Consider the following 57,671-nt stretch of genomic DNA (forward strand, 5'->3'; position numbering starts at 1 on the left):
GATCCTGGCGGCGTGCTGGCACAAGCAGCGGTTCGCCATGCTCGACATCGACATCGGCCTTTCGCAGACCATGACGACGCTGCGCTACGACCTGGCCGCGTCCCGCCTGGTGGTGACCCGCGACGACCCGCGCGGCGAGGCGCTGGTCGTCGACAACGCGAAGTTCTACTACAGCTGGGTGAGCGCGGAGCTGCAGACCAGCCTGGACCAGGCGCGCCGCGTCCCGGTGGAGCAGGCGCGGCTGGCGCCGCTGGACGAGGAGCCGACCGTCGAGGAGGTCCGCAAGCTCTTCGAGGTGACCGGCATCGAGCTCGCGCACGGCTACACCGACCGGGACGTCATCGACATCATCCGCAAGGCGCTGCGGGCGAAGGACCCCTACGAGTGAGGCCGCGGCGGTGAGGTACGAGGAGATCAGCGCGCAGATCCGCGCCGGGACCGCGGCGCGGACGCTGCCGGCGTGGGCGGGCGGCGTCCTGGCGGAGATCCTCGGCGGCCTCGCCGCGGGCGCGCCGCCGGTCCCGGCGGTGCGGCACCCGCTGGGCTTCCTGTGCCTGCCGGTGGAGCGCAGCGGCGACCTCGGCGTGTGCCTGCACATCTGGACGCCCGAGGTCCGGCCGGCCCCGTCCACCACGTCGCCGGTGCACTGCCACAGCTGGGAGCTGCTCAGCTTCGTCCTGTACGGGACGGTGCGGAACGTGCGGGTGGACGTGGAGGAGGCCGCCGGAAGGGCGCCGCAGCAGGTGTTCGAGGTCGTGAGCCACGGCGACGTGGACGAGCTCAGGGCGACCGGGCGCGCCGTGAACTGCCTGCCGGGCCGCTCCACCGCGCACCGGACGGGCGAGTCGTACACCCTGCCCGCGGGGGTGTTCCACAGCACGCTCATAGAAGGGGGCAGTGACGCGGCCACGGTCGCCCTGGGCCGGCAGACGCCGGGCGGCGGCGACCTGTCCCTCGGCCCTTTCGACACGCCCACGCACCGCGTGCACAGGTCACGTTCCGATCACACCGACACCGAGCGCGCCCTGCGGCGCTCGGCGCGCAAGATCGCCGCCGCCCACTGCTCGGCGCGCCGGTAGGCCGCCGCCGGACCCCGACTGGAGAGGCCCGATGAGATCCACGACCCCGCCCGCGGCCCTTCCGGTCGATCTCTCCGAGGCCCGCCGGGTGGCGGTGGACGCCGCCGAGGCCGCGGGCGCCCTGCTGAGCGCCGGCATGGCCGGTCCCCTGGACGTCCGGCCGAAGGGCACCGGCGGGGACGTGGTCACGGCGCTGGACACGGCCGCCGAGGAGCTGATCGTCGGACGGCTGCGGGCCGCGTATCCGCGGCACCGCATCATCGCGGAGGAGGCGGGCGTCCTGGACGGTGCGCCCGGCGAGGACATGGTCTGGCTCGTCGACCCGCTCGACGGCACCAACAACGTGGCGATCGGCATGCCCGTGTACGCGGTGGGGCTGGCGTTGTGCGCGCGCGCCGAGCCGGTCCTGGGAGTCGTCCACGATCCGGTCTCTGGACGGACGTGGTCTGCGGTGCGGGGACGAGGCACCCTGGGCCCGGACGGCGCACAGCTGAGGCTGCCCGACCGTCCGCGCTCCGGCCGGGAGGACAACCCCGTCCTGGCGTGGACGCAGGGGCACCAGGTCACCTCGGAGGATCGCGCGGCGTTCGCCCTGCGCGCGGCCTTGGAGAAGCGGTGCGCGCGCATGCTGCAGCTGTGGGCGCCGCTGGTGGCCTGGACGATGCTCGCCCGCGGCGACATCGACGGCATCGTGGGCTACCTGCCCGAGACCGTGGACCTGCCCGCCGGGGCGATCCTGGCCGCGGAGGCCGGCGCGGAGCTGCGCCGCCTGGACGGCCTCCCCTACGAGCTGGGCATCGACCGCCCGGCGTCGGAGCTGAGCTTCGTGGCCGCGCGCCCGGACCTCCTGGACCGCCTCCTGGAGACCACCACGCGCATAGCCCGGCCCGACGGCCGCTTCCACATCGCCTTCTAGCGCCGCTCCTACAGCCGCCCTGGGCGCGCTTACCGGGTCAGCAGCAGGGCCCCGACCGACGCCGCGCACCCCAGGACGGCCAGCACCGCTCCCGTCAGGACGAACTTGCGCATGGGGACGCGCACGTCCCACCGGCGGCACCACTCGAACCACAGCAGCGTGGCGAGCGAACCCCACGGGGTGATGACGGGCCCCACGTTCGTCCCGATGAGCAGGGAGAGCAGCTGCTCCTGGTTGGACGCCGGTACGGCCGACTCCCCCGCCACATACGCGGGAAGGTTGTTGAGGACGTTCGACAGCCCCGCTCCGGAGAACGCCGCGCGGAAGGCGCCCAGGGCGTCACCGTCATGGCCGACGAAGGCGACCATCGCGTCGTCCAGCCCGAACCGTTCCAGCGTGGGCACGACCAGGAACAGCCCGGTGACGAACACCATCAGCTGCCACGGGATGAGGGAGGGGCGCAGCGCCGACCGGTCGCGGACGGCGAAGGCGGCGACGGCCACGGCCGCGGCCACGGTCGCGGCGACGCCGAGCTGGACCCCGGTGTGCACGCCCCCGAGGATCGCGGCGATGAACAGCAGGCACGCGACCCCGGTGGCGGAGAACAGCACCCGGTCGCGGACGGGCGCGGGCGCGGGCGGGTCGTAGGCGTCCTCACCGCGCATGCGGCGGCGCCAGTAGAACGCCCACAGCAGCGCCATGGTGACGGCCAGGACCGCGAGCTGCGGCAGCCACATGCGGGCCGCGAACGCGCGAGTCTCCAGCGCCACCCGGTCGGCGGCGAGCAGGTTGGTCAGGTTCGACACCGGCAGCAGCAGGCTCGCGGTATTGGCCAGCCAGACCGTCGTCATCGCCAGTGGAAGGGTCGCGATCCGCGCGCGCGCTGCCAGCGCCAGCATCACCGGGGTCAGCAGCACGGCGGTCGTGTCGAGGTTCAGGAAGATCGTGGTGAGGGACGCGAACGCCACGCACAGCAGGAACAGCGCGGCGTAGTTGCCCCGCCCGGCCTTCGCCATCCGCTGCGCGATCGCGTCGAAGACCCCGGCCTCCTTGGTCAGCTCCGCCAGGACGATGACGCTGAACAGGAACAGCAGCAGCGGCGCGATCCGTCCGATGCTGGACCGCGCGGTATCGGCGGGCAGCAGGCCGGTGGCGACGAACAGCAGCCCCGCCGCGAGGACGCCGACCCGGATCCAGTCCAGGACGCCGAGAGAGCCGGCGGCGCGGCGCAGGGTCTCCATCGGGGGCTGCACGGCCGCCATGATCCCATAGGCGCGCGGGCCATGATTTCGTCCGGCCGCCGCGCGATACTGGCGGCATGACACCCCCCGGCGGCCACCCCAGGCAGGAGCGTCCGACCGACTTCTTCATCAGCTACTCCCCCGCGGACGAGCGGTGGGCGGCCTGGATCGCCTGGCAGCTGGAGGCCGCCGGGCACCGGACGATGATGCAGGCGTGGGACTTCGTGCCCGGCACGAACTTCATCGACTACATGGACCGCGGCCTGTCGGAGGCCAAGGCCGTGGTGGCGGTGCTGTCGCGCAACTACCTGCGGTCCCGGTACGGGCGGCTGGAGTGGATGGCGGCACTGCGGGCCGACCCGGACGACCCCGCCCGCAAGCTCGTCACCGTCCGGATCGAGGACTGCCCGATCGACGGGCTGCTGTCCACGATCACCTACGTGGACCTGGTGGGCGTCGACGACCCCGACGAGGCGCGCGGGCTGCTGATGCGGCGCATCCAGGAGGCCCTCGCCGGGCACGCGCGACCCCTGGACGGCCCCGGCTTCCCCGGCGGCGGCTCTCCCGCACCGAACGGCGGCGGCGTCCCGCCGGGCCGCCTGGAGGGGGCTGAGGGGCCTCAGGAGCCTGTCGGGGAGCGGCCCGCCCGGCGCGCGCCGGCGGCGGCCCCGGCGTTCCCGGCGGCGGGCGGCGGGGCCGAGCCCCGCGAGCGGCTCAGCGTGCTGCACGTGTCGGGGCCCCGGTTCGGGCGGACGCTCGCCGAGCCCGGCGAGCCCACCACCGCCGCCGAGCTGCAGGACCGCATCTGGAGCGACGTGACCCGGCTGGCCGACGCCGGCGTGCCGCGCCCCGACCTGCTCGTCGTCACCGGCAACCTCACCCACTCGGGCAGCCGCCGGGAGTTCGCGGAGGCGCTGTCGTTCCTGACCAGCCTGCGGGCGCTGCTCGGCCTGGAGGCGCAGCGCGTCGTGATCGTGCCGGGCACCCACGACGTCACCCGCGCCGCGTGCCAGGCGTACTTCTCCAGCTGCGAGGCCGACGACATCGAGCCGCAGCCGCCGTACTGGCCGAAATGGCGCCACTACGCGGGCCTGTTCAAGGAGTTCTACCAGGGCATCGACGCGCTGATCTTCGACAGCGCGCAGCCGTGGACGCTGTTCCCCGTCCCGGACCTGCGGGTCGTGGTCGCCGGCCTCAACTCGACCCTGCCGCAGACCCACCGCGAGGAGGACCGCTACGGCCGGGTCGGCCAGGCCCAGGCCGCCTGGTTCAACGAGCGGCTGCGGCACTTCGAGGGCGAGGGGTGGCTGCGCCTGGGCGCGGTGGAGCACACGCCCATCGCCGGCGAGCCCGGGGCGCTGCGCGACCCCGACACGGTGGAGACGCTCCTCGGCGGCCACGTCAACGTGTTCTTCCAGGGGACGGAGTCGGAGCTCGGCGCCGTCCCGCTGCTCGGCGGCGGCGCGCCGTCCGTCCCGGCGCTCGGCCCCGGACGGCACCAGACCGTCGTCCTGACCCGCGACGGCATGGAGCGGTGGATCCCCGAACGCGCCGCCCAGCGCGGCCCGGAACGGCTCGAACGGTCATGGGAGGGCGTCGCGGGAACGTTCCCCCCGCCGCGCGCGGAGACACCGCCCGCCCCTCCCGCCCCCGAACTGGGCCCGGTGCGGAACGGCGCCGCCGAACCCGTCCACGACCCCACGGCACTGCTCCTCGACCGGCTGACGGAGGCGTGCGAGACCCGGTTCGAGCGCGCCACCATCCGGCGGATCGTCCCGCCCGCGCGCGAGGAGGGCCGCACCGACCCGCCCCACCTGCTGCTCACCCACATGGAGGACGGCTTCGTCCGGCAGTACCGCATCGGCGCCCACGTCGGGCAGGTGACCGAGGCCGACGTGGACGCCTTCGTCCGGCACGTGCACGCCGACGGCGCCGACCACGGCTCGGAACTGGTGTACCTGGGGCCCGCGCCCTCAAGGTCGCTGCGCGACGACGCGCTGCGGCGCGGCATCCGGGTGCGCAGCCTCACCGAGTTCCAGGGCCTGCTCGACCTGTCGGAGTACGTCGCGGCGCAGACGCGGCGGCTGTCCGGCGACGGGGTGTACCCGCCGTCGCTGTACGTCCCGCAGCGCTTCCGCGAACTCGACCGCTTCCAGACCCCCGACGAGGGGGCGCGCCTGGCCGGGGACGTCCGCGACGACGTCGTCGGCGAGATGCTGCGGCTGCTCGCCGCCGACCACGGCCGCTTCCTGCTGCTGCTGGGCGACTTCGGGCGCGGCAAGACGTTCGCGCTGCGCGAGCTGGCCCGCCGCATCCCCGAGGAGCTGCCGCACGTCATCCCGATCCTCATCGAGCTGCGCGCCCTCGACAAGGCCCACTCGGTGGACGGCCTGGTCGCCGCGCACCTCGCCAACCACGGCGAGGAGCTGATCGACCTCAAGGCGTTCCACTACATGCTCCGGCAGGGCCGCATCGTGCTGCTCTTCGACGGGTTCGACGAGCTGGTGACGCGGATGACCTACGACCGGGCCGCCGACCACCTCGACACGCTGCTGCAGGCCGCCCAGGACAAGGCGAAGATCGTCGTGGCGAGCCGCACCCAGCACTTCAAGTCGCAGGCGCAGGTGCTGACGGCCCTCGGCGAGAAGGTCGGCGTGCTGCCGCACCGGCGCGTCCTCGGCCTGGAGGAGTTCGCGCCCCCGCAGGTCCGCTCCTACCTGGTGAACCGGTACGGCGACGAGGGCGCCGCCGAGGCGCGGCTGACGCTGCTCGCGGGCATCGAGGAGCTCCTCGCCCTCACCGCCAACCCGCGGATGCTCTCGTTCATCGCTGACCTCCCCGAGGACCGGCTGCGCGCGGTCGCGCAGGCCCGCCGCGCGGTCTCCCCCGCCGACCTCTACGACGAGATCCTGTCGTCCTGGCTGGCCTACGAGGCCGACCGGGTCGGCGGCGCCGGCGGCCCCTCCGGGCTGAAGACCGACGACATGTGGCGTGCCGTGGGCACCCTCGCGCTGCGGCTGTGGGAGGGCAACGAGCAGTTCCTGAGCCTCGCCGAGCTGGCCGACGTCGCCGACGCGCTCACCGGCCTCGCCGGCGGCCGGATGTCGCCGCACCAGGTCACGCACGCCGTCGGCGCCGGGAGCCTGCTCGTCCGCACCGACGACGGCCTGTTCGGGTTCATCCACGCCTCGGTGATGGAGTGGCTCGTCGCCCGGCACATCGCCGCCGAGTTCGCCGCCGGCGCGGCGGGCACCGCGCCCGCCGCGCTCGGCCGCCGCGCCATGACCCAGCTCACCGTCGACTTCCTGTGCGACCTCGCCGACCCCCGCGCCTGCCAGGAGTGGGCGGCCGGCGTCCTCGCCGACCCCGGCGCCGGCGACATCGCCCGCGCCAACGCCATCCGCGTCACGACGCGGCTGCGCACCCCGGCGCGCACCGACCTGCGGGGCGCGCGCCTCCAGGGCGAGGACCTGTCCTACCGCGACCTGCAGGAGGTCGACCTCACCGGCGCCGACCTCACCGACGCGCAGCTCGTCGGCGCGAACCTGTCGCGGGCGGTCCTGCGGGGCGCCTCCCTCGCCGGGGCCCGGCTGGACGAGGCGCGGCTCACCGGCGCCGACCTGCGCGGCGCCGACCTGTCCCGGGCCCGGCTCGCCCGCGCCGACCTGCGCGACGCCGCCGTCGACGGCAGCCGCTGGACCCGCGCCGCCCTCGTCGACGCCGTCCTGCCCGACCGGATCGCCGCCGCGCCCGAGCTGCGCGAGGCCGCGATCGCCCCCGGCCGCCCCATCGACATCCAGATCGCGCCGCCCGCGGTCGGCGTCCCCTACGGGTTCCACTTCGCCACCAGCCGCCTGCCGCAGCCGCTCGCCTACAGCCCCGGCGGATCCGTCGTGGCGGTGGGCAGCGAAGACGGCGGCGTCCTGGTGTGCGACGCCGTCACCGGCACGCCCCTGCGCACGCTCCAGGGCCACACCGACCGCGCCTACGCGGTGGTGTTCGACTCCGGCGGCAACCTCCTGGCGAGCGGCTCGGCCGACGGCACCGTCCGCATCTGGGACCTCGCCACCGGGCACACCGCGCACACCCTGCCCGTCCACCCCGACGGCGTGTGGCCGGTCGTCCTCGGCGGGCGCGCCCCCTCGGGCGCCGACCTCCTCGCCGCGGGCGACGCAGGCGGCACCATCCGCGTCTGGGACACCGCCACCGGCGCCCTGCTCCACGAGCTGGCCGGGCACACCGCGCCCGTCTACACCGCCGTGTTCGACCCCGCCGGGTCCCTCATGGTCACCGGCGACGCGGGCGGCACGCTGCGCGTCTGGGACCTCGCCACCGGCGCGCTCCGGCGCGAGCTGACCGGCCACAGCGGCGCGGTGTTCCGAGCCGTGTTCCACCCCGACGGCTCCCTCCTCGCCGCGGGCGACGAGGCCGGCGTCGTCCGGCTCTGGGACATCCGCACCGGCGAGATCGGCCAGGAGCTCCTCGGCCACACCGGCCGCGTCTACGCCATCGCCTTCCACCCCGGCGGCGACCTCCTCGTCACCGGCGACACCGACGGGTCCGTCCGCCTCTGGTCGGGCGGGCGGCAGCGCGCCGTCCTGTCCGGCCACGGCGGCGGCATCTACCAGGCGACGTTCAGCCCCGACGGCGGCCGCCTCGCCACCGCCGACAGCGCCGGCTCCGTCCGCCTGTGGGACCCCGCGACCGGACGGCAGCGCCTCGAACTCGCCGGGCACCGCGGCGCCGTGTGGCCGTTCGCGTTCCGCCCCGACGGCGCCCAGCTCGCCACCAGCAGCAACGACGGCACCGCCCGGCTGTGGGACGCCGAGACCGGGCAGTGCCGGGTCGTGCTGCGCGGCCACGGCCGCCGCGTCACCGGCGTCGCGTTCAGCCCGGACGGCGGCATGCTCGCCTCCAGCGGCAACGACGGCCTCGTCCGCCTCTGGGAGCCGCGCTCCGGCCGGATGGTCCGCGAGCTGCGCGGCGTCGCCGACAACCTCACCTCCGCCGCGTTCAGCACCCGCGACTCCCAGCTCGCCACCGCCACCAACGACGGCGGCGTCCACCTGTGGCAGGCCGGCACCGGCACCTTCGAGCGGGAGCTGAACGTCGAGACCGACCACGTGTGGGCGCAGGCGTTCGCGCCCGCCGGGGACGTCCTCGCCACCGCCAACGACGACGACACCGTCCGCCTCTGGTACTGGACGACCGGCCGCGAGACCGTCAACCTCGCCGACCACCGGGGCCGCGTCCGCTCCATCGACTTCCACCCGGGCGGCGCGCTCCTCGCCACCGGCTGCGACGACGGCGCCGTCCGGCTGTGGCACCCCCGCACCGGCGAGCTCACCGCCGCCCTGCGCGGCCACACCGACCGCGTCTACCGGGTGGCGTTCTCGCCGTCCGGCGACGTCCTCGCCAGCGCCAGCAACGACGGCACCGCCCGGCTCTGGGACTCCTCCACCGGGGAGACCCTCCACACCCTCGCCGACCACGCCGGGCGCCTGTGGACGGCGGCGTTCCACCCGTCCGGGACGATGCTCGCCACCGCCGGCGACGACATGGTGGTGCGCCTCTGGGACCCGGCCACCGGGCGCCTCCTGCACACCCTCACCGGCCACACCCGCCGCATCTGGTCGGCGGCGTTCAGCCCCGACGGCACGCTCCTCGCCACCGCCGGCGACGACGGCGCCATCATCCTCTGGGACGTCACCGACCGCGACGCCCCCGCGCGCCGCGCGACCCTCCTCGGCCTGGCCGAGGGCTGGGCCGCCCTGGCCCCCGACGGCCGCTACAAGTGGGAGGGCAACGCCACCGCCGAATTCTGGTACGCCGTGGGAATGTGCCGCTTCGAGCCCGGCGAACTGGACCCCTACCTCCCGGAGGTCCACCGCCTCCCCCTCGACGCCCCCTTCTAGGAGCGCGGGGTCAGGGGGCGGTGCGGTGGGTGAGGGTCTTCCAGAGGGCGTCCACCTGGGCCTTCAGGTCGTCCAGGGTGCCGGAGTTGTCGATGATGTGGGTGGCGACGGCGCGGCGGTCGGCGCGGGACGCCTGGGCGGCCATGCGGGCGCGGGCGTCCTCCTCCGCCATGCCGCGGCGCGACGTCAGGCGGTCGAGCTGCGTCTCCTCGGGGGCGTCCACCACGACGACCTCGTCGTACATGGGGGCCAGGCCGTTCTCCGCCAGCAGCGGGACGTCGTAGACGACGACGGCGTCGGCGGGGGCGGCGTCCATCAGCTCCTGCATGCGCTCCCCGACGAGGGGATGGACGATCGCGTTCAGCGCGGCGAGCCGCTCGGCGTCGGCGAACACGATGCGGCCGACCTTCTCGCGGTCGAGGCCGCCGGACGGCAGCAGCACGTCCTCGCCGAACTCCGCCACGACGGCGGCGAGGCCCGGGGTGCCCGGCTCCACGACCTCCCGGGCGATCTTGTCGGCGTCGATGACGACCGCGCCGTGCCCGTCCAGCAGCGCGGACACCTCGCTCTTGCCCGAGCCGATCCCGCCGGTGAGTCCCACTTTCAGCACGGGCTCACCCTAATGGCTAGCCGGTTTCGGCGGGAACGAGGGGTTTGCGCATGTGCACCAGCGTGAGGTGCGCGGCGACGCGCTCGCGGTGCGTCTCGCTGTAGCCCAGCCGCCGGTACAGCCGCAGGTTCGCGTCGCTGAGGTGGCCGGTGAACAGCACGCAGGCGTCCACCCGGCCGGCGACCTCGCCCTCCAGCTCCGCCATGAGGCGGCGGCCGATGCCGCGGCCCTGCAGGTCGGGGGCGACGACGAGCCGCCCCACCAGGCACGTGTGGTCGCTGAACTGGGCGCGGACCGCGCCGACGACGCGGCCGCCGAGCACCGCCTTCAGCACCACCGCGTCCCCCGCGAGGACCTTGCGCAGCTGCTCCACCGACTCGACCAGCGGCGGCAGGAACGGGTCGCCGTACAGCTGCGCCTCCGCCACGTACGCGGCGCGCTGGACGGTCATCAGCTCCCCGGCGTCGTCCGGGCCCGCCCGCTCGATCACGACCGCCGACTCGCTCATGGGCCTGCTCCCTGTGGGGGCGACCCCCGCCTCCCGGTTCGCCGCGCTCATGTCCAGACCCTAGCGGCGCGGGGACGCCGGGGCCGGGTCACCGCCCGATCCGGACGGTCACCGCGACCGGGTAGTGGTCGGAGGCGTCGGACTTCGGCACCTCGTAGTCGGTGACGAGGACCCCGTCCGACCCGAAGATCCAGTCGTGGGTGGAGCCGTCCGGCCTGGTCGGGTAGGCCTGGCCGCCGAGCGCGGCGCTGCGCAGGTCGGTGCCGTCGGTCAGCGCGGCCAGCTCCGGGCTGCCCGCGTCGGTCTGGAAGTCGCCGCCGATGATCGTGCGGGGCGCCCCGCCCCAGGCCCGCAGCAGCGCCGCGATCTCCCGGGACCGCTCGTCGGCCTGGTCGTCGCCGCCCTCCAGATGCGTCGACCACACGTCCATCGTGGCCTTCCCGACCGCGAGCCGCGCCCACACGTACCCGCGGATCTGCGACCAGTCGCCGCGCGACATCCGCCCGCTCCCGGCCTTGCGCACCGGCAGCGAGGTCAGGATCGCGTTGCCGAACTGCCCGTCGGCGGCCGGGCCCCAGATCAGCTTCATGCCGAGCCGCCGCGACAGCCACACGCCGACGTCGGTGGTGCCGGACGTCAGCGCCCCGCGCCCGGCCTCCTGCAGCAGGACGACCTGGGCCCGCTGCCCCTCGATGACCCGGGCGATGCCCTCGGGGTCGAGGCGCCCGGACTGGTCGACCGCGTCGTGGATGTTGTAGCTGAGCACCCGCACCTGGCCGTTCGCGGCCGCCGGCGGGGCCTTGCCGTCCGGCGCCGCGACGGTGAACACCGCGGTGCCGATGAGCAGCAGCAGGGCCGCTCCCCCGGCGGTGAGCGCGCGCAGCGGGGCGCGGGCCGGCAGCGGGCCGCCGCGCGCCGCCGCGAACGCCGCGAGCGCGCCGAGCAGGATCCCGGCGAGGCCGGGCAGCAGGTTGTTCGGGAACGGCAGCGGCGACACGGCGCTGACCTGGTACGGGATCAGCACCACGGCGATCAGCAGGCCGCCGAGGGCCGCGCCGGCGTCGATCCGCCAGACGGGGCCGCCGGTCCCGGCGCGGCGCAGCGGCGCGCGGACCGCCACCGCCAGCAGCCACGCCGCCAGCACCTGCCCGACGATCACGACGGGCACGACCTCGATGCCGGCGACCGCGTACGTCCCGGCCACGGCGCCCGCGCCGACGCCGAGGAGCGTCCCGCCGAGCACGCACACGCCGCCCGGCACCGCCCGCACGGCGAGGCCGGAGGCGAGGAACGCGAGCGCGAGCCCCTGCCCGGCGACGATCGTGACGTGCGCGGCGGTCAGCGACAGCCAGCCGGACGACGCGACGAACGCGGGGCTGGCGAGGACGAGGACCTGCACCGCGAGGAACGGCCCGAACGCCGCTGCGCCCAGCGCGTCCCGCCAGGACACTCCCGGCGGGGCGATCGGCCCGGACGCCAGCTCGCGGTAGAGCGCGGCGGCGCCGACGCCGACGAACGCCAGGCACGCCAGCCAGGGGCCGACGCCGTCCCGCCACACCGGGTCCCAGGTGGCGAAGCACATCCGCACGGCGCCGTCGATGGCGAGGCCGGCGACGGCCGCGGTGGCGAAACCGACCCCGGACAGGCCGCGGGCGCCCTCGAACAGCGCCGCGACGGCCACCATCCCGATCGCGGTGCCGGCGAGCGCCAGCCAGGTCCGCGGGTCGATGGCCTGGGCGAGCAGGCGCACCGCCAGCAGCCCGCCGACGCCGGTGAGCAGCAGCCCGCGCGGGCCGGCGGCGCGGCGCACCAGCGGCGCGGCGAACCCGGCGAGGAACAGCAGCAGCACGCCGCCGCCGGCGACGGCGTTGCCGGCCCGGTCGGCGAAGTGGTCGAGCTGCGGCAGCGCGAACCGCAGGGTCTGGGCGAGGACCGCGACCGTGACCGCGATCAGCGCGAGCCGGGCGGGGCCCTGCGGGACGATCGGGGGGCCGGCCGCGGCGGGGCCGCCGGTCCTGACGCGGGCGTCGGCGTCTGTCCTGGCCAATTGAACGAGTGCTCCCGGGGACGAGCGGACCTTCGGTGCAGGGGCGAGGCGTCGGGGACGCGGCCCACCCGCCATCGTGACGCAACCGAAGCACGGCCGGAGGCCGATCCAGAAGATCGTTCTCCGGCCGTGTTCGTGTTGTTCACCGGCCGTCCGTCCGGGCCGCGAGGGCGGCACGGCATGGACGGCGCGCGCGAGCGGTCAGCGCGTCGTCACCGATCTCCCCTTCCCCGGGCGGACCCGGGGAAGGGGACGCGGCTCACTGGCCGCCGGAGAGCTTCTCCCGCAGCGCGGCGAGCGCCTCGTCGGTGGCGAGGGCGCCACCGCCGGACTCGCTCTCGCCGCCGCCGGAGTAGGAGGTCTCGCCGCCACCGCCGCCCGCGGGCGCGGTGTCGGCCTCCGCCTCGGCCTTGCGGGCCTCTTCGATCTGCTTGCGGTGGGCGTCGAAGCGGGTGCGGGCCTCGGCGTACTGCCGCTCCCAGGTCTCCCGCTGCTCGTCGAAGCCCTCCAGCCACTCGCCGGTCTCGGCGTCGAAGCCCTCGGGGTACTTGTAGTTCCCCTGCTCGTCGTACTCGGCCGGCATGCCGTACAGCGTGGGGTCGAAGTCCTCTTCCTCCATGCTGGCGGCGCCCTCGTTGGCCTGCTTCAGCGAGAGGCTGATGCGGCGCCGGTCGAGGTCGATGTCGATGATCTTCACGAAGATCTCGTCGCCGACCTGGACGACCTGCTCGGGGATCTCCACGTGGCGCTCGGCCAGCTCGGAGATGTGCACCAGGCCCTCGATGCCCTCCTCGACCCGGACGAACGCGCCGAACGGCACCAGCTTGGTGACGCGGCCCGGCACGACCTGGCCGATCTGGTGGGTGCGGGCGAACTGCTGCCACGGGTCTTCCTGGGTCGCCTTGAGCGACAGGGAGACGCGCTCACGCTCCATGTCGACGTCCAGGACCTCGACCGTGACCTCCTGGCCGACCTCGACGACCTCGGACGGGTGGTCGATGTGCTTCCAGGACAGCTCGGAGACGTGCACCAGGCCGTCGACCCCGCCGAGGTCGACGAACGCGCCGAAGTTGACGATCGACGACACGACGCCCTTGCGGACCTGGCCCTTCTGCAGGGTGTTGAGGAAGGTCTGGCGGACCTCGCTCTGCGTCTGCTCCAGCCAGGCGCGGCGGGACAGGACCACGTTGTTGCGGTTCTTGTCCAGCTCGATGATCTTGGCCTCGAGCTCGCGGCCGACATAGGGCTGCAGGTCGCGGACGCGGCGCATCTCGACCAGCGACGCGGGCAGGAAGCCGCGCAGGCCGATGTCGAGGATGAGGCCGCCCTTGACGACCTCGATGACCGTGCCGGTGACGATGCCGTCCTCGTCCTTGATCTTCTCGATCGTGCCCCAGGCGCGCTCGTACTGGGCGCGCTTCTTGGACAGGATCAGCCGGCCCTCCTTGTCCTCCTTCTGGAGGACGAGGGCCTCGACGTGGTCGCCGACGGTGACGACCTCGTTGGGGTCGACGTCGTGCTTGATGGACAGCTCGCGCGAGGGGATGACGCCCTCGGTCTTGTAGCCGATGTCGAGGAGGACCTCGTCACGATCGACCTTGACGACAGTGCCCTCGACAATGTCGCCGTCGTTGAAGTACTTGATGGTCTCATCGATCGCCGCGAGGAAGGCTTCCTCGGACCCGATGTCGTTGACCGCTACCTGCGGGGTGGTCGAGGTGGCCTCGGTGCTGCTCGTCATGTGTCGGCTGGCTCCGGTACGGACATGGAAGTCGTATGGGTTGTGCGCGGAGGGCCGTTATCCGCCCTGCCGAAGACCGGAATCGGACGCGGAGACCGCGTCAGTGAACCGAACCGTTGTCGCCGACCTGACCGAGCGCGAGCCTGCTCCGTCCGAAGCGCGCGCAGGCCCACAGCGCAGCGATCAGGATATGGGACCAATCTCGCGTGGTCAATCCGCCCGGGGCGGCGATGATCAGTACGTCCGCGCACGGGCCCGGTACTGCTTGGCGATCCGGTCCTCGGCGGCCTTCGGAAACGTCACGGTGTTCGGGTCGCCGTCCGAGGTGTACCGCTCGTCGGGGTGCTTGTCCAGGTACTCCAGCCACGCCGTCGAGCAGTACTTGGTGCAGTCGTTCTCCTTGATCTTGCCCTCGGACCGCACCCGGTCGATCTTCCACCGGTCGAACTCGCCGTCGAAGGGCGACATCGCCGGCCGCCACCCGGCGAGGAACATGCCCTGGAAGGCGTACCTGCCGCCCTCCTTCTCCGCCCAGGCCTCCTTCTTCGGGACGGACCCGAACGGGTAGGCGAACGTCGTCGTGTGCGCGCCGGTGAGCTTGAGGATCTCGTCCTCCATCCCGCCGATCTCCTTGCGCACGCCCTTCTCCGACATCCCGGCCAGGTTCGGGTGCGTCACGGTGTGGTTGCCGAGCTCGAACCCGCGCTGCTGAAGCCACTTCAGCCCGGCCCCCGCCTGCACCGGGTCCATCCCGAACAGGTCCTTGTTCAGGTAGAACGTCGCCACGGGACGGAATCCCGGGTTCTCCCGCGCCACCTGCTCGATGACCGCGACCGCCGTGTCCGGCTTGGGGTTGCCCGCCGCGTCGAGCCCGAAGTGCCCCGGCGTGCTGTCGTCGAACGTCAGCACCACCGGGTGCTTGCCCGCCGGCACGTTGAACCGCCCGCCGACGAACTCGGCCGCCGTGATCGGGTAGTAGCCGCTCTTCGCCAGCATCGTCAGCTCGTCGTACAGCTCCTTGGTCGACCGGTCCAGCGACAGCTCGGGCTTCTTCAGGATCCGGTGGTACATGATCACCGGCACCTGCCCCAGCTCGTTCGCCTTGGCCGCCACCGCCCCCGGCGCCGCCGCGGGAATGGGCGCGGACACCGAGACCGACGGGGACGCCGAGCCCCCCGCCGAAGGAGCCACGCTGACACCGGCGGCCTTCGCCGTGGGCGTCACCGAGGACTTCGCCCCGGCCCGCTCGGCGGTCTCCCCCTTCTCCCGTCCGCGCGTCCCGGGCAGCGTCAGCCCGAGCACGACGGCGCAGATGATCACAACCCCAGCGATCTTGTGAAGGAGCGGCACGATACCCCCGCCGGTGCGACCGAACAGGACCAGGGGGACAGCGTACGACCCCCCGGACATCTAGGACACCCACTGGCGTACCCGCATGATCCCTACAGACGCTCCGCCCCCGCCCACACTTCCCTCAAGACACGCCGGAACGCCCGTAACCCAATCCCCACGACAACCCCACGACCGCGGCGCGAGGCAGGTCGAGCGAAGCAAGACCGCCCTCACCCCAGCGAGCCGCAAGGCGAGCCGAAGCGATGCAGCAATCGCACGTTTTGTCCGCCGAAGGGAGGGCCCCCAGGGCCCGACCGCCAAGGAGAAAACAAAAAACTAATGCGCCGCGTCCTGCCAGGTTCGGCCGGTGCCCATGGAGATGCTCAGGGGGGCGCGCAGCTCGTAGGCGCCGGCCATCTCGGTGCTGACGAGGGTCTTGAGGGTGTCGAGCTCTCCGGCGGCGACTTCGAAGACGAGTTCGTCGTGGACCTGGAGGAGCATGCGGGAGGTGAGGCCGGCGTCGCGGAGGGCGCGGTCGACGTTGAGGCTCGCGACCTTGATGATGTCGGCGGCGGAGCCCTGGATGGGGGCGTTGAGGGCCATGCGCTCGGCCATCTCGCGGCGCTGCCGGTTGTCGGAGTTGAGGTCGGGCAGGTAGCGGCGGCGGCCGAGGATGGTCTCGGTGTAGCCGTCCTGGCGGGCCTTGGCGACGATGTCGCGGAGGTAGTCGCGGACGCCGCCGAACTGCTCGAAGTACTCCTCCATGAGGCCGCGGGCCTCGTCGGGGGAGATCCGCAGCTGCTGGGAGAGGCCGTAGGCGGACAGGCCGTAGGCGAGGCCGTAGTTCATGGCCTTGATGCGGGCGCGCAGCTCGGAGTCGATCTGCTCGGGCGGGAGGCCGAAGACGCGGGACGCGGTGATGGTGTGGAAGTCGGCGCCGGAGCCGAACGCCTCCAGGAGCGCGTCGTCCTCGGAGAGGTGCGCCATGATGCGCAGCTCGATCTGGGAGTAGTCGGCGGTGAGGAGGGACTCGTAGCCCTCGCCGACGACGAACGCCTCGCGGATCTGGCGGCCCTCGGCGGTGCGGATCGGGATGTTCTGCAGGTTCGGGTCGGTGGACGACAGCCGGCCCGTCGCGGCGATCATCTGGTTGTAGGTGGTGTGGATGCGCCCGGCGTCGTCGAGCATCGGGATGAGGGAGTCGACGATGCTCTTGAGCTTGGCGACCTCGCGCCAGCGCAGGATGTGCTCCAGGACGGGGTGGCCGTCCTTCTCCAGGAGGGTCGTGAGGGCCTCGGAGTCGGTGGTGTAGCCGGTCTTGGTGCGCTTGGTCTTGGGCAGGTTCAGCTCGTCGAACAGGACCTGCTGGACCTGCTTGGGCGAGCCGAGGTTGAAGTCGTGGCCGACGGCGTTGTGGGCGAGCTGCTCCTGCTCCTTGACCTGCCCGCCGAGGGACGCCGACAGGTGCGCGAGGTGGTCGGCGTCGACGGCGATGCCCGCGCGCTCCATGTCGGCCAGGACGCCCACGAGGGGCAGTTCCACCTCGTGGAGGAGGCGGGTGGCGCCGCGCTTCTCGAGGTCCTTGTCGAGGATGTCGGCCAGCTCCGTGACGGCGCGCGCGCGGACCGCGAGGGCCTCGGCCGCCTCCTCCTCGCCGGAGCCGTCCAGGGTGAGCTGCCCCGAGTCCTCGGTTTCGCTGCGCAGTTCGCGGTGCAGGTAGCGCAGGACGAGGTCGGCGAGGTCGAACGTCCGCTGGCCGGGGAGCGCGAGGTAGGCGGCGAGCGCGGTGTCGCTGGTGACGCCGGCGAGGGACATGCCGCGCGCGGCGAGCGCCAGCATCGGGCCCTTGGCCTCGTGGACGGCCTTGGGCCGCGCCGGGTCGGCGAGGTAGGCGGCGAGGGCGCGCTCGTCGTCCTCGATCAGCTCGGCGGGGTCGAGGTGGACGGCCGGCCCCTTCTTGGACGCCAGCGCCAGCGCGGTGATCTCGCCGGTGCCGCGGCCCCAGCTGCCGGTGACGGCGACGCCGAGGCGGTCGCCGGCGTTGGCGTCCAGCCAGGCGCCGAGCGCGCCGGGTTCGAGGGCGTCCAGGTCGACCTCGAAGCCCTCGTCGGCCTCGGGCTCGGCCGCCGACAGCGACGCGTACAGGCGCTCGCGCAGGACGCGGAACTGCAGCGAGTCGAACAGGGTGTGGATCTCCTCGCGGTCCCACTGGCCCATGGACAGCTGCGGCGGCATCAGCTCCAGGCCGACGCCGGTGTCGAGCTTGTTGATCTGCTGGTTGCGCAGCACCCCGGCGAGGTGCTCGCGCAGGTTGTCGCCCGCCTTGCCCTTGATCTCGTCGACGCGGGCGACGAGGGTGTCGAGGTCGCCGTACTTGGTCAGCCACTTCGCGGCGGTCTTCGGGCCGACGCCGGGGACGCCGGGCAGGTTGTCGCTGCTCTCCCCCACCAGCGCGGCCAGCTCGCGGTAGCGCTCGGGCGGGACGCCGTACTTGGCCTCGACGGCGGCCGGGTCCATCCGGGCGAGCTCGGAGACGCCGCGGACCGGGTACAGGATCGTGACGTGCTCGTTGACGAGCTGGAACGCGTCCCGGTCGCCGGTGACGACCAGGGTCTCCATGCCCGCCTCGGTGGCCTGGACGGACAGCGTGGCGATGATGTCGTCGGCCTCGAAGCCGGCGACCGACATGCGCGGGATGCGCAGGGCGTCCAGCACCTCGAAGATCAGGCTGACCTGGCTGCGGAACTCGTCGGGGGTCTTCTGCCGCCCCGCCTTGTACTCCACGTACTGCTCGTGCCGGAACGTCGGCTCCGACCGGTCGAACGCCACCGCGATGTGGGTCGGCTGCTCGTCCCGCAGGACGTTGATGAGCATCGAGGTGAAGCCGTACACGGCGTTGGTCGGCTGCCCGTCGGTGGTGGAGAAGTTCTCCACGGGCAACGCGAAGAACGCCCGGTAGGCCAGGGAGTGCCCGTCGAGCAGGAGAAGCCGGTCACGCTTGTCAGGGGTCGCTGGTGTCGTTGCCACACCAGGACTCTAGTCTGCGCGTACGACAGTTTTGTGGAGGCGTAAGTGACTGACACCGGTGGGATGTCCCCGGAGCAAGCGGCCGCGGAGATCAACTCCGGCGAGAGGTTCGACGGGCACGGCGACCTGGCCAAGGCCATGGGCGTCGAGTACCTGGAGGTCTCGGCGGAGCGCGTCGTGGGCCGGATGCCGGTCAAGGGCAACACCCAGCCGTACGGGCTGCTGCACGGCGGGGCCTCCTGCGTGCTCGCCGAGACGCTCGGCTCGACGGGGTCGGCGATCCACGCCGGTCCCGGACGCGTCGCCGTGGGCATCGAGATCAACGCCACCCACCACCGGTCAGCGACCGAGGGGTTCGTGACGGGCGTCGCGACCCGCGCGCACGGCGGCCGCACCCTCGCCACCTACGACATCGTCATCACCGACGACCAGGACCGGCGGGTCTGCACGGCCCGGCTCACGTGCATGCTGCGCGACGCGCCGCCGGGGGCCTGATCCGCCGCGCGATCCGCGCTTTCTTTGCGGGCCGCGCCCCGGGGTCGGTAGCGTGATCGGAGCGGCCCGGGGTCACCGAGTAGACAACGTACGCGCCCGGGGAAGGTTCGTACGGCCCCAAAGGTGACCCCGGGTCAACGCATGTCCGGGTCCTCGGCGGACGCTTCCCTGCCGGACGACACCGGCGTGGGTTCGTGACCGGTTGCGGTTGCGTTGCGAAACGGGATCACCGGTTCATTCCCGTCCCCGGCCGGTCGTACGTTCCGGACCATGCGCCACCACCGCACGCGCACCCGCCCGGCCGCCGTCGCCGCCCTCACCGGGGCGCTCGCGCTCACCGCGGCCCTCGCGCTCACCGGCTGCTCCGGCTCAGAAGACGGCGACTCCCTCCCCACCTACAAGATCCCCGCCGAGACCGCGCGGGAGGGCGAGTCCGTGCCCGCCAGCAAGACCGCCCGCAGCGCCGACATGAGCTTCACCGTGATCGGCTTCAGCGGCGCCATGACCGACGTCATGGGCACCCACGCCGCGATGGACGCCAAGGGCGCCTTCACGCGCGTCCGCGTCCTCGCCGTCAACACCGGCCGCGACATCCAGGTCTTCGACACCTGGAAGCAGCGGCTCGTCACCGCCGACGGCAGGACGTACTCCCCCGACGTCAACGCCACCATGATCAAACGGCAGCCGGAGCGGCTGTCGGTCGGGGCGGCCATGCGCGTCGAGTTCGACCTCTGGTTCGACATCCCGCGCGGCGCCAAGACGAAGGCCATCCGCCTCTACGGCTCCCCGCCGGTCGGCGCGGTGAGCGACCCGCCCCCCGCCGAGATCGCGCTCCCCTGAACGCGGCGGCGCCCGCCAGGCCCGGTCTCGTCCGGGCCTGGCGGGCGCACACAGCGTCGGATGCCCGCTAGCCCGACTCCTCGCCGTTCTCGGCGGGCTCGGCCTTCGCCGCGTCCGCCGGAGCGGCGTCCGGCTTGGCGGCGGCCTCCGGCTTGACGGCGGGGTCCGCCGTGACCGACTCACCGGCGCCGAGGTAGGCGGCGCGGACCTGCGGGTCGTCCAGCAGATCGGCCGCCGGCGCCGACTTCACGACCCGGCCCGTCTCCAGGACGTACGCGCGGCTGGCGATCTGCAGCGCCTGCTGGGCGTTCTGCTCCACCAGCAGCACCGTCGTGCCGCGCCGGTTGATCTCCTCGATGATCGAGAAGATCTGCTGCACCAGCATCGGCGCGAGGCCCATGGACGGCTCGTCCAGCAGCAGCACCTTCGGCTTGGCCATCAGCGCCCGCCCGATCGCGAGCATCTGCTGCTCGCCGCCGGACATCGTGCCGCCCGCCTGCGACTTGCGCTCGGCGAGCCGCGGGAACAGCTCGTAGGCCTCGGCCAGCTCCTTCGACGCGCTGTCCCGGCGGGCGTAGGCGCCCATCAGGAGGTTCTCCTCCACGGTCATCCCGGGGAAGATCCCGCGCCCCTCCGGCGCCTGCCCGATGCCGACCGTCACCCGCTTGTGCCCGGCCATCCGGCTGATGTCGCGGCCGTCGAAGCGGATCGCGCCCGACGTCAGGCTCCGCAGCCCGGAGATCGTCTTCAGCGTGGTCGTCTTCCCGGCACCGTTGGCGCCGATCAGCGTCACGATCTCGCCCTCGTCCACGGACACCGAGATGCCCTTGAGCGCGGCGATCTTTCCGTAGTGGACGTGGATGTCCTCGATCTCAAGAAGCATCGGCCGGAGCCCCCAGATACGCCTCGATCACCCGCGGGTCGTTCTGCACCTCGGCCGGGAGGCCGTCGGCGATCTTCTGCCCGAAGTCCAGCACCGCGACCCGGTCGCTGATCCCCATCACCAGGCTCATGTCGTGCTCGATGAGCATGACGGTGACCCCGGTGTCGCGGATCTTGCGGATCAGGTCCTGCAGCGCCACCTTCTCCGCCGGGTTCATGCCCGCCGCCGGCTCGTCCAGCAGCAGCAGCTTCGGGTTCGTGCCCAGCGCCCGCGCGATCTCCAGCCGGCGCTGGTCGCCGTACGGCAGGTTCTTCGCGGCCTCCTCGGCCCGGTGCGGGATGCCCACCAGCTCCAGCAGCTCGCGGGCCCGCTCGCGGCCCTGCCGCTCCTCGCGGTGGAACCACGGCAGCCCCAGCGCCGCGCCGGCGAGCCCCGTCCGGTGGTGGGCGTCCGTGCCCACCAGGACGTTCTCCAGCGCGGTCATGTTGTGGAACAGCCGCACGTTCTGGAACGTCCGGGCGACGCCCATCTTCGTCACGATGTAGCGCTTCTTGCCGTCGATGCGCTTGCCGTCGAACACCACCGAGCCCTCGGACGGCCGGTAGACGCCGGTGGTCACGTTGAACACCGTCGTCTTGCCCGCGCCGTTCGGGCCGATCAGCGCGAAGATCTCCCCCTCGCGGATGGTGATCTCCACCTTGTTCAGCGCCACGACGCCGCCGAACCGCATCACGACATCGCGCAGCTCCAGGACCGGCCTGCGCTCGTCCGTCCCGCTCACTTGCCCACCTCCGCGGCCTCGGACTGACCCGGCCCGGCGACCTCGGCGCCCATGCTGCCCATGCCGCCGGTGCCCTCCGCCAGTTCGGCCTTGCGCCGCCGCGACGGCCACAGCCCCTCCGGACGGAAGATCATCATCAGCACCAGCGCGCCGCCGAAGATCAGCATGCGGTACTCGTCCAGGAACCGGAACCGCTCGGGCAGCCACGCCACCACGAACGCGCCCAGGATCGCGCCCGGGATGTTCCCCGAGCCGCCCAGCACGACCGCCGCCAGGATCAGCGCCGACACGATGAACTCGAAGTTCGCCGGGAGGATCGACGTCTGCTTCGCGGCGAACACGACGCCGCCGCTGCCGCCGATGGCCGCGCCGATCGCGAACGCCGCCAGCTTGAACTTGAACGTCGGGACGCCCATCAGCTCCGCGGCGTCCTCGTCCTCGCGGATCGACGCCCAGGCCCGGCCGACGCGCGAGGCGTCCAGCCGCCGGACGAAGATGATCGCGATGACGATGAACGCGAGCAGCAGGTAGTAGTACGGCCGCGTGTCCAGCAGCCCGTACTTCAGCGGCTGCACGCCGAGGATCTCGAACTCCGACAGCGACGGCGGGTGCGGGATGCCCTGCACACCGCGCGGGCCGTTCACGAACGAGCTGTTGTTCGCCGTCCGCTTGACGATCTCACCGAAGCCGAGCGTGACGATCGCCAGGTAGTCGCCCCGCAGCCGCAGCGTCGGAGCGCCCAGGATCACCCCCGCCAGCGCCGAGAACAGGATCGCCAGGACCAGCGTCTCCCAGAAGCTCCAGTGGTACCGCACCGCGAAGATCGCGATGGTGTAGCCGCCGACCGCGTAGAACGCGACGTAGCCGAGGTCCAGGAGGCCGGCCATGCCGACCACGACGTTCAGGCCCAGCGCCAGCAGCACGTAGATGGCGATCTGGTCGCTGAGCATCGACGGCCAGCTCGCGCCGCTCGGCGCCATGAAGCTGCCGATCGCCTCGCTCGGCAGGAAGACCGCGCCGACGATGAGCAGGACGTAGACCGCCCAGCGCTGCCAGCCGGGGGCGCCCGCCCACCAGTCCCGCAGCGGATCGAGGGAGAGGCCGGAACCGCGCCGGCCCGCCTTGCCGTTCTTCGTCTTCGAAAGGTTCATGCGCGCGCCTGCTGGAGAGACTCACCGAGGATGCCGGTGGGACGGAACATCAGGACCAGGATCAGCACGGTGAACGCGACCACGTCCCGCCACTGCGAACCGAACAGGCTCGAACCGTACATCTCGAGCAGCCCGAGGACGAACCCGCCCGCGAGCGCGCCGCGGATGTTGCCGATCCCGCCGAGGACCGCCGCCGTGAACGCCTTGATGCCGAGCAGGAACCCGACGAAGTAGTTCGTCTGCTCGAAGCGCAGGAAGTACAGCGCCGCCGCGACGCCCGCCATGACGCCGCCGACCACGAACGTCACCGACACGACGCGGTCGATGTTGACGCCCATCAGCACGGCCGTCTCCGGGTCCTGCGCCGTCGAGCGGATGCCGCGGCCGAGCTTCGTCCGGTTCACGAACTGGTCGAGCGCCACCATCATCAGCACCGCGCCGACGAAGATGATCAGCTTGTCGTTGCTGATCTGGATGGGGCCGAAGTCGACCACGTTCGTCAGCTGCTTGAAGTGCTCGTCGACGGGCAGCCGGCCGCCCTCCTTCGAGGTTCCGAACACCCGGTGCACGACGACCGTCGCGAACAGCTGCTGGATGAAGATCGACGCCCCGATGGCCGAGATCAGCGCGGCCAGCCGGGACGCGCCCCTTTTTCGGAGCGGCCGGTACGCCGTCACCTCCAGGAGCATTGCGCTGCCGGCCGTGACCGCGCCGGCCACCACCGCGGTCAGCGCGACGACGCCGATGAGCGCGAAACCGCCCACGGTGCCGACACCGAGCGAGCGCACCGTCCACAGGGCGGCGAAGGTACCGACCATGAAGATGTCGGCATGCGCGAAGTTGATCAGCCTCAGCACGCCGTAGACCATCGTGTAGCCCAGCGCCAGCAGCGCGTAGATCGCGCCGAGCGCCAGACCGTCGATGGTCGACGGCCAGAATTGATTGATGAAGTCGTCGAGCACCTTGGGGTCGCCTTAATCAGAGAAGGAGCGGGAGCGCTGTAGCGCTCCCGCTCCCGCGCCATCAGGGGGTCTCGTCAGGGGCGCTGGTGACGCCTAGGAGACCTTCGCTTCGTTGCTCTTGCCGAGCAGCGGCAGCTGGTTGTCCTTCACCTCGTAGACGTAGATGTCCTGGGTCGCGAGCTCGCCGTTCTCCGCGAACTTGATCTGCTTGCCGACGCCCGGGACGTCCACGCTCTTGAGGAAGTCGTTGATCTCCTCGGGCTTGGTCTTGCCGCCCTTGACCGCCTCGATGAGCGCCGTCGCGGCGTCGAAGCCCTCGGTCGAGTAGATCGCGACCTCCGAGCCGAACTTCGCCTTGTAGTCGTCGGCGAACTTCTTGGCCTTCGGGTTGGTCTTGCCGGTCGGGTCGATGAGGCAGCCGCAGCTGATCAGCGTGCCCTGGGCGTTCTTCTGCCCGGTGCCCTCGATCAGGCCGGTGGCGAGCGAGCCGTCGCCCGACATCATCTTGCCGGTGTAGCCGCCCTCGCGCAGCTGCTTGAACAGCCGGCCCGCGACCGCGTAGTAGCCGCCGAAGTACACGAAGTCGGGCTTGAACTCGTTGATCTTGTTGACCGTCGAGGAGTAGTCGGTGCCCTTGTCGTCGACCGCGTCGTTCTGGGTCTGGGCGCCCTTGGCCTTCACGGCCTTCTCGATGGCGTCCGCGAGGCCCTTGCCGTAGTCCTGGTTGTCCGACACCAGGAAGACCTTCTTGGCGCCGGAGTTCATCACGAAGTCGGCGACGCCGGTGCTCTGCGCCGCGTCGTCGGCCACCACGCGGTGCCAGAACTTCCAGCCCTTCTCCGCGAGCGTGATGTTCGTCGCCGACGGCGACACGCTCGGGATCTTGGCCTCCTCCAGGATCGGGCCGACGCTCTGCGACTCGCCGGAGAACGCCGGGCCGATCAGGCCGGCGATCTTGTCGTTCTTGACCGCGGCCAGCGCCAGCGAGGTCGCCTGCTCCGGCTTGCCCTGGCTGTCATAGGTCTTGAGCTTGATCTTGACCTTGGGGTTCGTGGCGTTGTACTGCTCGATGGCCAGCTGCGCGCCCTGCTTGGGCGGGATCACCAGGCCCGAGTTCTCACCGGTCAGGTCGCCCATGAACCCGATCGTGACCTCGTTGCCGCTGCCACCGGAGTCGCCGTCGTCACTGCAGGCCACGGCGCTGAGCGCGAGCGCCGCGCTCACCGCCACCGCGCCGGTGATCCTCATCTTGTTGCGCCGCAAGGTGCCCAACCTTTCCATCCGGATCCGGGAGGGGATCGGGTACGAGTCATGTCCCGACGCCGAACCTAGGGAAAGGAAAACGGTCAGTCAGGGACCAGCTATGTCGTACACCGTCGAGCCACCCCGAAACAGGACCCCCGGATCGAAGGGTTACTTGTTCGTTACTCCCCTGTGCCCATCCGATACCCGCAATTGCCTGGGATGATTACGGAGAGTAACGACCATGGGGCAGTCCACGGCCCGTGGTTGGACCTTGACAACGCGCCGATCGGCGGTGACGCGGGGTCACTCGGCGGCGGACTCGTCCCTCTCGCCGGACGCGCCCGCGACGACGGCCTCCGCGACGGCCCGCATCGTGAGCCGGCGGTCCATCGAGGTCTTCTGGATCCAGCGGAAGGCCTCCGGCTCGGACCACCCGTGCGCCTGCTGCAGCAGCCCCTTCGCGCGGTCGACCACCTTGCGCGTCTCCAGCCGCTCCTGCAGCCCCGCGACCTCGGCCTCCAGCGCCCGCAGCTCGGTGTAGCGGCTCACCGCCATCTCGATCGCCGGCGCGAGGTCGGTCTTGGAGAACGGCTTGACGAGGTAGGCCATCGCCCCGGCGTCGGTCGCCCGCTGGACGAGCTCGCGCTGGGAGAACGCGGTGAGGATCACCACCGGCGCGATCCGGTCCGCGGAGATCCGCTCGGCCGCCGAGATCCCGTCCAGCACCGGCATCTTCACGTCCAGGATCACGAGGTCGGGCTTGAGCTCCCCGGCCAGCCGCACGGCGGCCTCACCGTCCCCCGCCTCCCCGACGACCTCGTAGCCGTCCTCCTGAAGCATCTCCTTCAGATCCAGCCGGATCAGGGCCTCATCTTCCGCGATCACAACTCGCCGAGCGCTCTCCACGCGCACGAGCCTACCGAAACCCGCTACCCTGGTCCCCGCGAGGGTTCCCCGACGCGCCCCGTTCCCTACGCCGCCTAGCTGTCCGGATTATCCGGATAAATGCCCCGATAGCCCAATGGCAGAGGCAATGTGCTCAAACCACATCAAGTGTGGGTTCGAATCCCACTCGGGGCACCGCTGACGAACCGCCGTCCGACCGGACGGCGGTTTTTTTCGTCCCGCCGGAGCCGCGTCTCGGCCGTCCGGTTGGCCGGAGCGTCGTGGAAATGAGATCGGGTGGTGATGCAAGGGGCCGGGCACCGCGCGGGGTGCGGGTCGCGCGGTGCCCGGCGGGGCGGTTGGCTCAGTGCCGGCGGTCGGCTCAGTGCTGGACGGCGATGGCGTCACCCAGGGTGTGGACGCGGAGGGCGTTGGTGGAGCCCGGCGTGCCGGGCGGTGAGCCCGCGACGACGACGACCTTGTCGCCCTTCTGGCAGCGGCCGAGTTCGAGGAGGGCCTGCTCCACCTGGCCGAACATCGCGTCGGTGTGGTCGACCTGCGGGACGATGAAGGTCTCGACGCCCCAGACGTGCGCGAGGCGGCCGCGGACGGCGGGGACCGAGGTGAAGGCCAGCAGCGGGATCGGGGAGCGGTAGCGCGACAGGCGGCGGGCCGTCTCGCCGGACATCGTGAACGCGGCGAGGGCCTCGGCGCCGACGATGGCGCCGACCTCGGCGGCGGCGCGGGCGATGGCGCCGCCGACGGTCTCGGGCATGCGCTCCAGGGTGTGGGTGGCGTGCAGGACGGCCTGCTCGGCGGTCTGCACGATGCGGCTCATCGTCAGGACGGACTCGATGGGGTACTGGCCGACGCTGGTCTCGCCGGACAGCATGACGGCGTCGGCGCCCTCGAAGACCGCGTTGGCGACGTCGGAGGTCTCGGCGCGGGTGGGGCGGGGCGCGGAGATCATCGATTCGAGCATCTGGGTGGCGACGATGACCGGGCGGGCCTTCTCGCGGCACAGCTCGATGGCGCGCTTCTGCACGATCGGGACCTGTTCGAGCGGGAGCTCGACGCCGAGGTCGCCGCGGGCGACCATGATGCCGTCGAAGGCGGCGACGATCTCGGGCAGGCGCTCGACGGCCTGCGGCTTCTCGATCTTGCCGATGAGGGGGACGCGGACGCCCTCCTCCTCCATGATCTGGTAGCAGATGTCGGCGTCGGCGGGGGTCCGCACGAAGGACAGGGCGACGAGGTCGACGCCGAGGCGCAGGGCCCAGCGCAGGTCGGTCTCGTCCTTCTCGGTGAGGGCGGGGACGCTGACCGGGACGCCGGGCAGGTTGAGGCCCTTGTTGTCGGAGACCATGCCGCCGACGGTGACGGTGGTGCGGACGCGCGTGCCGTCGACGTCGACGACCTTGAGGGCGACGCGGCCGTCGTCGATGAGGACGGTGTCGCCGGGGCTGACGTCGCCCGGCAGGCCCTGGTAGGTGGTGGACACCTCGCGGCGGGTGCCGGGGACGTCGTCGGTGGTGATGGTGAACTCGTCGCCGAGCGTGAGCCGTACCGGCCCGTCGGGGAAGCGGCCGATGCGGATCTTGGGGCCCTGCAGGTCCGCCAGGATGCCGACGCCGCGGCCGGTGGCGTCGGCGGCCGCCCTGATCCGGTGGAAGACCTCCTCGTGGACGGCGTGGTCGCCGTGGCTCATGTTGAGGCGCGCGACGTCGATACCGGCCTCGACGAGGGCGTTGATCTGCTCGGTGCTGGAGCAGGCGGGACCGATGGTGCTGACAATCTTCGCTCGACGGGTCACGTGCACAACCGTACTTAGTTACTTGTCGGTACGGATATTCGTGCAGGATATGGTCGCCCGCGGTTCACCGATTGGTCTAGGTCAGAGGTCTAGACCACATGTGGCCCCGGTCAGCGCTTGAACGCCTCGACGGCCGCCTGGCAGAACGCCTTGAGATCGTCGGGCTTGCGGCTGCTGACGAGGGTGTTGGGCCCGTCCTCGCAGATCTGTACCTCCTCGTCCACCCACTCGGCACCCGCGTTGCGCAGATCGGTCTGGAGACTGGGCCAGGACGTCATGGTGCGGCCGCGCACGACGTCCGCCTCCACGAGGGTCCACGGCCCGTGGCAGATGACGGCGACGGGCTTGCCGGCGTCGAAGAAGGACTTGGCGAAAGCGACGGCCTTGGGGTCGGTGCGCAGGAAGTCGGGGTTGGCGACGCCGCCCGGCAGGACGAGCGCGTCGAACTCGGTGTGGTCGGACACGTCGACGGTGGTGTCGACGGGGAAGGTGTCGCCCTTGTCCAGGTGGTTGAACGCCTGGAGGCGGCCGGACTGGGTGGAGACCAGGCGCGGGGTGCCCCCGGCCTGCTCCACGGCCGTCCAGGGCTCGGTCAACTCGACCTGCTCGGTGCCCTCGGGGGCGCAGAGGAAGGCGACGGTGCTGCCCTGAAGATCGTTCGACATGGTTTCTCCTGAAATGGCGGGTTTCTCTGGCCCCTGCCCGAAGGAGCGGGTGGTATGCAGGAGGAATGGGTCACACCGTCCCCCGGCCCCCGCCGGCGAGCTCCGCCCGGCCGGACTACCGCGAGTACCCGGCGCCGGGGCTGGCCTGCGCGTGGACGTCGGCGCTGCCGCCGGACGCGGAGCCGTTCGTCCAGCGCGTGGTGCCGGACGGCTGCGTCGACCTCATGTGGTCGGAGGCCGGGATCCTCGTGGCGGGCCCGGACACCGGGCCGCTCCCCGCGGCGATGCGCCCGGGCGCGGCGGTGGTGGCGGTGCGGTTCCGGCCGGGGACGGCGCCGCCGGTACTGGGCGTCCCGGCGGACGCGGTCCGGGACGCGCGGGTCCCGCTGCGGGAGCTGTGGGGCGCGGAGGCCGACCGGCTGGCCGCGGACGTCGCGGCGGCGGGCGACCGGCGGGCGGCGCTGGTCGCGGCGGTGCGGGAGAGGCTGGGCCCGCCCGATCCGCTCGTCCCGGCGGTGGTGGCGGGGGTGGCCCGCGGCCGGGTGCGGGACGTGGCGGACGGCCTCGGCATCGGCGAGCGTCAGCTGCGGCGCCGTTCGCTGGCGGCGTTCGGGTACGGGCCGAAGACGCTGCAGCGGGTGCTGCGGTTCCAGCGGGCGCTGCGGCTGGCGCGGGCCGGCGGGGCGCTGGCGGACGTGGCGTACACGGCGGGCTACGCCGACCAGGCCCATTTCGCGCACGAGGTGCGGGACCTGGCGGGCGAGCCCGTCGGGAACCTGCTGTGAGTCAGGGCTTGAGCCGGCCGTAGGCGCGGAGCGTCAGGAGCCGCTCGACGGTGACGAAGCCGCGCCATTCGGGCCGGGTGACGGGCGTCCAGCTGGGGAAGGCGATGTCCCAGCCGCCGTCGTCGGCCTGGTCGTCGATGAGGGCGTCCAGCCGGGCGTCGATGACGTCGTCGGCATAGAGGCGGCGCCCGTGGCCGCCGGGGGCCGGGGCGAAGTCGAGGACGTCCTGGTGGTCGCTGTGCGCGGCGGCGGCGAGGGCGTCCCGGACGCGGGTGAACGCGGCCTCGGCGCGGTCGCGGTCGGGGACGTGGTCGAGGAACATCAGGATCGCGAGGACGTCGTAGGGCCCGGGTTCGGTGTCGAGGTCGTCCAGGTGACGCCAGCAGAAGGCGGTGGCCTGGGCGAGCCAGGCGTGGGCTGATCCGGCCCGGTGGAGCATCCCGGCGAGCGTCGCGGTGGGGTTGATGCTCGCGGGCGGGTCGTCGGGCGTCTGCCACCAGGGCCCGTGCGGGGCGTCGCGGACGGTCGGCAGCGCGAACGGCACTCCCCCGCCGTCCCGGGTGATGGAGGCGAGGTAGCCGGCCACGCGGTCGACGGCGGGGTCGCGGTCGGCGCCGGCCTCGTGCAGGAACTGGAGGGCGTGCTGGGCGGGGACGGGCTGGCTGCCCGCCCCGCGCAGGTCGGGTTCGAGGGCGTGGCCGTAGCCGCCGTCGGGGTTCTCGTAGGCCCGGAGCGCGGCGACGACGGGGGCGGCGGGGCCGCCGCGGAAGTGGAGCGCGAACCGGTGGCGGTCGATGAGACGGCCGTTGAGCAGCATGAACCGTTCGGCGCGGGCCAGGGCGTCGGCGTGCGGGACTCTCATGGCCCCCACCCTAGGGAGGCCGGTTCCGGCCGGTCTTGTCGGAAACGGACGTCCGGGCGGGTCGCGGTGGGCCCGGCCACCCCAGCGGTGGGTGGCCGAGCCCCTGAGTCCCGCGTTGCGGGGTGCGGGAGCGCGCGGCCCGCGCGGCGCGCCGGGAGTGTGCGGTCCCGGCGCCGCGTGAACCCTGGCGGGACGCTAGCCGACCGGTCCCAAGACCACAAGGGGGGCCGAGGTCACGACCGTTTTCACCGGAACCGCGACTGTGGTCTGCTATGCGTCATGAGTGATCCCCTAGACGAACGTGACAGGGCCGGTGAGCCGCTCGCGGTGGTGGCGCGGGAGGCGGGGCCGTATCTGGACGGCCTGCGGGAGCGTCCCGTCCACGACGGCTCGAAGGACGCGCTGCTCGACGAGCTCGACGGTCCGCTGCCCGCCGCCGGGGACGGCGCGGTGGCGGCGGTGGAGCGGCTCGTCCGGATCGGGACGGCGGCGGCGACGCACTCGTCCGGGCCGCGGTTCTTCCACTTCGTGGTGGGCGGGTCGACGCCGGCGGCGATGGCGGGCGACTGGACCGCGTCCCTGCTGGACCAGGCGGCCGGGCTGTGGCTCACGTCGCCGCTCGCGGCGCGGGCGGAGACGGTCGTGCTGCGCTGGCTGAAGGAGCTGTTCGGGCTGCCCGCCTCGTACGGGGGCGTGCTGACGCCGAGCGCGACGCTCGCGCACGTGACGGGCCTGGCGAGCGCGCGGTCCTGGTGGGCGGAGCGCTACGGCGTGGACGTCGCGTCGCGGGGCCTGTCCGGGCTGCCGGCCATGCCGGTGTTCAGCAGTGGGCTGGTGCACGTCAGCACCCGGAAGGCGCTGCAGATCCTCGGCTGCGGCCGGGACACGCTGCGCATGTTCGCGCGCGACGACGCCGGGCGCGTCGACCTCGCCGCCATGGACGAGGCCCTGGCCCGGGTCGGCGGGCGCGCCGTGGTCGTGGCGAACCTCGGCGAGGTCAACACCGGCGACTCCGACCCGATCGCGGACCTCGCGGACCTGGCCGAGCGGCACGGCGCCTGGCTCCACGTGGACGGGGCGTTCGGGCTGTTCGCGGCGCTGAGCCCGCGCACCGCGCACCTCGCGCGCGGGGTGGAGCGGGCCGACTCGGTGACGGCGGACGGGCACAAGTGGCTGAACGTCCCGTACGAGAGCGGGTTCTCGTTCGTCCGGGACCCCGCCGGGCTGAGCCGCGCGTTCGGCGCGTGGGGCGCGGCGTACCTGCCGGACGCCGACGGCGAGCGGGTCAACTACAACATGCTGGGCCCGGAGTCGTCGCGGCGCGCGCGGGCGCTGCCGATCTGGGCGACGCTGCGCGCCTACGGCCGGGACGGCTACCGGGAGATGGTGGAGCGCCACCTCGACGTGGCCGCGCACCTCGGCGCCCTCGTCGAGGCGGCGCCCGACCTGGAGCTGCTGGCGCCCGTCCAGCTGTGCATCGCGTGCTTCCGGTACCGCCCGGAGGGCGTCCCCGAGGACCGGCTCGACGCGCTGAACGCGCGCCTGGGCGAGGCCCTGCTCGCCGACGGCCGCGTCTACGCGGGCACGAGCACCTACCGGGGCATGACGGTGTTCCGCCCCGCACCGCTCAACTGGCGCACGACGAAGGCCGACGTGGAACAGCTCGTCACCGTCCTCCGCGAACTGGGCCCCACCGTGCTGAAGTGACGGCCGCGCCTCAGACCACCTCGGACGAGACGGTCAGCCGCGAGCCGAGCAGCGCCTCCAGGGACCGGTGCGCGATCTCCAGCTCGTCGCGGGCGGCCGGTTCGGCCAGGAAGGCGCGGAACCCGCCGAACAGGTCGGCGGGCGCGAGCCCGTACCGGGTCCCGGGCGCGGCGAGCCGCCCGAGGAAGAACGACCAAGCGGCGGCGCCCGCCAGGTTTCCGGCGCCGCTGCCGCCGGCGAGGTTGCGACAGGTGCGCTCCAGCGCGACCGCGCCGCGGTAGGTGAGGCCGCCGAGCCGGGTGTGGCTGCCGCCGTAGTGGCAGTCTCAGGTCGCGCAGTCGTTCCAGGGGGCGGTTTCGTCGAGTTCCTCGAAGGGCTGGGTGAGGCTGTACCAGCAGCCGGAGTCGTCGCGGAAGACGGCCTCGATGCCGTACGGGCGCTTCTCCGGCTTGTGGACGAACTCGACGCCCCGGGCGGACAGCCGCTCGTACTCGGCCTCGCAGTCGTCGGTGTTGAACGCGCCGGCGCCGAGGACGCCCTTGGCGATGAGCGCCTTCATCTGCGCGGCGGAGTCGGGGTCCATGGTGGGCGGTCCGGGGACCATGAGGGCGAGGCTGAGGTCGGGCTGCCCCTCGGCGCCGACGGTGACCCAGCGCATCCCGCCCTCGCCGAGGGTCAGGTCGTCGCGGACCTCCAGGCCGAGCTTGCCGGTGAAGAACGCGAGGGCGGAGTCCTGGTCGAGGACCCAGACGGTGGCCAGTCCCAGTTTCGTGATCATGTTGCCTCCCTGGTGGGCGGGTTCCGGGTGTTCACGCTAGGGGGCCGGGAGGCGGGCGGCCTTCTCGAAAGTTGCTCAGCGGCCGCGGAAGCCGCCCGCCCAGAGCAGCACGTAGCAGCCGGGGATGGCGGCGGCCCCGCCGGTGCGGGCGCGGCGGCGGAACTCGGTCGGCGTCATGCCGGTCTGCTGCTTGAAGCGGGTGCAGAACGTGCCGAGGCTCGTGAAGCCGACGAGCATGCAGATCTCGGTGACGGTCAGGTTGGCGGTGCGCAGCAGGTCCTGGGCGCGTTCGATGCGGCGGCGGGCGAGGTATGCGCCGGGGGTCTCGCCGTAGACCTCGCTGAACAGCCGGACGAAGTGGTAGCGGGAGTAGCCGGCGCGGGCGGCGACGGCGGCGACGTCGAGGGGCTCGGCCCATTCGCGGTCCATGGCGTCCCGGGCGATCCGCATCCGCCGCAGCACGCCGGTGTCCAGCACGGGGGCCGTGTTCCGCATGCTCCCCATGCTCGCACGAAGGCCCCGGAGGGACGTCCCTCCGGGGCCTTCGGTGCGGTGCGCTCAGGCGATCGGGCGCGCCGTCGGCGGGATCGGGTACGGCAGGTCGGTCCGGCCGGTGAGGTGGGCGTCGACGCCGTGCGCGGCGGCGCGTCCCTCGGCGATCGCCCAGACGATCAGGGACTGGCCGCGGCCCATGTCGCCCGCGGCGTACACGCCGTCCACGGACGTCTTGTAGTCGCCGTCGCGGACCACGTTGCCGCGCTGGTCGAGCTCGACGCCGAGCTGCTCCAGCAGGCCCTCGCGCTGGGGGCCGAGGAAGCCCATGGCGAGCGTGACCAGCTCCGCGGGGATCTCCCGCTCGGTGCCCTCGACCGGCGCGAACCGGGTCTCGGGGCCGCCGACCTCGACCAGCCGCAGCGCGCGGACGTTGCCGTCGGCGTCGCCGGCGAACTCGGTGGTGGAGACGGCGTACACGCGGTCGCCGCCCAGGTCCGCCAGCTCCTCGTGGGCGCTCTCCACCTTGAACAGCATCGGGTACGTCGGCCACGGCTGGGAGTCCGGGCGGGACTCCGGGGGCCGCGGCATGATCTCCAGCTGGGTGACGGACGCGGCGCCCTGCCGGATCGCGGTGCCGATGCAGTCGGCGCCGGTGTCGCCGCCGCCGATGACCACGACGTGCTTGCCCTTCGCGGAGATCGGCGACTCGTCGTAGTCGCCCTCCTGCGCCTTGTTGGACGGCGGCAGGTACTCCATCGCCTGGTAGACGCCCTTGAGGTCGCGTCCGGGGACGGGCAGGTCGCGCCACGCGGTGGCGCCGCCCGCGAGGACGACCGCGTCGTAGCGCTCGCGCAGCTCGTCGGCGGTGACGTCGACGCCCACGTTCACCGAGGTCTTGAAGGCGGTGCCCTCGGCGCGCATCTGGGCGAGGCGCCGGTCGAGGTGCCGCTTCTCCATCTTGAACTCGGGGATGCCGTAGCGCAGCAGGCCGCCGACGCGGTCGGCGCGCTCGTACACCGTGACGTCGTGGCCGGCGCGGGTGAGCTGCTGCGCGGCGGCGAGGCCCGCGGGCCCGGAGCCGACGACCGCCACCGTCTTGCCGGTCTTCACGGCGGGCGGCTGCGGGCGCACCCAGCCCTCCGCGAACGCCCGGTCGATGATCTCGACCTCGACCCGCTTGATCGTCACCGGATCCTGGTTGATGCCGAGGACGCAGGCGCTCTCGCACGGGGCGGGGCACAGCCGCCCGGTGAACTCGGGGAAGTTGTTGGTGGCGTGCAGCCGCTCGATCGCCTCCCGCCAGTCCTTGCGGTAGACGAGGTCGTTCCACTCGGGGATCAGGTTGCCGAGGGGGCAGCCCTGGTGGCAGAACGGGATGCCGCAGTCCATGCAGCGGCTCGCCTGCTTCTCCAGCCGGTCGGCGCCGAAGTCCTCGTAGACCTCCGACCAGCTCTTGATCCGCACGTCGACCGGGCGGCGCTTCGGGAGCTCCCGCCGGACGGTCAGGAAACCCTTCGGGTCAGCCATGTGGAGTCCCCCTCTCAGCTCTGCGCCGCGGACATGACGGCCTCGTCGACGTCGCGGCCCTCGGCCTCGGCCTTGGCCATGGCGTCCAGGACGCGCCGGTAGTCGCGCGGCATGATCTTGGTGAAGCGGGCGGCGGCCGCGTCCCAGCCGTCCAGCAGCCGGCGGGCGACGGCCGAGCCGGTCTCCGCCAGGTGCCGCTCGACCAGCGTCCGGACGAACTCCGCGTCGCCGGCGTCGAGCGGCTCCAGGTCGACCATCTCGCCGTTGACCCGCTCGGGCACCAGGTCCAGGACGTAGGCGATGCCGCCGGACATGCCGGCCGCGAGGTTGCGCCCGGTCCGGCCGAGGATCACCGCGCGGCCGCCGGTCATGTACTCGCAGGCGTGGTCGCCGACGCCCTCGACGACGGCGGTGGCGCCGGAGTTGCGGACGCAGAACCGCTCCCCGACGACGCCGCGGGCGAACAGCTCGCCGGACGTCGCGCCGTACAGGATGACGTTGCCGCCGATGATCTGCTCCTCGGCCGCGAACCCGGCGTCCGCCGGGGGCGCCAGCGTGAGCCGCCCGCCGGACAGGCCCTTGCCGACGTAGTCGTTGGCGTCGCCGACGAGCCGCAGCGTGATGCCGCGGGGCACGAACGCGCCGAACGAGTTGCCCGCCGACCCGGTGAAGGTGACGTCGATCGTGCCGTCGGGCAGGCCCGCGCCGCCCCACTTCTTGGTCAGCTCGTGGCCGAGCATCGTGCCGACCGTCCGGTTGACGTTGCGGATCGGCAGTTCCAGCTTGACCGGGTCGCCGAACGAGAGCGCGCCCTCGGCGAGCTGGATCAGCGTGTTGTCGAGCGCCTTCTCCAGCCCGTGGTCCTGCACGGCGGTGCGGCGCAGCGCCGCGCCGTCCGCGACCTCGGGGGCGTGCAGGATCGGGGCGAGGTCCAGGCCGGACGCCTTCCAGTGGTCGACGGCCTCGCGCATGTCGATCATCTCGACGTGCCCGATCGCCTCGTCCAGCGAGCGGAACCCGAGGGCCGCCAGGTACTCGCGGACCTCCTCGGCGACGAACTCGAAGAAGTTCACCACGAACTCGGGCCTGCCGGAGAACCGCCGCCGCAGCACCGGGTTCTGGGTGGCGACGCCGACGGGGCAGGTGTCCAGGTGGCAGACCCGCATCATGACGCAGCCCGACACCACCAGCGGCGCCGTCGCGAAGCCGTACTCCTCGGCGCCGAGGAGGGCGGCGACGACGACGTCCCGGCCGGTCTTCATCTGGCCGTCGGTCTGCACGACGATGCGGTCGCGCAGGCCGTTGAGCAGCAGCGTCTGCTGCGTCTCGGCGAGGCCCAGCTCCCAGGGGGCGCCGGCGTGCTTCAGCGACGTCAGCGGGGACGCGCCGGTGCCGCCGTCGTGCCCGGAGATCAGCACCACGTCGGCGTGCGCCTTGGACACCCCGGCCGCGACCGTGCCGACCCCGACCTCGGCGACGAGCTTGACGTGCACGCGCGCCGCCGGGTTGGCGTTCTTCAGGTCGTGGATGAGCTGCGCCAGGTCCTCGATCGAGTAGATGTCGTGGTGCGGCGGCGGCGAGATGAGGCCGACGCCGGGCGTGGAGTGCCGGGTCTTGGCGATCCACGGGTAGACCTTGTGGCCGGGCAGCTGGCCGCCCTCGCCGGGCTTGGCGCCCTGCGCCATCTTGATCTGGATGTCGTCGGAGTTGGTGAGGTACTCCGAGGTCACGCCGAACCGGCCGGACGCGACCTGCTTGATGGCGCTGCGCCGCAGGTCGCCGTTCTCGTCCGGGGTGAAGCGCGCCGGGTCCTCGCCGCCCTCGCCGGTGTTGGACTTGCCGCCGAGCCGGTTCATCGCGATCGCGAGGGTCTCGTGCGCCTCCGCGGAGATGGACCCGTACGACATCGCGCCGGTGGAGAACCGCTTGACGATCTCCGAGACCGGCTCGACCTCCTCGATCGGCACCGGCTCCCGCTCGCCCTCCTTGAGCTTGAACAGCCCGCGCAGCGTCATCAGCTTCTCGGCCTGCGCGTCGACCGTGGAGGTGTACTCCTTGAAGATCTCGTAGCGGCGGGTGCGGGTGGCGTGCTGGAGCTTGAACACCGTGTCCGGGTTGAACAGGTGCGGCTCGCCCTCGCGGCGCCACTGGTACTCGCCGCCGACCTCCAGGGTGCGGTGCGCGAGGTCGTTGCCGCCCGGCGGGTAGGCGCGGGCGTGCCGCTGCGCGACCTCCTTGGCCAGCACGTCGAACCCGACGCCGCCGAGCCGGGACGTGGTGCCGGTGAAGCAGCGGGCCACGACGTCCTCGCCGAGGCCGATCGCCTCGAAGATCTGCGCGCCGGTGTAGGACGCGACCGTGGACACGCCCATCTTCGACATGACCTTCAGGACGCCCTTGCCGTACGCCTTCACGAGGTTCCGGACGGCCTTCGCCGGGTCCAGGCCCTCGATGGCCCCGCCGCGGACCAGGTCCTCGACGGTCTCGATCGCCAGGTACGGGTTGATCGCGGACGCGCCGTACCCGATGAGCAGCGCCATGTGGTGGCACTCGCGGGCCTCGCCCGTCTCGATCACCAGGCCGGTCCGGGTGCGGGTCTTCTCCCGGATGAGGTGGTGGTGGACCGAGCCGGTGAGCAGCAGCGACGGGATCGCGGCGCGGGCGGAGTCGGCGCCGCGGTCCGACAGCACGATGATGCGGGCGCCGGCGGCGATCGCCCGGCTCACCTCGGAGTTGATCTCCTCCAGGCGGGCCTCCAGGGCCTCTCCCCCGCCGGCGACCTCGTACAGGCCCTGCACGACGTGGGCCTGCAGGTGCGGCAGCGAGCCCTCGTCGTCGATGTGGATGATCTTGGACAGTTCGTCGTTGTCCAGGATCGGGGTGGGCAGGACCAGCCGGCGGCACGAGTCCGGGCCGGGCTCCAGGAGGTTGCCCTCCGGGCCGAGCGTGGACTGCAGCGAGGTGACGAGCTCCTCGCGGATCGCGTCCAGCGGCGGGTTCGTGACCTGCGCGAACAGCTGCTTGAAGTAGTCGAACAGCAGCCGCGGCCGCTCCGACAGGACCGCGATCGGGGTGTCGGTGCCCATCGACCCGATCGGCTCGGCGCCCGTCTTCGCCATCGGCGTCAGGATGATCCGCTGCTCTTCGAGGGTGTAGCCGAACGTCTGCTGCCGCCTGACCAGCGTCTCGTGCGTCGGGATCTCCCGCTCGCGCTGCGGCAGCTCCTCGAACCGGACGAGGCCCTCGTGCAGCCACTCGCCGTACGGGTGCTCGGCGGCCAGCTCGGCCTTGACCTCGTCGTCCTCGACGATCCGCCCGGCGGCGGTGTCCACGAGGAAGATCTTGCCGGGCTGGAGCCGGCCCTTGCGGACGACCTTGCTCGCCGGGATGTCGAGCACGCCGGCCTCGCTGGCCAGCACGACCAGGCCGTCGTCGGTCACCCAGTACCGGCCGGGGCGCAGCCCGTTGCGGTCCAGGACGGCGCCGACCACGGTCCCGTCGGTGAAGCTGACGCTGGCGGGGCCGTCCCACGCCTCCATCAGCGTGGAGTGGAACTCGTAGAAGGCCCGGCGGGCCGGGTCCATCTCGGTGTGGTTCTCCCACGCCTCCGGGATCATCATCAGCACCGCGTGCGGCAGCGACCGGCCGCCGAGGTGCAGCAGCTCCAGGCACTCGTCGAACGAGGCGGTGTCGGACGCCTCGATGTCGATCACCGGGAAGATCCGGGACAGGTCGCCGGGCAGCAGGTCCGACTTCAGCAGCGCCTCGCGGGCCCGCATCCAGTTCCGGTTGCCCTTCACCGTGTTGATCTCGCCGTTGTGGGCGATGAACCGGTACGGGTGGGCCAGCTCCCAGGCGGGGAACGTGTTGGTCGAGAACCGCGAGTGCACCAGGGCGATCGCGCTGGTGAAGCGGCGGTCCGACAGGTCGGGGAAGAACGGCTCCAGCTGCGGGGTCGTCAGCATCCCCTTGTAGACGATCGTGCGGCTGGACAGGCTCGGGAAGTACACCCGGACGTCCTGCTCGGCGCGCTCGCGCATGCAGAAGACCGCGCGGTCCAGCTCCAGGCCGGTCTTGCCCGCGTGCGGGCCGCCGGCGGCGGGGGCGATGAACAGCTGGGCGAAGTGCGGCATGACGCGCCGCGCGGCCGGGCCGGTGAAGTCGGGGTCGTGCGGCAGCTCGCGCCAGCCGAGGACCGTCAGGCCCTCGTCGACGCACAGCGTCTCGATGTGCGCGACCGCCGCCGCGCGCTCGTCGGCGTCCGCCGGGAGGAAGGCGATCCCGGCCGCGTACGCGCCGGCGTCGGGCAGCGGGAAGCCGCAGACCTCGCGGAAGAACGCGTCCGGGAGCTGGACGAGGATGCCGACGCCGTCTCCGTCGTCCGGCTCCGCGCCCACCGCACCGCGGTGGTCGAGGTTCTTCAGCACGGTCAGGGCGTTCTCGACGATCTCGTGGCTCTTGCGGCCGTGCATGTCGGCGACCATGCCGACGCCGCAGGCGTCGTGCTCGTTCGCCGGGTCGTACAGCCCCTGGGCATCGGGGCGGCCCTGTACGCGGGCAGCAGGTGTGAAGGCAGCTGCGGCCATCAACCCTCCCGTCGTCGTCTCGTGTCACTGCTTCGGTGTCAGTGCAGTCGTGGGACGACGTTGGCCCTGCTGCGGTGAGATGACATTACATCACTGTCGGGAACATGCCCGACTGCACCGGATCGCGAAACTTACCCGCGGCGATCCGAGCGCATGCCATCTCGGAGTGGTTTAGACCAAGGCTAGTGCCGGGTTCGGGGCGTGCATTGCGCTGACCTGCGTGAGCATCATCACCGGGTCGGGACGTTTACCCCGAAATTCGGGTGATCTACCGAAAATTTCCCTCGTCGGGGACCGCCCGGACGCGGGTCACTCGGGGTCGGGTCGCTCGGGCGCGGGTCACTCGGACGCGCGGGCGGCGCGGCCGAGCACCGCCGGGGACTTGCCGCCCTCGATCAGCAGCGACAGCAGCGTCTCGTCGGTCTCGGTGCCCTTGCCGTCGAGCCGCTCGGCCCACGAGACCACGGCGAAGTGGCCCATGGCGAGGCCCCGCGCCATGCCGAAGCCGCGGCCGAAGTCGTCCAGCGGCTCCGGGGCCTCCAGCGGCCGGACGAAGCCGGCGCCGATCGTGTGCTCCAGCCGGGCGACGAACCGGTCCGCGTCCGCCGAGCTGTTCAGGTTGAACACCGTGACGGCCAGCCCGTAGCCGCGCTTCGGGTCGGAGTAGATGCCCCGCGCCGCCTGCGTGCAGCCGCCCTTGCCCAGCTCGGCGCCCACGCTGCCGCCCCACACGGCGGCGGCGCAGTCGGCGTCGAGCCGCTTCGCGCGCAGCTTCACCTTGACCTCGCCGTCGGGGACGGCCAGCGTCGCCGCGTCCGCCGGGAACGCCTCCGCCGCCGTCAGCGGCTCGGGGTCGGACCCGCGGGCGGCGATCCCGCCGTAGGCCGACGTCGAGGGCGAGCTGGAGTAGGAGGTCGGGGACGGTCCGTTCCCCGCCGGCTTCCCGATCTTGGCGTTCGCCGCGCTGCCCGCCGCGGGACCGTTCCCGTCGCGGAACACCACGACGGCGGCGAGCCCGATCAGCACGAGCACGCCGAGCGCGGCGGCCGCGCCGAAGTACAGCTTCGGGCCGAGCGCGGCGACGCGGCCCGCGAGCCCGCCGGGGGCCGCCGGCTCACCCGCCCGGGCGGGCCGTTTCGGCCGCTTGGCCTGCTCGGGCCGGCCCTGCCGTTTCGCCTTGCCGGGCCGCTTCGCCTTGCCGGGCCGCTTCGGCCCGCGCCCGCCGGGACGGGGAGGCGGGACGGCCTCGTACGGCTCGCCGTGCGGCTCCTCGTACCGCTCGTCGTACCGCTCGTCGTAGGCGAGCTCGGCGTAGGGGGCCGGCTCGTACGGAGCCTCGGCATAGGGCGGCGGCACGTCGTCGTAGGGCGGCGCGGGCGGCGGGACGGGGCGCTCCCGGCGCGGGGCCGGGCGGGGCGACGGGCCGCCGCGGCGCGGGCCGCCCATCCGGGCGGGCGCCGTCCTGCGCGGGCCGGGACGGCCGCGGCCCTGCTGCCGGCTCACCGGCGCTCGGCCGCGGCCGCCGCGGCGGGGTTCATCGGGGTCCACGAGCGCGCAGACTACTGCCCGCCGGCCGGTGACACGCCCGCGCGCGGGCCGGTCACTGCCCGGACCTTCCGCCGGAGGCCAGGTCGAGCCGCCCGTAGAGGAAGTCGGCGGCGTTCTCGATGACCAGGCTCACATCGATCATCTCGTTGAGCGAGGCGGGCTGCGCGCCGCCGGCCCGCTGCACCCACGTGAGCACCGCGTAGTGGCCGTAGGTCTTGGCGTAGGCGGCGCTGAACCCGGACCCGAACGCGGGGACGCCCTCCGCCTTCAGCGGCGCGATCCAGCCGGCGCCGGTCGCCGGGTCGAGGTCGCGCAGGATCTGCTTGACGCCGTCCTCGTTCTCCATGTTCAGCACGACGAACTGGCCGACGTGCTTCTTGTCGGCGCTCACGTAGGCGGCGCGGGCGAGCTGGGTGCAGCCGTGCTTGGCGAGGTCGGCCTGCAGCCGGGCGCCCCAGGTGCCGTCCTTGCAGTCGGCCGACAGCTTGGAGGAGGCCAGCGCGAACGTGTACGCGCCGCTCTTGAGGGACTTGGCGCCGAACGCCTCGCCCTCGGTGACCGCCCGCTTGTCTGCGGCGCGGGACGCGATCTGGGTGAAGCCCTCGCCCAGGTAGTCCGGCGTGTAGGCGGTCGGCACCGAGGTCTTCGGCGCCTCCTCCTCGCCGCCGCCCCCGGTCAGCAGGACCACCGCCACCACGGCGACGATCACCGCGACCAGCGCGGCGGCACCGCCGAAGAGCAGCTTCGGACTGGGGAGCTTGCGGCCGGGCTTGTCCTCCGGCCAGAAGTCCCGCCCGCCGCCCTGCTGGGCGGCCTCGGCGGAACCCGTGTCACGAGCCTCGATCACGCCCCGGAGCTTAGCGGTCCGGGCGGCCCCCGCGGGGCCAAAAGGGCTTTTCGTCCAGATTCCTTGGAGCTACAGGCCGTTGGTCCCGATCACCGCGCCGACGACGTAGGTGATGCCCGCGGCGGCGGCGCCGAACAGCAGCTGCCGGGTCCCGCCGAACCACCACGGCCGGGCGGTGATCCGGGACACCAGCGCCCCGGCCAGGAACAGGCCGAGGGCCGCGACGATCGCCGCCGGCCACAGCGAGGTGGCGCCCAGCAGGTACGGCAGCACCGGCAGGACCGCGCCGACCGCGAACGACAGGAACGACGAGCCCGCCGCCAGCAGCGGCGACGGCAGGTCGCCGGGGGTCACGCCGAGCTCCTCGCGGGTGTGCACCTGCAGCGCCTCGTCCGGGTCGCGGGACAGCTGCCGGGCGACCTCCGCTGCGGTCTCCGGGTCCACCCCGCGCGCCTCGAAGACCTCGGCCAGCTCGCGCTCCTCGGCGGCCGGGTGCCGGGCGAGCTCCAGCCGCTCGACCTCGATCTCCGCCTCCGCCAGCTCCGACTGGGAGGCGACGGAGATGTACTCCCCCGCCGCCATCGAGAACGCGCCCGCCGCCAGGCCGGCGAGGCCGGCCAGCAGCACGACCTTCTGGTCCACCCGGCCGCCCGCGACGCCCGCGATCAGCGCGAAGTTGGACACCAGGCCGTCCATCGCGCCGAACACCGCCGGCCGCAGCCAGCCCCCGGTCACGTCGCGGTGCTGGTGGTGCCGCTCGGGCATCACCCCGCCCTTGCGGCCGGTCGTCTCCCCCGCGTCCGCCATCGCCCCCTACTTCCCGTCCCGGACGGGCTCTCCCTTCCCCGCCCCGGCGGACTCGGCGGCACCGTCGTCCTCATTGTCCGCGATCTCCGCCGCGGGCTCGGGGGCGGGGTCGGTCTCGGGGCCGGCCTCCGGTTCGGCGCCGGCGGCACCCTCAGGGGCTTTCTCCGGCGCGTCCGAGGGGGCGTCGTCCTCGGAGTGCGCCTCCGATTCGCCCGTGGCCTCAGCGTCCTTCTCAGCGCCCTTGCCAGGGTCCTCGCCGGTCGCGGCCTCGGCCGCCGTCCCGGGCTCGGCCTTCGCCTCGGGCTCGGGCCCCTCGGCGGGCTCCGGCTCCTTCGTCGGTTCGGCCGCCGCCGACTCCGGCTCGCCACCGGCCGTCGCGGGGACCGCGCCGACGTTCTCCGGGCCGGTGCGGCCGCGGGCCAGGTACAGGTAGGCGACCGCGCCGATGAACAGGACGATCGACGTCCAGTCGTTCAGCCGCAGGCCGAGGACGTGGTGGGCGTCGTCGATGCGCAGCGCCTCGATCCAGCCGCGCCCGACCGTGTACGCGGCGACGTACAGGGCGAACGCGCGGCCGTGCGTGAGCTTGTAGCGGCGGCCTGCCCAGATCACGAGGACCGCGACGCCGACGCACCACAGCGACTCGTACAGGAACGTCGGGTGGTAGGTCGCGACGTCGGCGTACTTGGGGTCGAGGGCGGGCCCGCCGTCCAGCATCGGCCGGTGGTTCTCGTCGATCTCCAGCGCCCAGAAGGCGTCCAGCGGACGGCCGTACAGCTCCTGGTTCCAGTAGTTGCCCCAGCGGCCGATCGCCTGCGCCAGCGCGATGCCGGGCGCCACCGCGTCGGCGAGCGCCAGCGCCGAGATCCCGCGCCGCCGGCAGCCGATGACCGCGCCGACCGCGCCGAGCGCGACGGCGCCCCAGATGCCGAGGCCGCCCTTCCAGATCTCCAGCGCCCGGACGGGGTCGCCGTCCTCCCCGAAGTACCGCTGGTAGTCGGTGATCACGTGGTAGAGCCGGCCGCCGACCAGGCCGAACGGCACCGCCCACACGGCCACGTCGACGATCACGCCGGAGGTGCCGCCCTTGGCGGCCCAGCGCCGCTCGCCCAGCCAGACCGCGGCGACGATGCCAAGGATGATCATGAGGGCGTAGGCGCGGATCGGGACTGGCCCGAGCTCCCAGACGCCCTGTGAGGGACTCGGGATGGAGGCGAGCTGGTGCATGACCGTTGAACCTACCTCCTTCCGGGCGCGCCGTGCGCCCTCTCCGCCGCCCTCCGCGCGACCCGCGCCGTCACCGCGGTGCTCCCGCCGTCACGACGCGGACGTTCCGCTCGACGGCGCGCCGCCCGGGGCGGGCGCGCTGCCGGCCGCCTTCGCGACGGCCTTCCGCAGCTCGTCGGGCGAGCCGAGGACGGCGTCGGCGACCTTCTTGCCGTTCAGCGCCAGGTACGGGGTGGCGTCGACGCCCGACTTCCCCGCCAGGGCGCTGGCCTGGTTCACGGTCTTCATCTGCTGCTCGCCGTTGACGCAGGCGGCGAAGGACGGGTCGCTCACCCCGACGTCGGCGGCCCAGGCGATGAGCGCCTTCGGCAGGAACCCCGTCGTGCCCTCCTGGGGCTGCTCGGCGTAGAGCCTGTCGTGGTACTTCACCCAGTGGTCGGCGGGCATGCAGGCGGCGGCGTTCGCGGCCCGCCGCGAGTTGCCCATCAGCGGTTCCTGCTGGAACAGCTGGAACGGCCGGTACACCACCTTCAGCCTGCCCTCCGCGGCGAGCTGCTTCATCGTCCCGCCGAGCCGCGCCTCCATCCCCTTGCAGGCGGGGCACTGGAAGTCCTCCCAGACGTCGAGGACGGGCGCGTTCACCCCCGGGTCCGCCATCGCGACCGAGCCGTCCTGCTGCCGGGTCGCGGGGGCGAGCGCGCCCTTGTAGTCGTTGATCGTGGGCCCGCCCCCGTCCCGGGACATGACCACGACCACCACGACCACCGCGACCGCCGCCACCGCGACGGCCCCGAGGACGACCACCAGCGCACGCCGCCGCCGTCCCCGGGCCGCCGCCCGTGCCCGCTCCTCCGCGAGGCGCCGCCGCGCGGACCCCCCGCTGCCCTGCTCGCTCATCGATCCCCCGATCGCCACTCTGCGTGCTCTTGGCAGTCACGAGCGTAGCGGCGGGGGCGGCGGGCGTCCTCAGGAAGCGCCGTGCGGGCCGGGAGAGGTCACTTCCCGGCGCTGCCGGCGGCGTCGATCACGGCGCGCAGCCCGGCGGGGTTCATGACCTGGGCGGTGTCGAGCTTCTGGCCGTTCAGGAAGACCGTCGGCGTGCCGTCGACGCCGCGGTCCTGCAGCGCGTACTTGGTCATCGCGTCGACCGTGCTCTTCTTCTGCTCGTCCCGGACGCACTTCTCGAAGTTCGGGTCGGTGACGCCGACGTCCTTGCCCCACTTCACGAGGTCGTCGGGCGAGAAGCCCTTGGAGCCCTCGGCGGGCTGGAACTTGAAGAGCGCGTCATGGTAGGAGATCCACTTGTCGGCCGGGACGCACAGCGCCGCCTCGGCCGAGCGCAGCGAGTTGATCCGGACGGGGTCCTTCTGCTGCCCGAACAGGTGGAACGGCCGGTAGACGACCTTGACCTTGCCCTCCAGCGCGAGCTGCTGGACGGTCTTGCCGGTCGCCTCCTCGAACTGCTTGCAGATCGGGCACTGGAAGTCCTCGAAGATCTCCAGCTCGGGCTTGGTCACCCCGGCCTTGGCCATCACGATGGACCCGTCGGCCTGCCGGCTGACGGGCGCGAGGGGGCCCTGGTGCGCCTCGGCGCGGCCGTTCTTGTTCTTCTGGTCGATGACCAGGACGGCGGCGACCACGATCAACGCCACCGCCACCACCGATCCGAGGACGATGGCGAGCAGCCGCCGCTGCTTCTCCCGCGCCGCCTGCCGCTTGCGCTCGGCGGCCAGGCGCTCCCTCGCGGACCGCTCTCGTGCGGCCTTGCTCATTGGTTCTCCTATGCGTGCGGACCCAGCGCCGCCGTCGGTGCGGCGCGGTAACGGCGAGATTAGTCGACTTGACCGATCCGTCGGAATTCGTCGGCCAGGACGAGGAGGAACAGCAGGACCGTGACGACGTGGACCCCGGTGCACCAGAGGCAGATCTTGTGCAGGACCACCAGTTCGATGGTGACGAGGTACACGACCATCAGCACGCCGACGGAGACGCCCGCCACCCGGCCCCAGCGCAGCGGCGCCCACGTCGAGCGCAGCGCCCAGGGGGTCAGCAGCGCGGCGAACCCGACGAAGAAGGCGAGGCCCAGCAGCGGCATCGGGATGCCGAGCAGGGTGGAGTACTCGCTCGTGGTGACCGCGTGGCAGTCGATCGTCGAGGACGCCGAGCAGACCAGCGCGCCCTCGTCGTAGTGGGTGATCGTCAGGTAGACGGAGATCCCGAGGCCGCCGAGCGTCAGCAGCCAGGCCGCGACCTGGAACCACGCGGGGGGCGGCGGCGGCGACGCCACCTCGGCCCGGCCCTTCGCCGTCATCTCTTGCGTCATCGTGATCCTTCCGGGACCGCCTCCTCCGGCGATCACACCCTACGGGAGCGCGGCGCCACCACAAGCATGAACTCGGCGGCGGTGCCGCCGAGTTCCCGGAGACCGGCGGGACCCGCGCGGATACGGCTTTTCCGCCGTCCGCACGGGCACCGCCGGCATGTCCGGAACGTGCTCAGCGGCCGGCGCGGACGCCCGCCGCGAGCTCCTCGGTCAGCGACCGGACCCCGGCCAGCCCGGAGGCGAGGTCGGGGGCGTCCAGGATGCGGCGGCTGAACGCCGACCCGACGATCACCCCGTCGGCGAACGCGGCGACCTCGGCGGCCTGCGCGCCGGTGCCGACGCCGAGCCCGAGCCCGACCGGCAGCCCGGTCCCGCTCTTGTCGATGGCCGCCCGGGTGCGCTCGACCAGCCGCGGGGCGCCGGTGTCCACGGCCGAGCGGGCGCCGGTGACGCCCATCAGCGACGCCGCGTACACGAAGCCGCGGGACGCCGCCGTGACCGTCTCGATGCGCTCGTCGGTGGAGCTGAGCGCGACGAGGAACACCCGGTCGAGGCCGTGCGCGTCCGACGCCTCCAGCCACTCGCCGCCCTCCTCGGGCGTGAGGTCGGGGGTGATCAGCCCGGCCCCGCCGGCGGAGGCGAGGTCGCGCGCGAACCGGTCGACGCCGTAGTGGTCGACGGGGTTCCAGTAGGTCATGACCAGCACCGGGACGCCGGTCGCGGCGACGGCCTCGACCGTGGCGAACACGTCGGCGATGCGGACGCCGCCTACGAGGGCCCGGTGGACGGCGTCCTGGATGGTGGGGCCGTCCATCACCGGGTCGCTGTAGGGCAGCCCGATCTCGATCGCGTCGCAGCCGGCGTCGACCATGGTCTTCATGGTCTCGATGGCGCCGTCGCGGGTGGGGAACCCGGCGGGCAGGTACCCGACGAGCGCGGCGCGCCCCTCGGCGCCGGCCTTCTCGTAGGCGGTCCGGACGCTCACTGGCCCTCCCCCTCGGGCATCAGGCCGAAGAAGGAGGCGGCCGTGTGCATGTCCTTGTCGCCGCGACCGGACAGGCAGACCACGATCACGGCGTCCGGGCCGAGCTCCCTGCCGACCTTGAGCGCGCCGGCGAGCGCGTGCGCGGACTCGATCGCCGGGATGATGCCCTCGGTGCGGCACAGCAGCGCGAACGCGTCCATCGCCTCCGCGTCGGTGATCTCCCGGTACTCGGCGCGTCCGGTGTCGTGCAGCCACGAGTGCTCGGGGCCGACGCCGGGGTAGTCGAGGCCGGCGGAGATCGAGTGGGTCTCCAGGGTCTGGCCGTCGTCGTCCTGCAGCAGGTAGGTCCGCATGCCGTGGATGATGCCGAGCGAGCCGCCGACGAGGGTCGCGGCGTGCTTGCCGGACGCGACGCCGTCGCCGCCCGCCTCGAACCCGTACAGCCGGACCGACGCGTCCGGGACGAAGGCGTGGAAGGTGCCGATGGCGTTGGAGCCGCCGCCGACGCAGGCGACGACCGCGTCCGGCAGGGCGCCGGTCAGGTCGATGCACTGCTGCCGGGCCTCGACGCCGATGACGCGCTGGAAGTCGCGGACCATCATCGGGAACGGGTGCGGGCCCATGACGGAGCCGATGCAGTAGTGGGTGTCGTCGACGGTGGCGACCCAGTCGCGGAACGCCTCGTTGCAGGCGTCCTTGAGGGTGCGGCTGCCGGTCCTCACCGGGACGACCTCGGCGCCGAGCATCCGCATCCGGGCGACGTTGAGGGCCTGCCGCTCGGTGTCGACCTCGCCCATGTAGACGGTGCAGGTGAGGCCGAGGAGCGCGGCGGCGGTCGCGGTGGCGACGCCGTGCTGCCCGGCGCCGGTCTCGGCGATGATCCGCGACTTGCCCATCCGGCGGGTGAGCAGCGCCTGGCCGAGCACATTGTTGATCTTGTGCGAGCCGGTGTGGTTGAGGTCCTCGCGCTTGAGCAGCACGCGGGCGCCGCCCGCCTCCGCCGAGAAGCGCTTCGCCTCGGTCAGCAGGCTGGGACGCCCCGCGTAGTTCGCGAGGAGGTCGTCGAGTTCGCCGGTGAAGGCCGGGTCGCGCTTGGCGGCCTCGAACTCGCGGGTCAGCTCGTCCAGCGCCGCCATCAGCGCCTCGGGGGCGAACCGGCCGCCGAAGCGGCCGAAGTGGCCCGTGGCGTCGGGTACGGCTTCAGCACCGCGCGCGGCGGTGTCCATGGTCATGGGTAAACGGTCCTGTCGTGGAGAAGTGGCCGATGGGGTCAGCGGATGCTCGACTGGCCCCGCCATCGCTCCCGGAGCGGTTCGACCTGCATGCCCTCACCCTATCCAGTCGGCCCGGCGCGCGTGCCGCTCAGCCGCTCTGCCGCAGCGCCGGGTGGGCGCCGGCGGCGACCAGGTCGGCGACGGCGGCGCGCGGGTCGCGGCCGATGACGAGGCTCTCCCCCACCAGCACGGCGTCGGCGCCGCTGGAGGCGTAGGCGAGCAGGTCGTGCGGGCCCCGCACCCCCGACTCGGCGATCTTCACGACGTCCTTGGGCAGGGTGGGCGCGACGCGGGCGAACACGCCGCGGTCGACCTTGAGGGTGCGCAGGTCGCGGGCGTTCACGCCGACGACCTTGGCCCCGGCCTCCACGGCGCGGGCGGCCTCCTCCTCGGTGTGCGCCTCGACGAGCGGGAGCAGCCCGATCGACTCGGCCCGCTCGATCAGCGAGACGAGGGCGTCCTGCGGCAGCGCGGCGACGATCAGCAGCGCCATGTCGGCGCCCGCGGCGCGCGCCTCCCACAGCTGGTAGGAGGTGACGATGAAGTCCTTGCGCAGGACGGAGACGTCGACGTTGGCGCGCACGTCGGCGAGGTCGGCGAGGCTGCCGCCGAACCGGCGCCGCTCGGTCAGCACACTGATCACCTTGGCGCCGCCGGCCTCGTAGTCGCGGGCGAGCGCGGCGGGGTCGGCGATCGCGGCGAGCGCGCCCTTGGACGGGCTGCTGCGCTTGACCTCGGCGATGACCGAGACGCCCGGGCCGCGCAGCGCGGCGAGCGCGTCGCGCGGGGCCGGGGCGGCGGCCGCCTTCTCCTTGACGGCGTCGAGCGGGACCTCGCGCTGCCTGTCGGCGAGATCGGCCCGGACGCCCTCGATGATCTCGTCCAAAACGCTCAAGGTCGCAGGCCCCCTATTTCAGGTCGTTCCGTGCACCGATCGTAGCCGCCCCCGCCGGGGCGCCCCCCACCCGGGCGGCCCGCCGCCTCCTCCGGCCGCCCTCCCGGGGGCCGGCACGCGCCCGCCCCGCGCAGGTCAGGGCGCCAGCGCCGCGGCGAACGGCAGGTTCCGGACGACCCAGTAGACGATCAGCAGCCCGACGAACGCGTACACCACCGGCGGCTTGAACAGGACGGTCCGCATCGGCAGCCCGCGCGCGGTCTGGACCGTCCAGCGCGCGAAGAGGTAGCCGAAGACGGGCAGCAGCGCGAACAGCAGCGGGTTGAGGCCGAACGCGGTGCCGACGTCCCCGTGCGTGAGCGCGTAGACGAGGCGCGTGGCCCCGCAGCCGGGGCAGTAGTACCCGGTCATCGCCAGGAACGGGCAGCCCGGATAGTGCCCGGCCTCGTTGGGGTCGCCGCGCAGCGCCACGATCAGGGCGCCGGCGGTGACGCCGCCGAGGACCGCCGCCTGCGGCAGGAGCGCCCTGAGCCGCCCCGGGCCCGGCTGACGCGGTGCGGGCCCGTACGGGTGCGCGTGCTCCTGCGAAGGGACGGGTGCGCGAGTCACAACGCCCACGATAGGCGACGCCCCGCGAGCGGCCGCGGAAGCGCCCCGGAGGCGTGCCGGGCGTCAGCCGTCCAGGACGTAGCCGACGCCGCGGACGGTCCGGATGGGGCTGTCCTCGCCGAGTTTGGCGCGGAGCTGGGCGACGTGGACGTCCACGGTGCGGCTCCCGGCGCCGGCGCCCGGCCCCCACGCGGCGTCCAGGAGCTGCTCGCGGGTGAAGACGCGGCCGGGGTTGGCCATCAGGAACTCGAGGAGGTCGAACTCGGTGACGGTGAGCGCGACGCGGCGGCCGCCGGCGACGGCGGCCCGGCCGGGCCGGTCGAGGGCGACCGAGCCGGCCCGCAGCGGGCCCGGCGCCTCGGCGGCGGGCGGGGCGCCGCGGCGCAGCGCCTCGGCGACGGCGCCGACGAGCACGCGCGGGCCGAACGGCCGGTCGACGCGGTGCTCGCCGAGCGTGTGGGCGATCGCGGGGTCGAGGGGGCCGGTGACGGCGACGACGGGCGCGGGGCAGGCGGCGTCGGCGACGCGCCGGTACAGGTCGGCGGGCAGCGCGGCGGTGGACAGGTCGAGGACGACGACGTCGGGCCGGCTGCGCTCGGCGGCGGCGGGCGCCCGCCCCGGGTCGGGCTCGATCTCGACGGCGAAGCCCTCCCGGGCGAGGTAGCGGCGCTGCAGTTCGGCGACGGCGGGGTCGTGCTCGACGACGAGCACGAGCCCGCCCCCGTCGGCGGTCACGGCCGGCCGTTCCGGCGGGCGGTCGGGTCCTCGCCGCGGTCGAGGGAGCGCCACATCGCGGTGGGGTCGTCCGCCGAGGCGGCGCCCTTCGCGGCGGGGCCGGGCGTCCCGGCGCGCTCGTAGCGGGACGACATGGCGGGCCAGCGGGCGCCGCGCACGGCCGTGACCAGGCCGGCGACGGCGAGCAGCACGCCCCCGGTGACCGAGGCCATCCACCACAGGTTCACGTCCAGGACGGGGTCGGCGCCGAGCTTCAGCAGGGCGCTCTTGTCGCCGGCCGCGGACAGCACGTTCGACCGCTGGACGGCGGCGGCCGACGCGTAGGCGATCCCCGCCCCGAACAGGGCGATGAGGACGCCGACGCCCGCGCGCACACGGCCGCGCGTGGCGAACAGGGCGGCGAGGCCGGCGAGGCCGGCCCAGCCCAGCGCGCCCGCCGCGCCGCCGAGGTCGCCGCCGGTGAGCGTCTGGGTGAAGGGGGTGATGGCGTGCTCGGCCTTGACGGTGGCCCAGGTGCGCCCGGCGGCGAGCAGGGCGAGACCCGCGCCGGCGGCGCACAGCAGCGCCGTCAGTCCGCGTTCACGCCCGGGCGTCATGACGCCCCGTCAGGGCGCTCCCCGACCACGGCGGGAAGGACGTCGGCGTCCCAGCAGGTGCGGTCGCCGGTGTGGCAGGCGGCGCCGACCTGGTCGACCTTCACCAGGACGGCGTCGGCGTCGCAGTCGAGCGCGACGGACTTGACCCACTGCTGGTGCCCGGAGGTCTCGCCCTTCACCCAGTACTCCTGCCGGCTGCGCGACCAGTAGGTGCAGCGGCCGGTGGTGAGGGTGCGGTGCAGGGCCTCGTCGTCCATCCAGCCGAGCATGAGCACCTCGCCGGTGTCGTACTGCTGGGCGATGGCGGGCACGAGGCCGTTCGGGTCGCGCTTCAGCCGCGCGGCGATCTTCGGGTCCAGGTCGCTGGACGCTCGTGGGGACATGACCGAGAGTTTATTGCAGCGCTACCGGCCGCCGACCTCGGCCGCCGGTCCCCCTCGGCTCCCCCGCGCGCACACGAAAGGGCCCGCTCCCCTGGCGGAGGGAACGGGCCCCGACGTACGACTACGGGTGTTACAGGGGGACGACCTGGTCGGCCTGCGGACCCCGGTTACCCTGCGTCACCTCGAACTGGACGCGCTGGTTCTCGTCCAGCGTGCGGTATCCGGAGGACTGGATGGCCGAGTAGTGCACGAAGACGTCCGGCCCGCCGCCGTCGACGGCGATGAACCCGAAGCCCTTCTCGGCGTTGAACCACTTCACGGTGCCCTGCTGGGGCATGTCTTTCTCCTTGCGGCAAAACCTGGGCCCACACCTCGCGGGCCCGTGCGGTCGCTGCGGAACGCTCTCGCCCCCGGTACGGTCCCGGAAAAGCCAAAACGCCCGCTGCCATCAGTCCGCGGGCGTCTTCACGATCGAGAACCACGACTGCAACCGACCGCCCCACAGTATCACCGGTTCCGCGTAAAGCGGAGGAGCCGCATGGCACGCGATTCTCCTCTCGGCGAACCCTGCCGTTACCTGCCCGTTAAAGACTCCAACCGGTCTCGGTCAGGCTCTTGACAGCGTCCGTGGCCCCGGTGAGGCGGACGTCCGCGACGTCTCTGCGGCCCAGCGCCCAGAGGACGAGTTCGCCCACCGGGCCGTGCACGCGGACGGCGCCGCGGGCGTCCCGGCCCCGTCCGGGCACGCGCAGGCGGCGGCCGTCGGGTTGCACCAGCGTTACCTCGACCTGAACTTTTCTTAGGACAAAGCGGGCAATTTTTATCCGTCGCCAGAGCACTTCCTCGAGTTCCGGCGAGATCTCCCGGGGCGCCCAGTCGGGACGCGCGCGCAGGACGTCCTCATGGTGCACAAAGAACTCGACACCGTTCGCGTTTTTGTCGACTCCGGGAAGCGCGTACGGGGAGAACTTCGCCGGTCCGTCCCGAAAGCGTTCCACCAGCCGGTCGAACGGGACGGCGCGCGCGGTGCGGCGCCGGACGCGCTCGGTGTAGAAGGCCAGCGGCGGCAGCAGTATTCCGGGGGCGGCGTCCGGGCGGTCCTCCCGGACGACCAGATGGGCGGCCAGGTCGCGGGCCGTCCAGCCCGCGCACTTGGTGGCGGCGTCGGGCCCGGCCTCGGCCAGCGCGTCGGCCAGCAGCAGGCGCTCGCGCCGGACGGGCCCGGCCGGGCCGGGACCGGCGGGGCCGCCGCCGGCCGGGCGGCCCTCGGATGCGCTCATCCCTTGATCGTAGGCGGTGCGGGGCCGGCCGGGAATAAGCACCGCGGCCGGATGGTAGGCATGTGCAGGCCCGAAGATCCCCGCGCCCCGGCCGCCGGGGCATGTCCCGGGCGCCGCCGTGATCGAGGAGTCGCCGTGCCACCTGCGTCCAGACGCGTCAGCCCACACGTGCTCAGGGAGGGCATGGGCGTGCTGTGGGTCGCGGTCAAGGCCGAGCCCCGCGTCTTCACGGCGTCGGTGGTCGCGAGCGCCCTCTACGCGGCGATGACGGTGGCGACGGCGCGGGTGCTGGGCTGGGCGACCGAGCACGTCGTGCTGCCGGCGTTCGCGTCGGGGCGCACGACCGCCGGGGCGCTGGCCGGCGCCGCCGCGCTGATCATGGCGGTGGCGCTGCTGAAGGCGCTCGGCGTCGCCGGCCGCCGCTTCTACGCCGGCCTCATGCAGTACCGGATGCAGGCGTCCTACCGCCGCGCGGTGACGCGGCAGTACCTGCGGCTGCCGCTGGCCTGGCACCACCGGCACCCGACCGGGCAGCTGCTGTCGAACGCCAACGCCGACGTCGAGGCGGTGTGGGCGCCGATCGCGCCGCTGCCGATGGCGGTCGGCGTGGTGTTCATGCTGCTGATCGCCGCGGTGTCGATCCTGGTGACGGACGTGGTGGTGGCGGCGGTCGGCTTCCTGGTGTTCCCCGCCGTCGCGCTGATCAACGTGCTGTACCAGCGGCGGCTGTCGCCGGTCGCGACCCGCGCGCAGCAGCTGCGCGCGGAGGTCAGCGAGGTGGCGCACGAGAGCTTCGAGGGCGGCCTGGTCGTCAAGACCCTCGGCCGGGAGGCGGCCGAGACCGCGCGGTTCCGGGAGCGGGCGGAGGAGCTGCGCGACGCCAACATCGCGGTGGGCCGGATCCGCGGCCTGTTCGACCCAGTGCTGGAGGCGCTGCCGAACCTCGGCGTCCTCGCCGTGCTGCTGATCGGGTCGATGCGGCTCCAGGCCGGCGCGATGTCGCCGGGCGACCTGGTGAACGCCGCCTACCTGTTCACGCTGCTGTCGTGGCCGATCCGGGCGCTCGGCTGGGTGCTCGGGGAGGTGCCGCGCAGCGTCGTCGGCTGGGAGCGGGTCCGCCACGTGCTGGACGCGACCGGCTCACTGCCGTTCGGGCAGGACGCGCTGGACGGCGACGGCGGCAAGGCGACCGACCTGGAGGTCCGCGAGGTCCGCTTCGCCTACGAGGCGGACGGCGACGGGGACGGCTCCGGGCGGCACATCCTGCACGACGTGTCGTTCGCCGCGTCCCCGGGCCGGACGATCGCGGTGGTCGGCCCGACGGGCTCGGGCAAGTCGACGCTGACCTCCCTCCTGGTGCGGCTGGTCGACCCGGCCGACGGCTCGGTCCTGCTGGACGGCGTCGACCTGCGCGACGTGCGGCGCGGCGGGGTCGCGGCGACGGCGGCGCTCGTCCCGCAGCAGACGTTCCTGTTCGACGACACCGTGCGCGGCAACGTGACGCTCGGCCTCGACGTCCCCGACGAGCGGGTCTGGGAGTCGCTGCGCCTCGCGCAGGCCGAGGGGTTCGTCGCGGCCCTCGCCGACGGGCTCGACACGAAGGTGGGCGAGCGCGGGGCGACGCTGTCCGGCGGGCAGCGGCAGCGGCTCGCGCTGGCGCGCGCGCTGGTGCGGCGGCCCCGGCTGCTCGTCCTGGACGACGCGACCTCCAGCGTCGACCCGCAGGTGGAGGCCCGCATCCTGCAGAGCCTGCGGGAGGCGCAGTCGGGCGAGGCGGGCGGCGCGACCGTCGTGGTCGTCGCCTACCGCAAGGCCACGATCGCGCTGGCCGACGAGGTCGTCTACATGGAGCACGGCCGCGTCGTCGCGCGCGGCGCCCACGCCGAGCTGCTGGAGAGCTCGGCGGGTTACGCCGACCTCGTGAACGCCTACGAGCGGGCCGAGGCCGAGCAGGAAGCCGAGCAGGAGGCCGTCGAGGGCGGCGAGGAGGCACTGGCATGACGGTCCTTGACGGCTCGGCGGCCACCGAGGGCGCGATCAGCACGCTCAAGCGGGGGCTGCGGCTGAGCCCGGAGTTCCGCGCGGGCCTCGCGGGCACGCTGCTGCTCGCGCTGGTGTCGACGGCGGGGCGGGTGGTGGTGCCCATCGCCGTCCAGCAGACGATCGACAAGGGCATCGGGCGGCCGGACGGCCCCGACATCGCCTTCATCCGGACGGCGGTGCTGCTGTGCGCGGCGGCCGTGCTGGTGACGGCGGTGTGCGCGTATCTGATGAACGTGCGGCTCTACAAGACCTCCGAGGGCGGCCTGGCGGGGCTGCGGGTGAAGGCGTTCCGGCACGTCCACGACCTGTCGATGCTCACCCAGAGCGGGGAGCGGCGGGGCGCGCTCGTGTCGCGGGTGACGAGCGACGTCGACCAGATCAGCCAGTTCATGCAGTCCGGCGGGCTGATGTTCATCGTCTCGATCGGGCAGCTGCTCGTGGCGAGCGTGCTGATGCTGGTCTACTCCTGGCAGCTGGCGCTGCTGGTGTGGGTCGCGTTCCTGCCGCTGGCGTTCGCGCTGCGCCGTTTCCAGCGGATCCTGTCGGGGGCCTACTTCCGGGTCCGGGAGCGGATGGGCGACCTGCTGGCCGCGGTCGGCGAGTCGGTCGTGGGCGCCCCGGTGATCCGCGCGTACGCGGCGGAGGAGCGCACCGGCCGCCGGGTGGACGAGACCGTGGAGTCCTACCGGTCGGCGCAGACCCGCGCGCAGGCGATGGTCGCGCTGACCTTCCCGGTCAGCGAGCTGGTCGCCGCCCTGGCGACCGCCGCGGTCGTCATCGCCGGGACGCTGCTCGGCATCGCCGGCGAGGTGTCGGCCGGCAAGCTGATCGCGTTCCTGTTCCTGGTGACGCTGTTCGTCAGCCCGATGCAGACGGCCACCGAGGTGCTGAACGAGGCGCAGAACGCGATCGCGGGCTGGCGGCGGGTCCTCGGCGTGCTGGACACCGCCCCGGACGTCGCCGACCCGGGCGACGCGGGCGAGACGCTGCCGCGCGGCCCGATCGAGGTGCGGTTCGAGTCGGTCGGGTTCGCCTACCCGGGCGGCCCGCCCGTGCTGCTCGGCGTGGACGCCGAGATCGCGCCGCGCAGCCGGATCGCGATCGTCGGGCAGACGGGCTCCGGCAAGACGACGTTCGCCAAGCTCCTCACCCGGCTCATGGACCCGGTCTCGGGCCGGGTCCTGGTGGACGGCGTGCCGCTGGACCGGGTCCGGTTCTCGTCGCTGCGCGAGCGGATCGTCATGGTGCCGCAGGACGGGTTCCTGTTCGACGCCTCCCTCGGCGACAACATCCGGTACGGGCGCCCGGACGCCTCCGACGAGGAGCTCGTCCTCGCGCTCACCGAACTCGGCCTCGCCGACTGGCTGGACGGCCTGCCGCGGGGCCTGGACACCCCGGTCGGGCAGCGCGGCGAGTCGCTGTCGGCCGGCGAGCGGCAGCTCGTCGCGCTGGCCCGCGCCTACATCGCCGACCCGGACCTGCTCGTGCTGGACGAGGCGACCTCGGCGGTCGACCCGGCGACGGAGGTCCGCATCCAGCGGGCCCTGGACGGCGTCACCCGCGGCCGGACGGCGATCGCCATCGCGCACCGGCTGTCCACCGCCGAGGCGGCCGACGAGGTGATCGTCTTCGAGGCCGGGCGGATCGTCCAGCGCGGCCCGCACGCCGAGCTGGTGGCGCGTCCGGGCGTCTACGCCGACCTGCACGCCTCCTGGATCGCGCAGCGGTCGCTATGAGGACGGGACAGACCTGGGGTAAAGCACTTGCCCGTTATCTGGTCCAGTGCGCATTCTGACGGGGTGAGCAACGAGGTCGTGTTGGAATCGGCGAGCACGCTGCACGGTCAGCTGCAGCGGGGGCTCGGAAGGGCCGCGCGGCGCGCGGCGGACAGGCCCGGCGCGGGCGAGTACGTGTACGCCTGCGTCCGGCTGGATCCGCGCTGGGACCGCCAGTGCGAGTCGCGCCGGCTGTACTACGCCCGGTTGATGGTGGATCTGGAGTTGCCGACGGGGCCGGTGGCCGAGCACCTGTTCGACCCGTCCGACCACACCGACCCCGACGAGTGGCGGGTGGACCTGGCGCTCGGCGTCCTCGCGGACCTGGTGCGGCTGAGCCGGCGCGAGGCGGCGGCGCCGCTGCGCCGGTACGCCGAGGAGGGCGCGCAGTGGTTCGACGCGGTGGTGGAGCTGATCGACCTCGAGGACCCGGCGCTGACGATCGGTTTGGACGAGCTGGTGGCGGCGCGCTGCGACGACGCCGACCTGGAGCTGCTGATACCCGCCGGGCGCAACCCGGTGATCGAGGCGTGGGCGGCGCGGCAGCCGCGGGTGGCCGCGGCGCTGGAGCGGCAGCGGGCGGCGGGCCGGGCGGCGCGCCGCGCGATGGCCGCGGCGCCCGGCCGGGACGCGCAGAGCGACGCCGAACTGCTGGACCTCGCCCGGCGGCGCGGCGAGGGCGCCATCGCGGCGATCTTCGAGCTGGGGCGGCGGCGGACGCCGGCGCTGCTCGACCTCGCCGAGGAGCTGCTGCCGCAGCGGCCGAGCCGGTACGGCGGCGCGGTGTGCCGGGCGCTGCGCGAGTACGGCCCGGAGACGCTGCCGCGGGCGCGGGCGTGGGCCGCCGAGCGCGGCGGCTGCGCCGACATGGGGCTGCGCATCCTCGCCAGATACGGCACCCGGCAGGACATCCCGCTGCTCATGGAGGAGCTGCGCGGGGCCGTCGCCCGGCGGGAGTGGGGCGGCGCCGCGGGCCCCATCGAGGGGCTGGGGCGGCTGCGCGCCGGCGAGGCCGTCCCGCTGCTGAAGACCGCTTGGACCGAGTCGACCTACGCCTATCTGAGACCCCGCATCCTGACCGCGTTGACGAGAACCGCCCCGCACACGGCCGAGTCCTACACCGTCGAGGGGCTGTGGGACTGCGAGGACGGCGTCCGCGCCGAGGCCGCCCGGTCCGCGCCGCTCACCCGCGAGACGGGGCTGCGGCTGCGGCGGCTGCACCAGGACGGCGCCGAGGACCCCGGCGTCCGCGCCGCGGCGGGCGCCCGCCTGATGACCTGAGGCCCTGAGGGCCGGCCCGCCGCCGGGGGCCCCTCCGGGCGGCCGGTGAACCCCGCCGGGGCGGGGCGCGTATTGCTCCCTCGAATCGCGCGTCTCACCCCGGAGAGGAATGGCGATGGGTCCCCGACACCACCCCCGCCCGATCACACCGCGCCCGAACGCGTCTCGCCTGCGCGCACCGCGGGCA

At 73.2% G+C, this 57,671-nt stretch carries 48 protein-coding genes and 1 tRNA gene (2 of these 49 running past the window's edge); 13 read left to right on the plus strand and 36 right to left on the minus strand.

Translation table 11 applies throughout. From position 1 onward, the window contains the following. The 3 genes in view from ACGFI1_RS01100 to ACGFI1_RS01110 are tightly spaced (at most 31 nt apart) and all read left to right on the plus strand, a layout consistent with a single transcriptional unit that may run on beyond the window. Positions 1 to 388, plus strand: partial view of a hypothetical protein gene (locus ACGFI1_RS01100; protein WP_138636231.1) — the 3' portion only. It extends 626 nt beyond the left edge of the window; the window shows 388 of its 1,014 coding nt (coding positions 627–1,014); its start codon lies beyond the left edge, outside the window; the stop codon is at positions 386 to 388. 10 nt (positions 389 to 398) lie between these two features. After that, a complete protein-coding gene (locus ACGFI1_RS01105) occupies positions 399 to 1,079 on the plus strand; it encodes a hypothetical protein (protein WP_386868652.1) in 681 nt (226 codons plus the stop codon). A 31-nt stretch (positions 1,080 to 1,110) separates the two neighbouring features. Next, positions 1,111 to 1,995 carry an inositol monophosphatase family protein gene (locus ACGFI1_RS01110; protein WP_138636229.1) on the plus strand — a complete coding sequence of 295 codons (885 nt, stop codon included), beginning with the start codon at positions 1,111 to 1,113 and terminating at the stop codon, positions 1,993 to 1,995. 29 nt (positions 1,996 to 2,024) lie between these two features. On the opposite strand, the gene ACGFI1_RS01115 is transcribed toward ACGFI1_RS01110, so the two are convergent. Further along, positions 2,025 to 3,248, minus strand: coding sequence for an ArsB/NhaD family transporter (locus ACGFI1_RS01115; RefSeq protein ID WP_392781797.1), 1,224 nt, complete (start codon positions 3,246 to 3,248; stop codon positions 2,025 to 2,027). Positions 3,249 to 3,313: 65 nt separating this feature from the next. Between ACGFI1_RS01115 and ACGFI1_RS01120 the strand changes: the two genes are divergently transcribed. Continuing rightward, the gene (locus ACGFI1_RS01120) at positions 3,314 to 9,151 is read left to right on the plus strand and encodes a WD40 domain-containing protein (protein ID WP_392781800.1); all 5,838 of its coding nucleotides are present in this window, start codon (positions 3,314 to 3,316) and stop codon (positions 9,149 to 9,151) included. 10 nt (positions 9,152 to 9,161) lie between these two features. On the opposite strand, the gene coaE is transcribed toward ACGFI1_RS01120, so the two are convergent. The 6 genes from coaE to polA form a co-directional block, all read right to left on the minus strand. Further along, positions 9,162 to 9,761 (minus strand): dephospho-CoA kinase, encoded by a 600-nt coding sequence (gene coaE / locus ACGFI1_RS01125; protein WP_392781803.1) that lies wholly within the window; start codon positions 9,759 to 9,761, stop codon positions 9,162 to 9,164. Between the two features lie 16 nt (positions 9,762 to 9,777). Further along, positions 9,778 to 10,269, minus strand: coding sequence for a GNAT family N-acetyltransferase (locus ACGFI1_RS01130; protein WP_392781806.1), 492 nt, complete (start codon positions 10,267 to 10,269; stop codon positions 9,778 to 9,780). A gap of 88 nt (positions 10,270 to 10,357) precedes the next feature. After that, positions 10,358 to 12,316, minus strand: a complete 1,959-nt coding sequence (locus ACGFI1_RS01135; RefSeq protein ID WP_392781809.1) for an endonuclease/exonuclease/phosphatase family protein — start codon at positions 12,314 to 12,316, stop codon at positions 10,358 to 10,360. Between the two features lie 259 nt (positions 12,317 to 12,575). Next, positions 12,576 to 14,057, minus strand: a complete 1,482-nt coding sequence (rpsA, locus tag ACGFI1_RS01140) for a 30S ribosomal protein S1 (RefSeq protein ID WP_138638852.1) — start codon at positions 14,055 to 14,057, stop codon at positions 12,576 to 12,578. A gap of 234 nt (positions 14,058 to 14,291) precedes the next feature. Continuing rightward, positions 14,292 to 15,377: a polysaccharide deacetylase family protein gene (locus ACGFI1_RS01145; RefSeq protein WP_392781812.1), complete on the minus strand. Its 1,086-nt coding sequence runs from the start codon at positions 15,375 to 15,377 to the stop codon at positions 14,292 to 14,294. Positions 15,378 to 15,725: 348 nt separating this feature from the next. Then, positions 15,726 to 18,416 (minus strand): DNA polymerase I, encoded by a 2,691-nt coding sequence (gene polA / locus ACGFI1_RS01150; protein WP_138638854.1) that lies wholly within the window; start codon positions 18,414 to 18,416, stop codon positions 15,726 to 15,728. A 138-nt stretch (positions 18,417 to 18,554) separates the two neighbouring features. Between polA and ACGFI1_RS01155 the strand changes: the two genes are divergently transcribed. After that, positions 18,555 to 18,911, plus strand: a complete 357-nt coding sequence (locus tag ACGFI1_RS01155) for a PaaI family thioesterase (RefSeq protein ID WP_387073901.1) — start codon at positions 18,555 to 18,557, stop codon at positions 18,909 to 18,911. A gap of 270 nt (positions 18,912 to 19,181) precedes the next feature. After that, the gene (locus ACGFI1_RS01160) at positions 19,182 to 19,751 is read left to right on the plus strand and encodes a DUF4352 domain-containing protein (RefSeq protein WP_392781815.1); all 570 of its coding nucleotides are present in this window, start codon (positions 19,182 to 19,184) and stop codon (positions 19,749 to 19,751) included. Positions 19,752 to 19,818: 67 nt separating this feature from the next. Here ACGFI1_RS01160 and ACGFI1_RS01165 read toward each other — a convergent pair whose 3' ends face one another. The 6 genes from ACGFI1_RS01165 to ACGFI1_RS01190 form a co-directional block, all read right to left on the minus strand. Continuing rightward, a complete protein-coding gene (locus tag ACGFI1_RS01165) occupies positions 19,819 to 20,634 on the minus strand; it encodes an ABC transporter ATP-binding protein (RefSeq protein WP_392781818.1) in 816 nt (271 codons plus the stop codon). Continuing rightward, positions 20,624 to 21,415, minus strand: coding sequence for an ABC transporter ATP-binding protein (locus ACGFI1_RS01170; RefSeq protein WP_449201349.1), 792 nt, complete (start codon positions 21,413 to 21,415; stop codon positions 20,624 to 20,626). Before ACGFI1_RS01170 ends, ACGFI1_RS01165 begins: the two co-directional genes overlap by 11 nt. Next, positions 21,412 to 22,566, minus strand: a complete 1,155-nt coding sequence (locus ACGFI1_RS01175; protein WP_138638857.1) for a branched-chain amino acid ABC transporter permease — start codon at positions 22,564 to 22,566, stop codon at positions 21,412 to 21,414. Before ACGFI1_RS01175 ends, ACGFI1_RS01170 begins: the two co-directional genes overlap by 4 nt. After that, complete coding sequence (locus tag ACGFI1_RS01180; protein WP_138638858.1) at positions 22,563 to 23,528, minus strand: branched-chain amino acid ABC transporter permease; 966 nt, start codon at positions 23,526 to 23,528, stop codon at positions 22,563 to 22,565. Before ACGFI1_RS01180 ends, ACGFI1_RS01175 begins: the two co-directional genes overlap by 4 nt. Positions 23,529 to 23,621: 93 nt before the next feature. Continuing rightward, the gene (locus tag ACGFI1_RS01185; RefSeq protein ID WP_205719440.1) at positions 23,622 to 24,791 is read right to left on the minus strand and encodes a branched-chain amino acid ABC transporter substrate-binding protein; all 1,170 of its coding nucleotides are present in this window, start codon (positions 24,789 to 24,791) and stop codon (positions 23,622 to 23,624) included. A 285-nt stretch (positions 24,792 to 25,076) separates the two neighbouring features. Further along, positions 25,077 to 25,685, minus strand: a complete 609-nt coding sequence (locus ACGFI1_RS01190) for an ANTAR domain-containing response regulator (RefSeq protein ID WP_274704640.1) — start codon at positions 25,683 to 25,685, stop codon at positions 25,077 to 25,079. 95 nt (positions 25,686 to 25,780) lie between these two features. Here ACGFI1_RS01190 and ACGFI1_RS01195 point away from each other — a divergent pair. Then, a tRNA-Leu gene (locus ACGFI1_RS01195) sits at positions 25,781 to 25,853 on the plus strand. A gap of 187 nt (positions 25,854 to 26,040) precedes the next feature. Here ACGFI1_RS01195 and pyk read toward each other — a convergent pair. Both pyk and ACGFI1_RS01205 read right to left on the minus strand, forming a co-directional pair. Next, positions 26,041 to 27,471: a pyruvate kinase gene (pyk, locus tag ACGFI1_RS01200; protein ID WP_138638859.1), complete on the minus strand. Its 1,431-nt coding sequence runs from the start codon at positions 27,469 to 27,471 to the stop codon at positions 26,041 to 26,043. 110 nt (positions 27,472 to 27,581) lie between these two features. Then, entirely contained in the window at positions 27,582 to 28,136 is a 555-nt protein-coding gene (locus ACGFI1_RS01205; protein ID WP_392739258.1) for a type 1 glutamine amidotransferase domain-containing protein, read from the minus strand. Between the two features lie 65 nt (positions 28,137 to 28,201). Here ACGFI1_RS01205 and ACGFI1_RS01210 point away from each other — a divergent pair, with 65 nt between their 5' ends. Then, on the plus strand, positions 28,202 to 28,921 hold the full coding sequence (locus ACGFI1_RS01210; protein ID WP_392739260.1) for a DUF6597 domain-containing transcriptional factor: 720 nt from the start codon (positions 28,202 to 28,204) through the stop codon (positions 28,919 to 28,921). A 1-nt stretch (position 28,922) separates the two neighbouring features. On the opposite strand, the gene ACGFI1_RS01215 is transcribed toward ACGFI1_RS01210, so the two are convergent. Further along, positions 28,923 to 29,783, minus strand: a complete 861-nt coding sequence (locus ACGFI1_RS01215) for a hypothetical protein (RefSeq protein WP_392781825.1) — start codon at positions 29,781 to 29,783, stop codon at positions 28,923 to 28,925. Between the two features lie 279 nt (positions 29,784 to 30,062). Between ACGFI1_RS01215 and ACGFI1_RS01220 the strand changes: the two genes are divergently transcribed. Next, on the plus strand, positions 30,063 to 31,490 hold the full coding sequence (locus tag ACGFI1_RS01220; RefSeq protein ID WP_392781828.1) for a pyridoxal phosphate-dependent decarboxylase family protein: 1,428 nt from the start codon (positions 30,063 to 30,065) through the stop codon (positions 31,488 to 31,490). Positions 31,491 to 31,815: 325 nt separating this feature from the next. On the opposite strand, the gene ACGFI1_RS01225 is transcribed toward ACGFI1_RS01220, so the two are convergent. From ACGFI1_RS01225 to ACGFI1_RS01320, 20 genes are all read right to left on the minus strand, one after another. After that, complete coding sequence (locus tag ACGFI1_RS01225; RefSeq protein WP_392781831.1) at positions 31,816 to 32,268, minus strand: VOC family protein; 453 nt, start codon at positions 32,266 to 32,268, stop codon at positions 31,816 to 31,818. A 75-nt stretch (positions 32,269 to 32,343) separates the two neighbouring features. Continuing rightward, positions 32,344 to 32,763 (minus strand): helix-turn-helix transcriptional regulator, encoded by a 420-nt coding sequence (locus tag ACGFI1_RS01230; protein ID WP_364552095.1) that lies wholly within the window; start codon positions 32,761 to 32,763, stop codon positions 32,344 to 32,346. A gap of 63 nt (positions 32,764 to 32,826) precedes the next feature. Further along, the gene (locus tag ACGFI1_RS01235; RefSeq protein ID WP_392781835.1) at positions 32,827 to 34,290 is read right to left on the minus strand and encodes a glutamate synthase subunit beta; all 1,464 of its coding nucleotides are present in this window, start codon (positions 34,288 to 34,290) and stop codon (positions 32,827 to 32,829) included. Positions 34,291 to 34,304: 14 nt separating this feature from the next. Next, positions 34,305 to 38,876, minus strand: coding sequence for a glutamate synthase large subunit (gltB, locus tag ACGFI1_RS01240; protein ID WP_392781837.1), 4,572 nt, complete (start codon positions 38,874 to 38,876; stop codon positions 34,305 to 34,307). 339 nt (positions 38,877 to 39,215) lie between these two features. Continuing rightward, on the minus strand, positions 39,216 to 40,424 hold the full coding sequence (locus tag ACGFI1_RS01245; RefSeq protein WP_392781839.1) for a hypothetical protein: 1,209 nt from the start codon (positions 40,422 to 40,424) through the stop codon (positions 39,216 to 39,218). 52 nt (positions 40,425 to 40,476) lie between these two features. Next, complete coding sequence (locus tag ACGFI1_RS01250; protein ID WP_386868683.1) at positions 40,477 to 41,271, minus strand: hypothetical protein; 795 nt, start codon at positions 41,269 to 41,271, stop codon at positions 40,477 to 40,479. A 69-nt stretch (positions 41,272 to 41,340) separates the two neighbouring features. Next, complete coding sequence (locus tag ACGFI1_RS01255) at positions 41,341 to 42,078, minus strand: VIT1/CCC1 transporter family protein (RefSeq protein WP_386868685.1); 738 nt, start codon at positions 42,076 to 42,078, stop codon at positions 41,341 to 41,343. 6 nt (positions 42,079 to 42,084) lie between these two features. Next, positions 42,085 to 43,305: a prolipoprotein diacylglyceryl transferase gene (lgt, locus tag ACGFI1_RS01260; RefSeq protein WP_392781842.1), complete on the minus strand. Its 1,221-nt coding sequence runs from the start codon at positions 43,303 to 43,305 to the stop codon at positions 42,085 to 42,087. Positions 43,306 to 43,395: 90 nt separating this feature from the next. After that, positions 43,396 to 44,202: a DsbA family protein gene (locus ACGFI1_RS01265; protein WP_392781845.1), complete on the minus strand. Its 807-nt coding sequence runs from the start codon at positions 44,200 to 44,202 to the stop codon at positions 43,396 to 43,398. A gap of 98 nt (positions 44,203 to 44,300) precedes the next feature. Then, the gene (locus ACGFI1_RS01270; RefSeq protein ID WP_138640852.1) at positions 44,301 to 45,077 is read right to left on the minus strand and encodes a DsbA family protein; all 777 of its coding nucleotides are present in this window, start codon (positions 45,075 to 45,077) and stop codon (positions 44,301 to 44,303) included. 59 nt (positions 45,078 to 45,136) lie between these two features. Then, on the minus strand, positions 45,137 to 45,628 hold the full coding sequence (locus ACGFI1_RS01275; RefSeq protein ID WP_392781848.1) for a vitamin K epoxide reductase family protein: 492 nt from the start codon (positions 45,626 to 45,628) through the stop codon (positions 45,137 to 45,139). A gap of 172 nt (positions 45,629 to 45,800) precedes the next feature. Continuing rightward, positions 45,801 to 46,613 (minus strand): tryptophan synthase subunit alpha, encoded by an 813-nt coding sequence (gene trpA / locus ACGFI1_RS01280; protein ID WP_364554622.1) that lies wholly within the window; start codon positions 46,611 to 46,613, stop codon positions 45,801 to 45,803. After that, positions 46,610 to 47,845: a tryptophan synthase subunit beta gene (trpB, locus tag ACGFI1_RS01285; protein WP_138640855.1), complete on the minus strand. Its 1,236-nt coding sequence runs from the start codon at positions 47,843 to 47,845 to the stop codon at positions 46,610 to 46,612. Before trpB ends, trpA begins: the two co-directional genes overlap by 4 nt. Positions 47,846 to 47,975: 130 nt before the next feature. Beyond that, positions 47,976 to 48,782 (minus strand): indole-3-glycerol phosphate synthase TrpC, encoded by an 807-nt coding sequence (gene trpC / locus ACGFI1_RS01290; RefSeq protein ID WP_138640856.1) that lies wholly within the window; start codon positions 48,780 to 48,782, stop codon positions 47,976 to 47,978. A 135-nt stretch (positions 48,783 to 48,917) separates the two neighbouring features. Beyond that, positions 48,918 to 49,391: a DUF2752 domain-containing protein gene (locus ACGFI1_RS01295; RefSeq protein ID WP_392781851.1), complete on the minus strand. Its 474-nt coding sequence runs from the start codon at positions 49,389 to 49,391 to the stop codon at positions 48,918 to 48,920. 63 nt (positions 49,392 to 49,454) lie between these two features. After that, positions 49,455 to 50,126 (minus strand): response regulator transcription factor, encoded by a 672-nt coding sequence (locus tag ACGFI1_RS01300; RefSeq protein ID WP_386868696.1) that lies wholly within the window; start codon positions 50,124 to 50,126, stop codon positions 49,455 to 49,457. Beyond that, positions 50,123 to 50,722 carry a Trp biosynthesis-associated membrane protein gene (locus ACGFI1_RS01305; RefSeq protein ID WP_386868698.1) on the minus strand — a complete coding sequence of 200 codons (600 nt, stop codon included), beginning with the start codon at positions 50,720 to 50,722 and terminating at the stop codon, positions 50,123 to 50,125. Before ACGFI1_RS01305 ends, ACGFI1_RS01300 begins: the two co-directional genes overlap by 4 nt. Further along, positions 50,719 to 51,105 carry a phosphoribosyl-AMP cyclohydrolase gene (gene hisI / locus ACGFI1_RS01310; RefSeq protein WP_138640664.1) on the minus strand — a complete coding sequence of 129 codons (387 nt, stop codon included), beginning with the start codon at positions 51,103 to 51,105 and terminating at the stop codon, positions 50,719 to 50,721. The genes ACGFI1_RS01305 and hisI overlap by 4 nt, the downstream gene beginning before the upstream one ends. A gap of 130 nt (positions 51,106 to 51,235) precedes the next feature. After that, on the minus strand, positions 51,236 to 51,442 hold the full coding sequence (locus tag ACGFI1_RS01315; protein WP_018657218.1) for a cold-shock protein: 207 nt from the start codon (positions 51,440 to 51,442) through the stop codon (positions 51,236 to 51,238). Between the two features lie 247 nt (positions 51,443 to 51,689). Beyond that, complete coding sequence (locus tag ACGFI1_RS01320; RefSeq protein WP_392781853.1) at positions 51,690 to 52,385, minus strand: TIGR03085 family metal-binding protein; 696 nt, start codon at positions 52,383 to 52,385, stop codon at positions 51,690 to 51,692. A 183-nt stretch (positions 52,386 to 52,568) separates the two neighbouring features. Between ACGFI1_RS01320 and ACGFI1_RS01325 the strand changes: the two genes are divergently transcribed. From ACGFI1_RS01325 to ACGFI1_RS01340, 4 genes are all read left to right on the plus strand, one after another. Next, the gene (locus ACGFI1_RS01325) at positions 52,569 to 54,386 is read left to right on the plus strand and encodes an ABC transporter ATP-binding protein (protein ID WP_392781856.1); all 1,818 of its coding nucleotides are present in this window, start codon (positions 52,569 to 52,571) and stop codon (positions 54,384 to 54,386) included. Continuing rightward, positions 54,383 to 56,164, plus strand: a complete 1,782-nt coding sequence (locus tag ACGFI1_RS01330; protein ID WP_387073792.1) for an ABC transporter ATP-binding protein — start codon at positions 54,383 to 54,385, stop codon at positions 56,162 to 56,164. Before ACGFI1_RS01325 ends, ACGFI1_RS01330 begins: the two co-directional genes overlap by 4 nt. Before the next feature lie 63 nt (positions 56,165 to 56,227). After that, entirely contained in the window at positions 56,228 to 57,484 is a 1,257-nt protein-coding gene (locus ACGFI1_RS01335; protein WP_240808438.1) for a hypothetical protein, read from the plus strand. Positions 57,485 to 57,599: 115 nt separating this feature from the next. After that, positions 57,600 to 57,671: the beginning of a hypothetical protein gene (locus tag ACGFI1_RS01340; protein WP_392781860.1), read on the plus strand. 417 nt of this gene lie beyond the right edge of the window; 72 of the gene's 489 nt are visible here — the first part of the coding sequence; its start codon is at positions 57,600 to 57,602; its stop codon lies beyond the right edge, outside the window.

Origin of the sequence: Actinomadura geliboluensis (genome assembly GCF_043197915.1) — a bacterium.
Classification (GTDB): Bacteria; Actinomycetota; Actinomycetes; order Streptosporangiales; family Streptosporangiaceae; genus Spirillospora; species Spirillospora geliboluensis.

Bases quoted from the DNA above. Each gene is read 5' to 3' on its own strand.
- ACGFI1_RS01315 (WP_018657218.1), bottom strand. From the start codon at position 51,442: ATGCCCCAGCAGGGCACCGTGAAGTGGTTCAACGCCGAGAAGGGCTTC.
- ACGFI1_RS01325 (WP_392781856.1), top strand. From the start codon at position 52,569: ATGGGCGTGCTGTGGGTCGCGGTCAAGGCCGAGCCCCGCGTCTTCACG.
- ACGFI1_RS01235 (WP_392781835.1), bottom strand. From the start codon at position 34,290: ATGGCTGACCCGAAGGGTTTCCTGACCGTCCGGCGGGAGCTCCCGAAG.
- ACGFI1_RS01275 (WP_392781848.1), bottom strand. From the start codon at position 45,628: ATGACGCAAGAGATGACGGCGAAGGGCCGGGCCGAGGTGGCGTCGCCG.
- ACGFI1_RS01305 (WP_386868698.1), bottom strand. From the start codon at position 50,722: ATGACGCCCGGGCGTGAACGCGGACTGACGGCGCTGCTGTGCGCCGCC.
- ACGFI1_RS01160 (WP_392781815.1), top strand. From the start codon at position 19,182: ATGCGCCACCACCGCACGCGCACCCGCCCGGCCGCCGTCGCCGCCCTC.
- ACGFI1_RS01155 (WP_387073901.1), top strand. From the start codon at position 18,555: ATGGGCGTCGAGTACCTGGAGGTCTCGGCGGAGCGCGTCGTGGGCCGG.
- ACGFI1_RS01230 (WP_364552095.1), bottom strand. From the start codon at position 32,763: ATGCGGAACACGGCCCCCGTGCTGGACACCGGCGTGCTGCGGCGGATG.
- rpsA (WP_138638852.1), bottom strand. From the start codon at position 14,057: ATGACGAGCAGCACCGAGGCCACCTCGACCACCCCGCAGGTAGCGGTC.
- ACGFI1_RS01270 (WP_138640852.1), bottom strand. From the start codon at position 45,077: ATGAGCAAGGCCGCACGAGAGCGGTCCGCGAGGGAGCGCCTGGCCGCC.
- ACGFI1_RS01320 (WP_392781853.1), bottom strand. From the start codon at position 52,385: ATGAGCGCATCCGAGGGCCGCCCGGCCGGCGGCGGCCCCGCCGGTCCC.
- ACGFI1_RS01130 (WP_392781806.1), bottom strand. From the start codon at position 10,269: ATGAGCGAGTCGGCGGTCGTGATCGAGCGGGCGGGCCCGGACGACGCC.
- lgt (WP_392781842.1), bottom strand. From the start codon at position 43,305: ATGCACCAGCTCGCCTCCATCCCGAGTCCCTCACAGGGCGTCTGGGAG.
- ACGFI1_RS01265 (WP_392781845.1), bottom strand. From the start codon at position 44,202: ATGAGCGAGCAGGGCAGCGGGGGGTCCGCGCGGCGGCGCCTCGCGGAG.
- ACGFI1_RS01225 (WP_392781831.1), bottom strand. From the start codon at position 32,268: ATGATCACGAAACTGGGACTGGCCACCGTCTGGGTCCTCGACCAGGAC.
- ACGFI1_RS01210 (WP_392739260.1), top strand. From the start codon at position 28,202: ATGGGTCACACCGTCCCCCGGCCCCCGCCGGCGAGCTCCGCCCGGCCG.
- ACGFI1_RS01110 (WP_138636229.1), top strand. From the start codon at position 1,111: ATGAGATCCACGACCCCGCCCGCGGCCCTTCCGGTCGATCTCTCCGAG.
- ACGFI1_RS01205 (WP_392739258.1), bottom strand. From the start codon at position 28,136: ATGTCGAACGATCTTCAGGGCAGCACCGTCGCCTTCCTCTGCGCCCCC.
- trpB (WP_138640855.1), bottom strand. From the start codon at position 47,845: ATGACCATGGACACCGCCGCGCGCGGTGCTGAAGCCGTACCCGACGCC.
- ACGFI1_RS01215 (WP_392781825.1), bottom strand. From the start codon at position 29,783: ATGAGAGTCCCGCACGCCGACGCCCTGGCCCGCGCCGAACGGTTCATG.
- ACGFI1_RS01120 (WP_392781800.1), top strand. From the start codon at position 3,314: ATGACACCCCCCGGCGGCCACCCCAGGCAGGAGCGTCCGACCGACTTC.
- gltB (WP_392781837.1), bottom strand. From the start codon at position 38,876: ATGGCCGCAGCTGCCTTCACACCTGCTGCCCGCGTACAGGGCCGCCCC.
- ACGFI1_RS01165 (WP_392781818.1), bottom strand. From the start codon at position 20,634: ATGCTTCTTGAGATCGAGGACATCCACGTCCACTACGGAAAGATCGCC.
- ACGFI1_RS01175 (WP_138638857.1), bottom strand. From the start codon at position 22,566: ATGAACCTTTCGAAGACGAAGAACGGCAAGGCGGGCCGGCGCGGTTCC.
- ACGFI1_RS01220 (WP_392781828.1), top strand. From the start codon at position 30,063: ATGAGTGATCCCCTAGACGAACGTGACAGGGCCGGTGAGCCGCTCGCG.
- hisI (WP_138640664.1), bottom strand. From the start codon at position 51,105: ATGTCCCCACGAGCGTCCAGCGACCTGGACCCGAAGATCGCCGCGCGG.
- ACGFI1_RS01255 (WP_386868685.1), bottom strand. From the start codon at position 42,078: ATGGCGGACGCGGGGGAGACGACCGGCCGCAAGGGCGGGGTGATGCCC.
- ACGFI1_RS01330 (WP_387073792.1), top strand. From the start codon at position 54,383: ATGACGGTCCTTGACGGCTCGGCGGCCACCGAGGGCGCGATCAGCACG.